The organism is Enterococcus sp. DIV1094, from assembly GCF_017316305.2.
In the GTDB taxonomy this organism is placed as follows: domain Bacteria; phylum Bacillota; class Bacilli; order Lactobacillales; family Enterococcaceae; genus Enterococcus_B; species Enterococcus_B mangumiae.
In genome coordinates this window covers 3,082,129-3,139,799 of the sequence record NZ_CP147250.1, presented here as the reverse complement: position 1 = coordinate 3,139,799, position 57,671 = coordinate 3,082,129, and the positions used below count along the sequence as shown (strand labels likewise).

The window sequence follows — 57,671 nt, the reverse complement described above, 5'->3', positions numbered from 1 at the left end:
TGTTCTTGATCGTAGCATTTAAAGCTTGCATATCATCTGTAATGATGCCATCTACGCCATAAAACATCATTCGGCTCATATCGTCTGAATCATTTAGGGTCCATACATAGACTTTTTTGCCATCTTGATGGGCAGAATCGATAAAGTTACGATTGATCGTACTGTATTCCATGGTTAGGAAATCACCTGGGGTAACTGGAGGACCAATGATATTAAAAGGTAAAATATACCCAACATAAAAATCTGGATTTTCAGCTTTTAACTCTGAAACTGTTTGATAAGTCAAACTTTGTAAAATATGTCCATGTGTTAAAATATTCTCTTCGTATTTCTTAACAAAATTTTTGACTAGATCTTTTGAGTCTTTTCTAGTCGTTTTGATTTCAATGAGTAATTTCTGATTTAATTCATTTGCTCGTTTTAGATATGTGTCAAATGAAACTAGTGGTTCTTTGGCACCATTTTCAGTGACGGTCAATTTTTCTAATTCTTCAAGTGTCAAATCTTGCGGTGCCTTATTGACTCCTGTCAGATCTCTAAGATTGAAGTCATGCATCACAACGAACTGGCCGTCTTTTGTTTCTTGAACATCCATCTCTACATAATCAGGATGGTAATTTTTACTCGTCTTTTCTAAAGCGGCAATCGTATTTTGCGCGCTATTCCCAGAGCTAACTCCCCGATGAGAAATGGTGAGGGGGGTTGTTTCAGAGGCAGAGTCCAAGTAGTTCATATTGTAAATACATACACCGACACCAAAAAATACGGCAAATAAGGTCAATGCAGTATTCTTTACAGCAGAATGCTTTTGAGGTTCTTCTTGTGGTGAAAACCAGCTAGGGATATCGGGTAAAAACCCTTCGTCATCCATAAAGTCCACAATGACATAAAAAATACCCACGGTCGACATCACAAAATTGAACAAGATGACGCCTTGTAAAAGAGTCATTGCAAATACAGCACTGATCAATGAATACTCAGAAAAATAGGACTCAACTAAAATCTGACCGGAGATAATCGCTAAGTAACCGATTGTTGAAATCAAGAGAAGCGTTCCACTGATAATCAAAAACTGTCCTGAAATCGCGAAAAATCGTGATTTGGTCAAACGCCAACTTTCTCGAACGGCTTCACGAAAAGGACGGTCTCTTAAAATCATTTCTGGTAAAGAGAAAATCAAACGAATCCCGATATAGCCGAGGAATACATAAACAAAAAGAAAAGAGCTGACGACGATCCAGCGGTTTGCAAAAATAAAGTCGATAATAAATGCAGGAATCTTGATTCTAGAAAGTAAATCAGAATTAAAGCTCATTCCACTGACTGGTAAAATCAGAAAGAAGTAAGCCAAGAAAAATAAAAAAATCATCGGACGAACTTTTTTTAGTTGCCGAATCGTCAATTGCAGTAATTGTTTCAACGATATCGGTTCTTGTTTTTTGATAAAATAAACACTCATCAGTAAAAAAGTGAACTCAAAATAAACTAGGAGTAAAATCATCAACAAGACAGCGATCAAGGAGAAAAAAACGACTGGATGCTGTGAAATCAATGTGGGGATATTATCAGTGGAGAGATAATCAATCGACCCACGTTGTAAAATCAAACGTGTTGTACTTCCAAGCAAAGGTAAACAAATAAATAAGATGAACCCATGCATCAAAACTACGTCACGAAAGTAAGCTTGCGTCCCTTTGAGGAAGTCCCAAGCATTTCCTAAACTACGTTTTATATAAACGATCATTACTATCACCTACTCCTAACATTATAACGCAAAAAATAAAAAAGGAGTACTGCAGTAAATATTCATTGCAGTACTCATAGTGTGTCTATTAAGGAATCATCCTAACAAGCCAGTCAGGAAGTTGCCACCATAAATCAATGCCATACTGTACAAAAAGATCGATAAAGGTTTAGCGATCAATATGATCAAAGTGTACTTTTTGACTGAGATGTTTGTCAAGCCAGCCATCAAACATAAGGCATCGTCTGGTGCTACTGGCAAGAAGATCGCTAGTGCAAAAAGTTTTTCAAAGCGACTTTGGTTATCCAACCAACCGATATATTTATCGTAGGTTTTGTCGCTGATCATCGATAGTATAAATGGTTTACCATATTTTCTACCTAATAAGAAAATGATGATCGAACCGATACAAATACCGACATAATTATAGATAAACCCGGCATAAGGACCAAAAATCAGGACGCCAGCAGCGGTGCTGATCCCACCAGGAATGATCGGTATGACGACTTGCAGTATTTGAATCAAGATAAAGATAATGGGACCTAAGATAATTGAATCACCCACAAGCCCTTTTAATGCGTTTATATCTTTAAATACGCCTAGATTAATAAAATAAATCGTGATTGCCACTGAGAATCCAATCCCGATGATCGATATGATATTCATTAATTTTCGTGATACTGCAACGTTCATCCCTAGTCAACTCCTTCGAGGTTTTCATCTGATACTTGTATTTTACATGAAGTGAGTAATCGCTCGCCACTATTTAAAGTGAAAAACAACAAACAATTTTGTAAGTTCTAACCAAGTATAGAGGATGAGTTAAAATAAAACATCCAACCAGAGACTTATTTACTTAAATTTATGATCTCATTCGGTGACCTATTTAAGTTAAAGTTCAATTCTACGAAAAATCTTGATGTTCAGAATTGGCGAATCATACATGATCTCTACATCATCGATCAAATTTCCAAGTAGCCGATAAGATTCTTGACCGTGAGAAGGGGTGCCTAGCAGTTCGTGGTAATAGATTTCCATACTGGGGTCTCTAGGTGTATTCAATAGTGTTGCTAAATTATTTAAATCTTTTGGCGGATTCATCGTGGTTCCTTGAAATTCGATATACAGTCCTTCGTCGGTATATTCTAATCCGATACGAATCTCATTGATTTCGTGTTCGTAAAAATACGTGAGGAATTCATCAATGATCCTCTTTGATAGCTCTTTTTCCATGTGCGTTCTTTCCCTTCCCGGTAAACGTAAAATTTTCTAGGATAGGCACTAGTATACCAGCAATGAATCCCGTTGAAAATCCACTATTATATAAATTTAATCCCCCGTGTAATGTACTGAGATTATGGACAAGAGTAATATGTAAAAAGCCAGCAATCACTCCGTACACTCCTCCATAAAATCCACTGATTGGGGCTAAGCCTGTGCCAAAAATCGCTGCGACAAGCATGGTCGTTTGTGTCATATCGTGCATCGTTCCTAAGATAGAAGCGATATAAATACCGATAAGGATCGGGAAACAGTTTTTTACGTGGCTTCCAAACGAACTGAAACCAGCCACAGAGATGATCCCGCCAGTCACGGGCCCATTCAATACCCCGCCGATCAACAAGACGTAAGACAAAAGTAACAAGCCAACTAAGCCCATGTTGATCAAAGTAGCACCGATACCAGCAGTACCAATAAAATCCGTTGTTAGTTTCCCTGATGATTCAAAAATTTCACGCAAGCCTTTCAACTTAAATGAGTTGAAGAAGAAACCGCAAAGAGCAGTTGATAAAAAGAATAGAAAAATGATCCAGGTCAATTCACGGTGATGATCCGTTGAAAGAATCGATTGAACTTCGATCGAGTAGCTAAATTGCCGGAGAATGCCTGTTACTAACATCGCGATCAAGCCGGATGTAAAGCCAATATTGTAAAGTGTAAAACCGCGATGAAAAGTAAGTGTTTGAACTGCTAAGATCGGCAATAAAAAGCCGACGATCAAACCAGCTAAGTTCCCGAGAAAGGCACCTTGAAGTAAAGGTAAGCCAATCCCGAACGTAATATAGCTGACAACAGGGGAGAGTGCGCTACCGAACAAGCCAATCATCACATATTGAGAAAATGGCTTGTGCATAAAATGAGCATAGAGATAAACACCGAGAATGATCGAGATGGAATTATATAGATTTTTTCCAAAGAAAGAAAAGCCTGCGACAGTCAAGATTGAAGCAAACATCGCACCATTCAACATGACTTTATGGCGATAGGCGAGTAACACAGAAGAGAGTGTAAGTAAGCCTACATTCATAAATGCGCTTCCAAATCCACCTAAAGCAATATAGTCTGTTAAAAGATTACTGGGGGAGGTCATGATGACCATTAATCCTACGAGGTTATTCGATAAAGAATCGCTAAGCAATCCAATAATCAAAAAAAACACGCCTGTAAAAATAAGGTAAAAATAGTTTTTCCTTTGAGAAATGATTCTTTTTTTAGGATGAATATAAATAACGTCACTTTTATTCTTCATTACACACCTTCTTTTCCTTTTTATTTAACTATAACTTGAAAGAAAACTTTTGGTCAACTTAAATTCAACATAAAATCAAAAATTGTAAGGGGAAACAAATTTGGCGGGAAAATTGTTAGAAAATTGAGAAAATCCAATAAAAAACACATAAATGCTTTAAAATATAACAATTTAGGTATATTATTTGCAAAAATGAATCATTATCGGTTAAAATAAAAGAACACAGACTGTAGCATGAAGTGGGGGAGTTTTATTATGAGAAGAAAAGTCTATACGAAGGATCAAATTCTGAAAGCTGCATACGAAGTTGTTGCTAAAGAAGGATTCAAAGGTTTCACTGCAAGAAACATTGCTAAGAAGATGGGAATATCGACTCAACCGATCTACTTAGAGTTCAAGAATATGGAAGATTTGAAGAATACGCTATTAGATGTTATCTTCCAACAGTTAGAAGAAGAAGTGTTTCCTGTTGAGCGTACAGGAGATAAGATTATCGACTTAGGGCTTAATTACATTTATTTTGCTAAGAAAAACCATAGCCTTTATATGGCATTATATATCGATGAGCATGGAAATGGTCAAAAGATGCATGATTTTTCTTATAATTATTTCCGTAAGCTTTTGAAAGAAGACGCACGATACAAAGATCTATCAGAAGAGTATATTGATGCACTTCATACTGGTACTTGGGTAACGATTACTGGGATCGCTTCACTGATGTCTTCTAGTATTATGCATCCGACAGAAGAGCAAATCATTTCGATCATCAAAACAACGGTCGATTCTGTATTGGCAATTGAAAATCCAGAAAAAATCCGTTAGAATGATGCAGTAAACTTCTTTCTCTGAGAGTATAAACTCAGAGAGGAAGTTTTTTTCTTTTTCTTATTAATTGGCTTTAAATTTTTTTATTGGAACATAACAGTTATGATGTATAAACGTGGTTTTAGAAAACAAATATATTTGAAATCAGTATGAGAATACTTCTTGACATTTTAGAAAAAAAGATTAAAAATAGTAGGCATGGAAGGTTGGCAGAGTGGTAATGCACCGGACTCGAAATCCGGCGAACCGGCTAACACCGGCGCGCAGGTTCAAATCCTGTACCTTCCTTTATATCAACGTTTGTGAGCTATCTGGCAGTTGCTGGATAGCTTTCTTTTTTCTTTTTGGTTACCCTTTTGGTATCCCTTTGCATAGAATTTAAGCTTTCATGTAACTAGAAAAATTTGAAATAATGGATTTTATCTACTTAAATAGCCCAGCATGTCATCATCCCCAAACAAAAAGAGATAGCCAAGCTATCCCTTAATCGTTTATCCGTTATAACATTCTTTGCAGCAATGAAGACACCCATTGAAATTTTTTGATGCGTGAGTTTGGTTTGCTTTATGTAAGGCTTCTTCGCAAGTAGTAAATACGCCAATAAAAAGGGCATCTTCTGGACAATGCGTACATGAGATCACGTGGACTTTGTGATTCCCTTGATTATCTGCTTTTTTGTTAAAATAATAAATTGCCATCTCTATCTACCATCCTGATTTATTTCAACGTTTTGCTCGTTGATAAGTAAATTATACTGGAAGAATGGGCAATCAAGAGTATTATTTTTTCATGATCATGGAAGAGGTTGTTTAAAAAAAACTCTTGCAATTAAAAAAGAATGATTGAATTTTTTTACAAGCTTTAATTACTAGTTGATTTACTCTCATGGTTATACAAGTAATTGGTTTGACTATGCGAACATTCTAGAAGTAGTCGTTTATCTGAATAAGTAAAAGTATTCATTCGAACAATTCAAAGCGCAAAAGTCAGAACGATGAAAGCAGTTGGTTGGCTTTTGCGCTTACTATCAATGGGTGATCTGTGCAACTGTTTATACATGAAAGTTTGATTTTACAAGAATCAACTGATATAGCCATTATTTTTGAGTGCTTTTTGGTGTTCACATGGCGTACCGATGATTGTGAAAGGCGTGATCTTAGTAGTAGTTGTTTGTCCGTTCCATTCATAAGAGTAATTTTTACCTACCCAGCTGGTGTCGCAAGCGAAACAATGGTATTCGACCTCGATACGTCCAGTTGCATCTTCTGCTTGGATCCAACCGATTGACTGAGCCGTGCCGTTTGTGATGCTTGCTTGGTTTAGATCCCAACCGTAAGGATCTGAAGTAAAAGCTGTTAAAGAGGTGGCGGGTGTGCTCAACGCTTTTTCTAATACTGGATCATGTGATTGATTTTGTTCTCTAGGTGTTTGATTTGAGAAAACTTGTTCTTCTTTGCCTGTTGTTTCTGTAGTGGTCAATGAATCTTCAGTACTTTTCGTCTGAGGGCTGTTGGTTGCTTGCCTTGTTGTTTCTTGCGGTGGAACGGCTTTATTTTCTGGTGCAAATAATGGAAATAGGATGAGTCCTAACATGAATGCCCCGATAATAGTTGTTACCCCTAACAATATCCCTAATATTACTTTTCCGATTTTCATAGTCTCCCGTCCTAACTTCAAAAATAAGTTCTTAAATTGAGCATCTATGAAAACGGTCATTTCGTCAAGTGATTTGATATAAGATTATAGTTATTATTTGGACTTTTAAGCTTCTAGAAAGTTGCTTCTTGGTATAGATAAAGTCAAAAAAATATGGTATTTATTAGTTATTTTTAAATAAACTGCATGGTAGATAAGCCCTTTTTTGATGGGATGTTAGGGAAACATAAACCTTTTTAGCTAAAACACTTTTATCAATTATAAGTTTTTTCTTACACTTCCATGTAAAAGATTGAGGTAAGTAAAAACGTAGATAATTTATTATTTAGTAATCGAATCATGGACTAGAAATGCAAATGTAACCGCTTGTTATTTTGTGAGTGTCAATGTGCAAAAATCTCCCTATTTATGAATAACATGAAATATTTGTTAACAGTAGGAGAATCCAGTAGCTTCCTAGGTTAAAACGTGTTAAATTAATTGTTGAGTCTACTTTTTTTAAAGTTAGAGATTTTCCATTTGATTTGTTCACATGTGACGAAATTGTAAGAGTGGAAATCATTCATTCTGAATGCCTTCCTGTGATAAGATTCATGTAGACATAATAATGGAATAGTAATTTTAGTAGGATGTGAAATAAATGTGCGGAATCGTAGGATTTGTTAATGACAAAGATAATAAAAAAGCAATCATCAATGATATGATGGATCGCATCATTCATCGTGGGCCAAATAGTTCTGGTGAGTATATTGATTCTGATGTGGCTTTGGGTTTTAGACGTTTAAGTATTATTGATTTAGAAGGCGGCACACAGCCGATTTACAATGAAGATCGTACAAAGATCATTATTTTTAATGGAGAGATCTATAACTATCAACCGCTAAGAAAAGAATTGATCAATGCAGGTCATGTGTTCCAAACTCATGCAGATACAGAAGTGTTATTGCATGGCTATGAAGAGTGGGGAACTGAGTTATTGCAAAAAGTGCGTGGGATGTTTGCTTTTGCGATTTGGGACAATGAAAAAAAAGAATTATTCGGTGCAAGAGACCATTTTGGGATCAAACCGTATTATTATGCTGAAATGAATGGAACATTTATGTTTGGTTCTGAAATCAAGAGCTTTTTACCACATCCAGATTTCAATAAAGAACTAAACCAGGCAGCCTTGAAACCTTATATGACGTTCCAATATTCTCCTTTGAATGGGGAAACCTTCTTTAAAGGCGTATATCGTTTGCCAGAAGGTCACTATTTCACTTACAAAGATGGCCAAATGGACATCCAACAGTATTGGGATGCGAATTTTGAAGAAAAAGGAACGAAGAGTCGTCAAGAATGGATTGATCAAATTGATGAAACAGTCAAAGCATCGATTGAAGCACACACGATCAGTGATGTCGAAGTTGGTTCGTTTTTATCAAGTGGAGTCGATTCAAGTTATGTGACTTCTGTTTTGAAACCTGACCATTCATTTTCAATCGGGTTTGATGATAAAACTTATAATGAAGCGATTGAAGCGCGTAAATTAACAGAGATGCTTGACTTAGATAATACGGCGGCGGTCATCGACGGCGATATGTCCTTTAAAGCTTTTCCTTTGATCCAATATCATTTGGATGAACCTGATTCCAATCCGTCTTGTGTACCGCTGTACTTTTTAGCAAATCTTGCGGCGCAAAGTGTTCGTGTGGTTCAATCCGGTGAAGGAGCAGATGAATTATTTGCTGGCTATCAATCATATGGATTTCATACAAACTCTAAATTTATCCGAGTGATTGCCCAAGGGTTGAAAAAATTACCTAAAGGAACTCGCTATAATCTAGGAAGAAAAATCGGGAAAATGCGTAACTTCCATGGTAGGATCCATTTATATGAATCTTTAGCACCAGCAAAAGAATATTTCATCGGACATGCACGAATCTTTGAAGAAAACGAAGCGGCTAGCTTGTTGACTCCAGCGTTCCAAAAAGCGCCGACAGTCAAAGAAATCATGGCAGAGCATTATGCGAAAACTGAAGGAATCGAAGATGAGATCAACAAGATGCAATATGTCGACTTGCATCAGTGGATGCCAAAAGATATCTTGTTGAAAGCCGATAAACTTTCAATGGCAAGCTCACTAGAAGTGCGGGTACCATTGTTAGATATCGAAGTGATGAAATTGGCTCAACAGATCCCAAGCAAGTATCTATTGAATCAAAACAATACGAAAGATGTCTTTAGACAAGCTGCGAATAAGCATTTGCCTGAGGAATGGTCTAATCGTGTGAAACTTGGTTTCCCTGTACCGATCAAAGCTTGGTTGAAAGAAGAGCATGGGTATCGTCAAGTCAAAGAATTATTTGAAGCTGATTTTGCGAAAGAGTTCTTTGATCAAGATAAAATCATCAAATTACTAAATGACCATCATGAAGGTCGAAGTGAAGAACAACGTAAGATTTGGACGATCTTTAGTTTCTTGACTTGGTATAAAGTTTATTTTGTAGATGAAACGATTCCTCAAGCTGAATCGATCCAATACGTCACAGTTTAAACGATTAAGAATTTATCTCTAAAAATGCAAAAAACGAAGAGTGCCGATCCGATTTGGATAGGTTCTTCGTTTTTTTTGCGCAATAACTGACTTATTTCGGTTAAAAATGAATGAGCCATGTTCAAACAAATTTACTTGAAAATTGACGATCAATAATGGACTTCTCGTTCAAATGAACCGTCTTTTTTATAGATTAGCAAAGAAGTTTCTTTATTCCGAGCGACTTCTTTTCCTTTTTCGATGGCTTCTTCTTTCTTGTCGAAATGGTTGCTAGCTTTTTCAGCGCCTTTTGAGCGAACGATCCAGTGATCTTCTTCAAATTTGACTTCGACGTTGGCATTTAATAATTTTGATGCTCGTGGATTGCTGTCATGCTTATCCTCTTTTTGGGGGTTTTTCTCTTTTGAAAAAGCTTTTTTTTCTTGCTCATCTGCGCTTTCGTACCATTCTTTCGCTTGACTGATAGCGATTGGGATTGCTCGATCATCCGGGTAACCCTCATCTAGCAAAGCATTGCCGATATCAATGGCTTTCTTTTTAGTCAACTCTTCTAAGTTCTTCATCGCTGGTGGAAAGTCTTTCATATTCCAAGGCATAATTGATTCCTCCTAAAAGAATGAATTTCACTACTATAACAAGTGTAATCTCAACTTGTAAAAAAGAAAAATCATCTGTTTCGTTTTTAGAGGAAACTCGTTTTATGCTCGTCAAGTAGAACTACTTAACAAAATCGTGAAAAAGGCTAGCAATCTGATAAAAATCATGGTAAGATAATCAAGTCTGAGAGTCATCTTAGAGGATTCTAGTATAAATGGGAGGGAAAATCATGCGCGTAAACATTACTTTAGAGTGTACTTCTTGTAAAGAACGTAACTACCTAACTAACAAAAACAAACGTAACAATCCTGATCGTTTGGAAAAGCAAAAATATTGCCCACGCGAACGTAAAGTTACTTTGCACCGCGAAACAAAATAATTCGTCTAAAAAAGTTTGGGTCTGTACCCAAGCTTTTTTATTTTTAGTATAATAGGTAGTAGAGGAAAGGAGCGATTCAGAATGTTTATTTCTATGTGGGCACAAGATAAGAATGGCTTGATCGGTAAAGATGGCTTATTGCCTTGGCGATTACCTAATGACATGCGTTTTTTTAGAGAACATACAATGGATCGTCTATTAGTAATGGGGCGTAAAACATATGAAGGAATGGGTGATCTATCACTTCCTTATCGACATATCATCGTGTTGACGACCCAAGAAGATTTTGAGGTCAAAGAAAATGCAGAAGTGATGCATTCGATCGATGAATTGTTGGCTTTTGCAGAGACTGTTACAGAAGATATTTATGTTTCTGGAGGGAGTCGGATCTTTCAAGCGCTTTTACCTCAAACAGCGATTATTTGGCGAACGTTGATTGATGGCGAATTTGAAGGAGATACGTATATCGGTGAGATCGACTTTAGCGATTTTGTGCTAGCAGAAGAACATGAGGGAATCATGGATCAAGACAATCATTATGCGCATCGCTTCCAAAAATGGGTCAGAAAGTAACATTTGCTTATTGTGATAGAAATGAAATGAGAAGAAGAAACAGATAAAGATGTTCATGAGATGATCGGAACGTCTTTTTTTGTACAGATTTTTACAGAAACAGCGAAATCAGGAAAGGGTTTGTCCTTGAGATTTCGCTGTTTTTGTATCGTATAAAGAAAATATAAAGAAAATTCTAGAACATTAACACTATCTTTATAGCCCTTTGTCTATGATAAAAACAAAGGAGAGGAAGAACATGATCTTATTTTTAGGTTTTATCAGTTTTATTTTGTTAGGTTATCTATTCTGGTTTTTATTTAAGGGGGAAGAGCAATGATGAGTGCAGTATTCCAAGGATTGTTTTTCTTTTTTATATTACTTGTTTTAGCCGCACCGCTTGGGTGGTACATCAAGTTGATCATGACAGGCGAAACACCGAAATATGTTCGTTTCATTCAACCGCTCGAACGGTTTTTCTATAAAATCATTGGTTCTGAAAGTCAAAAGAAAATGACTGCCAAACGCTATTTAGCTCATGTGTTGGGTGTAGGGATTTGTTCGTTGCTATTTTTGACAGGGCTCTTGATGATTCAAGGGTGGCTTCCTGGCAACAATGGAGTGGAGAATTTGCCGTTTGATTTAGCGGTGAATACAGCGGTAAGTTTCGTGACAAATACAAACTGGCAAGCTTACGCTGGAGAAGTAACACTTTCGAATACGACGCAAATGTTTGGTTTAACTGTTCAAAATTTCTTATCAGCAGCTGTAGGTTTAGCGGTACTTTGCGCATTGATCCGTGGCATCATCCAAAGGAAATCAAGCCAACTTGGTAATTTTTGGCAAGATCTAGTCCGTGGCTTGCTTTACATTTTTCTACCATTATCATTGATTACTGCCGTACTTTTGATTTCTCAAGGCGTGGTCCAAACGTTTAGTCATGGGATGTCTTATACCGGCTTATCTGGCGAATCCTTGTGGTTATATTTAGGTCCTGTAGCCAGTCAAGTAGCCATCAAGCAACTAGGTACGAATGGCGGTGGCTTTTTCGGCGCTAATTCCGCTCATCCGTTTGAGAATCCGACGATTTTTTCAAATTTCATTGAGAATATCGCCATTTTGTTGATACCAACTGCTTTGATCTTTGCTTTTGGCTATTGGGTCAAAGAGTGGAAGCAAGGCCGGACGATTTTGATTGTTTCGCTCGCTTTTCTTTTTGCAGCATTCGTCGGTGTAGCATTTAGTGAGTTCCATGGGCCTAACTTTGCAAATATCCTTGGTTCCTTGAACATGGAAGGAAAAGAAGTACGTTTTGGCGTGGGTTGGTCAAGTTTGTGGGCAGTCAGCACCACAGCGGCATCTAATGGTTCAGTAAATGCGATGTTGGATAGTTTTACGCCCTTGGGTGGTGGTATTCCGCTTTTCTTGATGCAATTAGGTGAGATCATCTTTGGTGGAGTTGGTAGTGGTTTATATGGCATGTTGGCATTCTTGTTGTTGACTGTTTTTATTGCCGGTTTACTTGTTGGACGTACACCAGAATATTTAGGGAAAAAAATCGAGGCATTTGATATTAAAATGGCAAGTTTAGTGATTTTGACGCCCGTTTTATTGACGTTGTTTGGCACAATGGCAGTTTCTCTTCATCCCGAGATCTTAACTTGGTTGACGAATAAGGGGCCACATGGATTTAGTGAGTTGCTTTATAACGTGACTTCTTTAGCAAACAATAATGGGAGTGCATTTGCTGGGCTGACAGCTGATACACCGTTCCTCAATCTTTTGGGAAGTGTTTTAATGTTGTGCTCTCGTTATATTCCAATAGTCGCTATTTTGTTCTTAGCGGAAAACATGGGCAAGAAAAAAACGATTGCGGTCAATGATGGCACGCTATCAACCACGAATGGCACATTTATTTCCATGTTGATGATCGTTATTCTCGTTGTCGGCGCATTGAGCTTTTTACCAGCATTGGCATTAGGTCCGATCGCTGATCATTTTACCTTAAGTTAGAAGGAGTAAAATCAAATGAAAACTATTTATGTATGGGCAATGAAAGAAGCATTCATCAAATTAGATCCACGACAACAAATCAAGAATCCAGTGATGTTCATGGTCTATATCGGAGCAATCATGGCTACGATCCTTTGTTTTGAACAATCGGCTGTCCCTTTATGGTTTACAGTCACGATCACATGCTTACTATGGATCACCTTACTTTTTGCCAATTTTGCTGAAGCAGTAGCGGAAGGACGAGGAAAAGCACAGGCAAACAGCTTGAAGCAAGCCAAAAAAGAAGTGATCACGTATAAGATCCACCGCTTAGAAGATATTGAAAATCAAGAATTTATTGAGATCAAATCTTCAGATTTAAAAAAAGGCGATTTGATCTATGTAGTCTCAGGACAACAGATTCCTGCTGATGGAGATGTGATCGAAGGCGCTGCTTCAGTGGATGAGAGTGCCATCACTGGGGAATCCGCGCCAGTGATTCGTGAATCAGGCGGCGATCGCAGTGCGGTCACTGGTGGGACAACGGTTGTTTCTGACTACTTGGTGATCCGTGTGACGTCAGAGAATGGGCATTCCTTTTTAGATCAAATGATTTCGATGGTGGAAGGTACCCAACGAAAAAAAACACCGAACGAGATTGGTTTACAAATCTTTTTGATCACTTTAACGATCATCTTTTTAGTTGTTTCGGTTAGTTTAGTGCCATTTACTGAATTAAGTACGATGCTCTCAGGAAAAGGAGAATCGATTGCGACAATTGTTGTCATTGCTTTGTTTGTCTGCCTCGCTCCTACCACGATCGGTGCATTGATTTCGTCGATCGGGATTGCAGGAATGAGTCGTTTAACGAAAGAAAATGTCATTGCCATGAGTGGTCGAGCAATCGAAGCTGCTGGAGATGTGGATGTGTTGCTTTTAGATAAAACAGGAACGATTACTTTAGGAAATCGTCGTGCCAGTGAGTTTTTACCGGTAAAAGGTATCACAGAGCAACAATTAGCTGATGCGGCGCAACTTTCTTCTTTGGCAGATGAGACAGCGGAAGGGCGAAGTATCGTCATTTTAGCAAAAGAAAAATTTGCGTTGCGAGAACGTGTTTTTGAAAAATCAGAAGTGAAATTCATTGATTTTAGCGCACAAACTCGCATGAGTGGGATGGATTATCGTGGCGACCAAATTCGTAAAGGTGCCGCAGATACAATGAAGAAATACGTAGAAGCGCGCGGCGGACAGTATCCAGAAGAATGTGATCAAATCGTTGCGAAAGTTGCGCAAGCTGGAGGAACACCGTTAGTTGTTGTGAAAAATGACCAAGTGATGGGTGTCATTTATCTAAAAGATATTGTTAAAAATGGTGTGCAAGAAAACTTTGCTGACATGCGCAAAATGGGCATCAAAACAATCATGATCACAGGGGATAATCCGTTGACAGCAGCGGCGATTGCAGCTGAGGCAGGCGTCGATGACTTTCTTGCTGAAGCTACACCTGAAAATAAAATGGATCTGATCCGTGATTATCAAGAAAAAGGTCACCTTGTCGCAATGACTGGTGACGGAACCAACGATGCACCGGCATTAGCACAAGCAGATGTTGCTGTGGCGATGAATACCGGAACGCAAGCAGCAAAAGAAGCAGGGAATATGATCGATTTAGATTCCAGTCCAACAAAGCTATTGAAGGTCGTTCGTATCGGGAAACAACTATTGATGACCAGAGGGGCATTGACGACGTTCAGTATTGCAAATGATGTAGCAAAATATTTTGCGGTGATCCCAGTCTTGTTTTATGGCATATATCCAGAATTGGCGCAGTTGAATATCATGGCATTAGGCAGCCCCCTTACAGCGATTTTGTCGGCTGTTATCTATAATGCAGTCATTATTGTTGCTTTGATTCCTTTAGCTTTAAAAGGAGTCAAGTATACCGAAAAACCTGCAAGTCAGATTTTGCGACATAATCTTTTAGTGTACGGATTAGGTGGATTGATTGCCCCCTTCGTATTCATCAAACTGATCGATCTCGCTTTAAGCTTTTTCTTGATCTAACACTGAATCATTTTATAGAAAGAAGGAAATACCCTATGAAAAAGGTACTTAGAGCACAGCTCAGTTTTTTATTTATCAGCATTCTACTTTTTGGTGGGCTTTATACCGTGACTGTTACTGGGATCGGTCAACTTTTCTTTCCCCATCAAGCCAACGGCAGTCAGGAAGTCGTTGCAGGAAAGGTGGTCGGTTCAACATTGATTGGCCAACCGTTTCAACAAGCTGCTTATTTTAATGGAAGAGACCAAGAAGTAACACAACTTTCACCAACGTCAGTCGAGCAAAAGAAATTAGTAGAAGACAAAACAAGATTAGCTCAACAAAACAATCAAACAATTGAGATCCCGATCGATCTGGTCACGAACTCAGCAAGTGGTCTCGATCCACATATCAGCGTAGCTGCCGCAGAAAGTCAAGCCTCACGGATCGCCAAGGAGCGTGGACAAGACGTGACTAAGATTCGTGCTATAATACAGGAAAAAGCACAGAAAGATTGGTTTTCGGATCGGAAATTTGTCAATGTGCTTGAACTGAATCTGTCATTAGATCGTTTATAGAGGACAGAGGGATTAGGAGAAACAAAGATGGAAAGACAGAATATTTCAGAGAGATTATACAAGCCTGAAAAAGGTCGAGGGCGTCTGCGGGTTTATTTTGGTTTCGCCGCGGGCGTCGGTAAGACGTATGCGATGCTTGCAGAAGCACAGGAACTGAGAGTTCTAGGAAAAGATATCGTAGTTGGTTATATCGAGCCTCATGATCGTCCAGATACAAATGAGTTGTTAAAGGGGCTACCACAGATCCCTTTAAAAGAGCTGACATATAAAGGGTTGACTTTGAGTGAACCAAATATCGATGCAATCATCAAGCGACAGCCAGAAATCGTGTTGATTGATGAGCTTGCCCATAGTAATGCTCCAGGGTCAAGAAATCGCAAACGATATCAAGACATTGAAGAATTATTGAATGCAGGCATCAATGTCCATACGACGATCAATGTCCAACATATTGAAAGCTTGAATGATATCGTTGAAGAAGTAACAGGAATCGAAGTAAAAGAAACGGTTCCCGATACGTTTTTCCAGCATGCAACGTTAAAAGTCATCGATGTTGAACCGGATGAATTGATCGATCGTTTGGCACAAGGAAAAATCTACGCTAATGAAAATGCGAAGCGGGCGTTGCAACATTTTTTTATTCCTAAAAAATTGGAACAATTAAGAGGGTTAGCGATCCAGCGTGCCTCGGATCATATCAATCGCGTGATCGGTAAGACAAATGGTGTCCAAAGTAAATTGATCACGATCGTTCAAGATGCTTTCCCTAAAATGGCTGAAAAAAGCATTCGCTGGACCGCACGATTAGCGCAAGGACTAGGTGCAGAATGGATCGTCCTTTACATTCGTTCTGATGATCGTTTACAAGGAACGAATGACTTAGCGGAGAAACTTGGGGCAGAAGTCGTGGTGATCGAGGAGGATCATTCTTTTGAAACGATCGTCGAATATGCTAAACTAGTCGGAGCAACCGATTTGATCATCGGTAAAAACTTGGTGAAGCCTTGGTATGAGCGTTTATTTTCAGAAGAGCTAGATGTACGCTTACTCAAGCGATTGCCAGAAACTGAACTTCATTTGATCCCATATAAAGAAAAACGTTCCACACTCCTTGCCCATTCCAAAGAACTAGTGGAAGGGGGAGGGAAAGATTTTGCCATTTCATTGATCTGTGTCTTCGTGGCAACGATTTTAACTGAAGGGATGCAATATCTTCACTTTGGGGAACAAAACTTGATGTTGGTCTATATTTTCTTTATTTTACTTGTTGCTCGTTTGACCTCTGGTTACTTTTGGAGTGCGTTATCTTCCATTTTAAGTGTCTTGGCTTTTAACTGGTTTTTTGTTGAACCTCTTTATTCCTTGACCGTGTATAAACAAGGCTATCCGATCACTTTGGTCATTATGCTGATCGTGGCATTGATGATCAGTAATCTAATGGTTCGTTTGAAAAAACAGGCGGTCCATGCAAGAGAAAAAGAACAGCAAATGGAAATTTTGTATGAATTGAACAAACAGTTTGTTTTAGCAGAAGACCAGCAACAAATCGTTGAACTATCGGCGACTTATTTAGGACGTCTGTTAGATCGCGAAGTGATTTTCTTTGATAAACATGCCATGAAGCAAAGTCAATATACACCGAAAGAAGCACCGCTCTTATTAGATCACCCAGAAGAAGCGGCTGTGGCTTATTGGACGGCTAAAAACCAAAAAGAATCAGGCTATGGCACTGATACGTTAAGTGGGGCAAAAGGTTTTTACTTACCGATCGTTGCAAATGGGAAGACGTTAGCTGTGTTAGGCATTCGTCGCAGTCGGGTGCTCCCAATCGAGGATAGCCAATTGAACTACCTGCGCTTAGTATTAACACAACTTGCGGTTATTTTGGAGCAAACCGAGCTTAAAAATGAAAAAGAGCAGATCGAGTTAGAAAATGAGCGGGAGAAAGTTCGTAGCAATTTATTGCGGGCGATCTCTCACGATTTGCGTACACCACTGACGGCGATTTCTGGAATTGCGGAAACACTCTTGCAAACAAATGAAGAGCTGAAACAAACGACGCGGCAAAAGCTTTTGACCGATATCCAGACCGAATCTCAGTGGTTGATCCGGATGGTGGAAAATCTGCTATCGATTACTCGCATCAATATGGACACGATGCAAGTGAAAAAATCGGCGGAACCGATCGAAGAAATCATTGAAGCTGTGTATGAACATGCTACGAAGGTGTATCCTGACAAAGCATTGCGCGTCCATTTACCTTCGACTGTTTTATTCGTAGAAGTTGATCCGATATTGATCGAACAAGCGATGTTCAATCTGGTGGAAAACGCGTTCCGCCATGGCTCAGTCAAAGGACAAGTAGAAGTCGGCGTGTACCAAGAAGGCGAAAACGTCATTTGTGAAGTAAAAAATGACGGTGAGATCTCGTTGAAGCAATATGAAAAAATCCAAATGAATCTATCGAACGAAGAAGAAGTACCGATCGATTCTAAAAATGGCCTTGGGATTGGCTTAAGTATTGTCAAAACGATCGTCCATGCTCATGGTGGTAAACTAGAAATGACCGTAGCAGAAGGAAAAACAGTGGTTCGTATTTATCTGAAAAAGAGTGAGGAGGTGGCGCTGCATGAGGAAAGTCCTATTGATTGAAGATGACCCAACGATCACCGATTTTATGGAAGTCGTGTTAGCAAAAGAACACTATCAAGTGACGATAGCGGCAACAGGCATGGAAGCTTTGAATGTGTTCCAAGAAACTTCCTTTGATTTGATTTTGCTTGATTTAGGGTTGCCTGATATCGATGGCATCGAGCTATTGAAAATCATCCGTAAACGACTTGCTACTCCGTTGATCGTGATCTCTGCGCGTAACAACGAACATGAAAAGGTCAAAGCTCTCGATCTTGGTGCGGATGATTATGTGACGAAACCTTTTGGGATGAATGAATTACTTGCTAGGATCAGAACAGCTTTTCGTCATCGTAAACAAGAAGAATTACCTGCGATCATTACGAACGGAGAATTATGTTTGGATACAGAAAGTCAACTGTTGACAAAAGCAGGAGAACCGATCCATCTGACGAAAAATGAATACCGTATTTTACTCGTTTTATTCCAACATCTCGGCAAAGTCGTCACGTATCGTGTATTAACGTCAGAAGTTTGGGGACCTTATGGAACCGATTCTCAGGTGTTGAGGGTCAACATGTCAAATATCCGTAAAAAAATCGAGAAAAATACCATCAGCCCAGAATATTTGATCACAGAGATCGGCGTTGGCTATCGGTTACGGGATTACCGAAATTCTTAGGAATTGCTAGAAAAAATGATCATCAAAAAACGACAATCACCAACAAATACATTTATTTGGTGATTGTCGTTTGTTTTTGTGATTTTACTTAAAGCTGATTTTATTTTAGCTCTGCTTTAATATCATCGATCATTTGACGACTAGCGATCGGACCATTGTACAACCAGCTAGAAGTTGGGCCAAACTCGAATACTTGATTGGCTTTCACTGCTTTCAGATTTTGCCAAGTAGGTTCGTTGAACATCGCCGCTTGTTCATCGCTGTTCACTAAAATGATGTAGTCTGCGTCTAATTCAGCTAATTTTTCTGATGAAACAGCTGACCAGTCAGAAGTTGCTTCTTTTGATACTTCTTCCACTAAAGAAGGAACGCCAAACTGTAGATCTTCATAAACGATGCGTCCGCTTGAACGGTTCTCGCTGACCATAAAAGCAGAGTTGTTTGTGACCCATAAGACAGCGGCTGTTTTGCCATTGATCTTGTCACTCAATGCTTCTCTTGTTTCTTTCGCATAATCTTGGTAGTCTTGAATGATTTCTTTGGCTTTATCCTCTTTATTCAACACTTTACCGATGTCTTGTAATTGTTCTTCCCATGTGACATCTGTCCCATTTTTAACGACGTAGGTTGGGGCAATTTTACTATATTGCTCGTATTTGCCACCTTCAACCGTTGCAGAAGAAGAGATCAATAATAGATCAGGTTCAAAACTCAACACATTTTCGTAAGGTAAATCATAGGAAATCGTTGGGATATCTTTCAGATCTTCTTGTAAATAATCTTGGATCGAACCGCTACCGACTGTCCATTGTGCGACAGGCGTTTCACCTAAAGCAATCAGATAATCCTCTAAGTAACTACCGATGATGCGTTTCGGTTGGTTTGGCACTTCAACGGAGTGGCCTAATGTATCGGTCACCGTATGTGTACCATTATCAGCGGTAGTCGTTGAAAAAGCTGTTTCTTCCGTTGTTGATGAGCTTGGCGAGCAAGCACTAAGCAATCCTACCATCAGTAATGCACTAGAGATTGTGAATAGTTTATTTTTAAGTCTCATGTCTTTCCTCCAAATGTAATTGAGAACGTTTCTCAATTGCTATTATTCCCCAAGATAAGGGCGCTGTCAACTCTTTTTACTAGCGTAAACGATGAAATTTATGCTTGACGAATTTGTGAAGTACCGTCATAATTGAGAATGATTTTCAATGAGAGGGGGAAGTATATGTCTAGATTAAATGCCACTGAAATCACTACCGGTTACCCCAATAAAACGATAATTGAAAATTTATCTGTCGCAATACCGGAAGGGAAGATCACCAGTTTGATCGGTCCAAATGGTAGTGGCAAGTCTACCTTATTAAAAAGCTTCACCCGCATACTTCCTGTAAAAAATGGCAAAATACTTGTCAATGATCGTGAATTGACGACCTACCATTCAAAAGAATTAGCACGAAAACTTGCTTTACTTGCTCAAACGAGTGAATATCCATTAGGGATGACAGTAGAAGAAGTGGTTTCTTATGGTAGATATCCTTATCAAAAATTATTTAGTGGCATGGACGATCAAGATCTGCAAGCTATCGAGTGGGCATTGACAGCAACAAATCTTATCGCATTGAAAGATCGAGATATAGCAAGCCTGTCAGGTGGCCAAGCGCAGCGAGTTTGGATCGCCATGGCGTTAGCTCAAGAAGCGGATATCTTGATACTTGATGAACCAACCACTTTTTTAGACCCTGCACATCAATTAGAGATATTAGATTTATTAACAGAAATCAATCGAATGAAAAAAACCACGATCTTGATGTCGATCCATGATATCAATCATGCCTCTCGTTTTTCTGATTATTTAGTCGCGATGAAAGAAGGACGATTAGTTGTCGATGGGACGCCAGAAGAAGTCATTACCAAAGAATGGATGAGAGAGATTTTTGAGATCGATGCACAAATCGTCCAGCTACCTGAGACAAATAAACCTGTTTTCTTAACGTATGATCTAATCAAGAAACAGGAGGAGAAATGATGAGAAAAGGGAAAAAAATAATGACGCTATGGCTACTTCTGCTATTGGCAATCATCATCTTCTTTTTTGCTTTGTATAATGGTGCCTCTACAGTTAAAGGCAATGAAGTTTGGCAAGCGCTCTTTCAATTTGATTCGACTGATCAAGCACAGCAGATCATTCGTAATATCCGTTTGCCACGTGTAGTTGGTGCATTCATCGTCGGCAGTTGTTTCGCACTCAGTGGGGCTTTGATGCAAGGTGTCACTAGAAATAATTTAGCGGATTCAGGATTGTTAGGGATAAATGCTGGCGCATCATTAGCTATGGCATTTAGCTTTGCCTTTTTACCAAAAGCTTCGCCATTTGCCATTTTTTTACTTTCATTACTTGGGTCGTTGATCGTGACGATGATCGTCTTAGGTTTTTTCAGTTTTTCAAAAATCGGGCTTAGTACCATGCAGATGATTTTAGCCGGTGTGGCGATCAGTTCTTTTTTTACTGCGATCAGCCAAGCGTTGACTCAGCTATTCAATTTACAACAAGATTTAACATTTTGGTTCGTTGGTGGAGCGGCTAATATTACTTGGCAACAGTTGATCGTTCTTTCGCCGATCTATTTAGTGGCAGTTATTGGCTCTTTTCTGTTAGGCAAATCGATTTCCTTGATCCATTTAAGCGAATCACATGCCATTGCACTAGGCGGACACCCACAGCGGACACGTGTCTTAGTGTTCATTTTTGTCTCGATCTTAGCTGCGCTTGCTGTTTCTTTAGTTGGACCCGTTTCCTTTATTGGCTTGATGGTACCACCAATTGTTCGTGGCTTTGTCGGTACGGATTATCGCTATGTCTTACCAGCTTCGTTTATCGCTGGCGGTGTCTTAGTCATGCTAGCAGACTTTGTCGCACGGATGATCAATCCACCATTTGAAACACCGTTCGGCTTAGTGATCTCCTTGATTGGTGTGCCATTCTTATTGGTACAAGTTAGGAGGGAACGCGTGTGAAAAAAATATATTGGGGCATTGGATTATTACTCTGTTTATGGGTTTTGACTGCAATCATCAGTTTAATGATCGGCACCCCTTTTCTATATATCGACCAATTACTAGATGTCATGTTTGGCAGGGGCACACAAGTCCAACAGTTGGTTTTGACAGAATTTCGTTTGCCAAGACTGATGATCAGCTTACTGGCAGGGGCATGTTTAGGAATAGCCGGTTTCCTCTTACAAGGAGTAACTAGAAATCCTTTAGCCGACTCCAGTATTTTAGGTATCAACTCTGGTGCGGGATTTTTCGTTATGTTGTACCTCGGCTTTTTTACAAGCCATGCTTCGCCTTTTTTGTTACTTTTCGTCGCCTTTCTAGGTGGAACGTTTGCTGCTTTTTTAGTTTATTTTGTTGCGTATCGTCGTTCAGGACAAGTAGCAATGAATCGCTTGCTTCTTTCAGGTATCGCAGTAAATGCGGGTTTCTCTGCGGCAATGCTTTTAAGTACAATAAAGATCTCAAAAGAAAATTATGGCTTTGTGAACGCTTGGTTAGCGGGTTCAATCTGGGGTGCAAGTTGGCCTTATGTTACTGCCTTTTTACCTTGGGCGATCATCTTGATCCCCTTGGCGTTTTTCTATAATCGCAGAATCGGTCTTTTATCATTTGGACAAGAGCGAGCGCAGAGTTTAGGGCTGAATGTGTCACGAAGTCAGTCATTATTGCTCTTACTTGCTGTCGGCTTGGCGTGTGGCAGTGTAGCTGTAGCGGGTAGCTTATCCTTTGTTGGGTTACTCGCACCTCATGCTGCAAAAATCATCGTACGTAAAGAAAATCATTGGGCGTTCCTATTGAGTGGGTTGTTCGGCGGGCTTTTTGTCAATATTGCCGATATTCTTGCCCGAGTCATTTTACCTGATGGGGAAGTACCGACGGGAATATTGATTGCTGTCTTAGGCGCACCGTACTTTCTTTACTTACTATTTCATATTCAAAAGAAACAACTATCCGTATAAGAGAAAGCCAGAATGTTGGTGTTGGTTGGAATAGGAAAACACTGGAGGAATTTCTACCTTCAGTGTTTTTTTACATTGAAGGATGTATTCAACAGATAAGAAATAAAGTAACAGGACCTATCTAATTGAATTTTTATCCATTGAAAGGTTATGTATTGTTATAATGTAATGTGTAAGCGTTCCCCCCAGTCTATAGAATAGAGGAGGAAATTGATGAGCACATTCAGCAGCAATGCTCAACAAGCCCAGCAGTCTACTTCTAAAATCAACAGTGCAACCACACCTTTACAACAATCAACATCGCTTAAAAATGACACACGAACCACGCTTATTGGCAATCAAGACATTCGGAGAATATATAAGATGAAAAAAAATATTTTAGATAGAGAACTAGTTAAGGAATTTCGTGACATTTCACGGTGTAAAAGTAATTTAGAAAGTTATGAAAAATACTATCAAGCGTATGTAAAGTTTATAATTAAAAATGAATTTTATTTCACCGATTTAATTTTAAAAAAATGGAGATTAGACATTTTAATAAAGATCGATAGTAAGGATTATATTGTTTCATCTCCTGATCTATCTTTAGATAAGGAAAATACAAGGTTGAGTAGAGGTAAGTATGAAGACATTGATACACTTGCAATGTCGATTCGAGATACTTTATGGGATATGGTAACAATATATTCCGGGAAAGATTGCCCTATAACACAAAATGATGAACTGAGATATATAAAAATAATCTATAAGGATAATTCTAGTAAAATTCTTTTAGAGTGTGCGAGGTGTGGTTGGATAGAAGATACTGATGGAAACGAGTATAAAGAGCCTGGTGGTAAAGTATTTCCTGTGAATAAAATGGAAATTGCAGAATATATATAATAACTTAGAGACCTTATACACAGAGATAGTAGCGAACGATGTAAACAAAATAACGAATTTCTTAACTAGATAATGGAAAATTAGGTCAAAGATTGAAAAACAAACACAATCATAAGAAATCATTCGTATCACTAGTTTTCATCTAGTCTGTGAATGATTTTTCTTCTGTTATATACATCAAGAAAGATTAGACTAGCATCGAATCCACACAAACTATAATGATTTTCAGTTTTATCTAACAAATGAGTGATTGGCGACTATTGGTGTCAAATGAGTAAGGATTGATTTTCTAACTAAAATAAGTTCGAACAAACACAAAAATCTAAAAAGTTAAATTGCTATTTTCACCGTTTTCCGCTACCATTTTAACAGAAGGTAGGCGGGTGATTATATGGGACACGAAAAGCAGAAAAAGGAAAAACTTCGTCAGTTTGGTATCGAAGTGCTGAAAAAAATTGCTGTAAGTGGCGATAAAAAAACAAAAGAACAAAAAATCGCTGCGCAGTTGTTTGCCACTGACTATTGGAAAAACGTGCAAGTCATTGGTTTGACACTTTCAAATGAATTTGAAATAGATACACGACCGTTGATTGAAGAAGCAAGAGCCACAGGGAAAATCGTTGTGATCCCTAAGACATTACCAAAACGTCAAATGGCTTTTTATGCGTTCACTGAGCACACGGGATTGAAACGGTCAAATTTTGGTGTTTTGGAACCTGTGTCAACTCATCTTTATGAGGCAGACATGATTGATTTGCTGATCGTACCAGGAATCGTCTTTCATCCAGAGGGATATAGAATCGGCTTTGGTGGAGGGTATTATGATCGCTATCTTCAAGAGTATCCGCATCAAACCTGTAGTTTAGCTTTCAAAGAAATGATTCATAGTGATTGGCAACCAGAAATATTTGATAAAAAAATTCAACATCTATTGATTGATTAAAAAACAAGGGGGTAACAACAGTCAATTAGTATCTATAAATATATAGTCTTTATTTTCGATATGCAGGATGTTCCTATTGAGGTGAAACGATGGCTATATATTTAATAGGAGAATTTGAAAAATAGAGAGGCGTAACACCACAAACCTTAAGAAACTGTGATAAAAAAGGTGAATTGACACCTACTCATGTTTCGCAAGGTGGTACTCGTTATTATTCTGAAGAACAACGAAATCAATTTTTAGGAATCGCTGAAAGAAACCTAAGAGAAGAACTATTAGCTATTTTAGAGAAAGTTCAAACAAAAAGATGACCTAGAACGTCAGATTGAGAATGTAAAAACTTACATGATTGCACGAAGATATCCATTTGATATGATTCAAGATATTTGAAGTGGGATGAACTACAATAAAAAAGAGCTAAATCAGTTGATAGATAGAATGACCAATGGAGAAATAGAAAAGATAGTCATTCTATACAAAGACCGGTTCATTCGTTTTGGGTATGAGCTTATTGATAACCTTTGCAATAAATATGGCACGGAAATCGAGCAAATAAAGCGAAGAAAATGATTAAGGAGTTGATGGAAGTTGATACGGGCCAAGAAAGTAAGGCTACGACCGACGAAAGAGCAAGAAAAACAATTGTGGAAATCAAGTGGAACCGCTCGCTGGATATTTAACTGGACGCTAAAGATGCAAGAAATGAATCATCGATTTGACGGGAAATTTATCGCCAACAATCATTTACGAAAGTATATTACTAAAATCAAAAAACGTCCTAAATATGCTTGGCTGAACGATGTTTCTAATAACATTGCGAAACAGGCAGTAAAAGATGCTTGCGATGCCTATAAAAAATGGTTTGATGGTAGGACAGGAAGAAGCTGTTTAAAGGCTGAAAAACCAAGGTTGAAGTCAAGGAAGAAGACGAAACCAGCTTTTTACAATGACAACATCAAGCTGAAAGTGAAAGCAAAATCAGTTTTACTTGAAAAAATCGGTTGGATAAAAACCAGCGAACAAATCCCAAAGAATACAAAGTATTTTAATCCACGAGTTCGTTTTGATGGAAAGTACTGGTATCTTTCAATGGGTATTGAAAAAGAGAAGTCAGAACAGCACTTAACAGGCGAAGTACTGGGAATTGACCTTGGTATCAAAGACTTAGCGGTTGTTTCCAATGGAAGAATCTACAAAAATATTAATAAAACAAAAAAAGTGAAAAAGATTGAGAAACGACTACGTCGGTTACAGCGTACAGTTTCTCGAAAATACGAGATGAATAAGGAGGGAAACCGATTTGTCAAAACGTGTAACATCTATAAATTAGAAAAAGAAATTCGGCATACACATCGAAGACTAGCAAATATTCGTCAGAATCACATTCATCAGACAACAACGGAGATAGTGAAAACCAAACCATCAAAAATCGTTATTGAGACATTGAATGTAAAGGGAATGATGAAAAATAAACATTTAGCTAAATCAGTCGCACAACAAAAATTCTATGAGTTCAAACGCCAACTACAGTATAAATGTGAAGATTACGGCATTGAATTAGTAGAAGCAGATACGTTCTATCCAAGCTCCAAACTATGCCATGAATGTGGGTATAAGAAAGTAGAATTGAAATTGTCTGACCGCACCTATCATTGTGAAGAATGCGGATATACAGCGGATAGAGATTACAATGCAAGTTTGAATTTAGCTAGTTATATTGCTTGATCTACGAGATTCTACTGAAAAGAAAAATGTAGATATGTAGGATTCGTTGTATCCGAATTTACGCCTGTGGAGTGTTAGAACAAACGAGAGTAGCGAGCAATGGGCAAAATCGGACACGTAGAAACAGGAAATAAACATAAATCTAACAACTATTATAGTTGGTTAGAAATATTTATAGATTTTTGGCAACGGTAGTTATGAAAGTCAACCGTCAGCAACAATTTCATTTAAAATCTTGGCTAAATGGGCCATATTTAACACAGATCTTTTTAGTGATCCAAACAATCGTCTTTATCGCAATGGAGATATTACCTGGGAATCGCATTGCGTTTGAACTGGGGATGTCTGGCCAGCATATTGTCTATTTACATGAATGGTGGCGTTTGATCACGCCGATATTTATTCATTTTGGGATGATGCATTTTGTATTGAACTCCGTTGTTTTGTATTTTATGGGTTCACAAATCGAAACAGTATACGGCCATTGGCGCTTTTTCTTGATTTATTTACTTAGCGGTATCATGGGAAATATAACAAGTTTTGCCTTCAATGAAATGAATGTATTATCTGTTGGGGCGAGTACATCGCTTTTTGGTTTATTTGGTGCTTTATTTGTTCTGGGTATCCATTATAAAAATGATTATGTGGTCAAACAGCTGGTGCGTCGTTACATGATCTTTATCCTTTTTTCTTTCCTATTTGGGTTATCAGATAGTGCAGTGGATATTTGGGGACATGTAGGTGGTTTGATTGGGGGATTCTTGATTGGGAATCTACTCGGTTTGCCGGATCGGTTCAATGATTACTCTATCCATCATCGTATCTTATCGGGGCTCGTTTTTCTCTTTCTTTTTATAATATGTGTTTTAGTGGGTTTAAAAAATTATGGAATACTTGTATAATGTGAAGGAAGTGCTTTAAATGGAAAGCTTATACGACGTACAACAGCTATTCAAGAGATTTGGTATCTTTATTTATGTTGGGTCACGGATTTATGATATTGAATTGATGACGATCGAATTACGTAAGCTTTATGAGAATCATTTGATCGATCATGAAACATATATGACTGCGTGGCACATCTTAAAAAGAGAACATCGAATCGAAGAGAGCAGAAAGAAAGGAAATTGATCATGGACAAAAAAATTATTGGGATTGATTTAGGTGGAACAACAGCAAAATTTGCGATCTTGACACCTGACGGAGAAATTCAACAGAAATGGAGTATCGATACCAATATTTTGGATGATGGCAAACACATTATTCCTGAAATCATTGAATCTATCAATCATCGTCTGAACTTATACGGTATGAAAGCTGAAGACTTTATCGGTATCGGCATGGGTACACCGGGTACTGTAGATAGCGAAGCTGGTACAGTGATTGGTGCTTATAATCTAAATTGGCGTGAGTTGCAATTTGTCAAAAAAATGATTGAAGCAGGAACAGGTATCAAATTTGCGATCGATAATGATGCAAATGTTGCAGCACTAGGCGAACGTTGGAAAGGTGCCGGCGAAAATGATCCTGATGTCGTGTTCATCACACTAGGTACAGGTGTTGGTGGTGGTATCGTTGCAGATGGTCATTTGCTTCATGGTGTGACTGGCGCGGCTGGAGAAGTTGGTCATATCACGATCGATCCAAATGGTTTTGAATGTACATGTGGCAAACGTGGCTGTTTAGAAACCGTATCAAGTGCCACAGGTGTGGTTCGAGTAGCTCGTCATCTAGCAGAAGAATATGCTGGCGATTCTAGATTGAAAGCAATGCTTGATAATGGGGAAGAAGTAACAAGTAAAGATGTTTTTGAATTAGCAGAAGCAGATGATCCATTTGGTTTGATGGTCGTCGATCGTGTCTGTCTTTACTTAGGTTTAGCTTGTGGGAATTTAGGAAACACATTGAATCCATCAAGTATTGTGATTGGTGGAGGCGTATCCGCTGCTGGGGAATTCTTGCGTAGCCGTGTAGAAAAATACTTCAAAGAATTTACCTTCCCTCAAGTAAGAGAATCAACAAAAATCAAATTAGCAGAATTAGGAAATGAAGCAGGCGTGATCGGCGCTGCATCATTAGCCTTGAAATATGCTGAATAACGTGGAGGCATGACATGGTTTTATGGATTATTAACATCATTTTATTACTGATCATCTTAGCAATCGTATTTTGGGAAGTTTACTTGCGAGTAATGGCTAAACGTTCAGCGACAATGCTTGAAGAAGCAGAATTTCGTGAAGGTATGCGTCGCGCGCAAGTCATCGATGTTCGTGAAAAAGACGTCTTTGATGCGGGACATATTTTAGGCGCAAGAAATATTCCTTATACAGTACTAAAAAACTCACTTGGTTCGATTCGTAAAGATCAACCTGTATATATTTATGATCAAAAGAAAAGTTTGAGTATTCGTACAGCCAACCAATTACGTAAAGCAGGCTACCAAGATATATACATCTTAAAAGGCGGCTATGACGGCTGGTCAGGTAAAATCAAAAGTAAGAAAATTTAATGAGATGGCACGCGCCTCTTGTATAACCTTAGTAGCAACAAGAATAAGAGCTGTTATTTGCTCTTTTTTCTTGTTGTTTTTTCTTATCGTAGAAAAATTATGCTATGATTGAATCAGAGGGTATAACCTCTGATTATAGCTGGTCGTAGTGTTCCAGTATTTAAAAATTTTTTTAAAGCGAAGTGAGCAATAGAGCGAATACATACAGGTAGGTGGATAGATGAGAATTGGGATTATCGGGGCAGGACCTCGTGGACTTAGCATGTTAGAACGTTTACTTTATAATAATCAACAAGAAAAAGAGATCGAGATCCTGCTATTTGATCCAAGTGGAATCGGCGGTAAAGTATGGCGGGTGGATCAACCGAAAGAAGTATTGATGAATTCCTTAGCATCGCAAGTAACGATGTTCACGGATGAAACATTAAGTAGCGGTGGTGTCATCGCTAACGGGATAAATCTCTATCAATGGGCAAAAGAACTTGGACCTTCATACCTCGAGAAAACTAATATCAAAGAAAAAGAAGTTTTTTTACGTGAAGCGGCTGACTTATCAGAAAACCAACCAACAAGTCGTCGGTTCTTTGGCGCTTATCTGCAATGGTTCTACGAGGAACTGCAAGAGCGGTTTCCTGATCGTTTTAACTATGTCCAACAATTGGTCACTGAAGTAACAAAGAAAGACACACGATATGTCGTACAAACAACAGAAGAAACATACGTGGTAGATCAGCTGATCCTGGCGACTGGTCACTGGGAACATGAACTTACGACAGAAGAAAACCAATTGAGTGGGTATGCTGCTGCGCACGATTTGTTTTATCAAGGACCAGCAAACCCTGCGGATGTTGATCTATCGATGATACCTGCGAAAGAGCCAGTGTTTATTCGCGGTTTAGGGCTGTGTTTCTTTGATTATATCGGTTTATTGACCCAGCAGCGTGGTGGGCGTTTTGTAGAACAGGGAGGGAAATCAGTTTATCTACCTTCTGGTGAAGAACCAATCGTATATTGTGGTTCTCGCCGTGGCTTCCCTTATTATCCTCATGGCCGAAATCAGAAAAAAGTGGGCGAAGTGGCAAAACCAGTTATTCTGACACAAGAACGGTTAGAAACGTACTATCGCACCAAAAAATTGAGTGGTCAAGATTTCTTTGCAGAATTAAAGAAAGAACTTGAGCTATTTTACTATAAAAAAGTGATTGAAGAACGCGGTTTAGCGATTTCTCTCAGTGAATTTCAAGAAGTCTTCCTTGTATCTTCAGAAAACGAATGGCTGCAACAATATCCTGAACTATCTCATGACTTATGGTCTTGGGATCTACTAGATCACTTGACCGATCATACGTTGCCTTATCCAGAAATGAGTCGGAAATATATCGAAGATCAGATCAGCGAAGCACAAAAAGGCAATGTTGACGGACCTTTGATTGCGACATTGGACGCTTTGAAAGACTGGCGTAATCTCGTGCATCAAGTGATGTTGTGGGAGGTCTTTTCGGCAAAAGAATACAAAGAAGTCTTGTGGCAATGGTTCAATACGTTTGATGCGTTCTTTACCATTGGTCCGCCTTTACGAAGAACACAGGAATTAGCAGCTTTGATCGATGCGGGGATTTTTCGTTTGGTGGAACCCCCGTTTACAATTGCCGGAAAGAATGGACACTTTTGTCTTGAAGACAGGGAGCTTACATTCGATTACCTCATTGAGGCACGATTACCAAAAAATGATTTACAAACAACAAGCAATCCGGTACTAAAGAATCTTCGTGAGAAGCAAATCCTTCAGCCGTTCCAGTTACATGATCCAAGTGGAGAGTATGTTTCAGGTGCGGTGGCAGTGGAACGTAGCAGTTCTCGTGTGATCGATGCAAATGGGGAAGTTCAAAACAATTTGTTTTGCATCGGTATTCCGACAGAAGGAGTCGAATGGTTGACGGCTTCTGTTCCTAGGCCGCATGTTGATTTTTGGAATTTAAAGCAAATCGATCATATTGCGCAATTGATTTTAGCGGAAGAGGCATAAAAAAGAACGTTCTTTCAAGTAAGTGATCACTTCTTGAAAGAACGTTCTTTTTTAGAGCATAAGACAGAAAAAGCGAATGAGTGGTGGTCAAAACGCTTTTTCATCATCTGTTATCTTGAAACACGTTTTCTCATTGCTTTTTTACGATTTTCTTCAATCATTGCTTCTTTTTCGTCGATTGGATCAATGACTGTTTTCTTTACAGATGTGACTAATCCAGCAACAGCTGCTACAGTAGCTAAGCTACCTACTAAAATACCTGATACAAATTTTTTCATAATGATTCACCTCATTTATCTATTTGACCTCTTCATTATGAAGCAAAACAAAGAAAAACGCTAGTCTTTCGTATTTTATTTGAAACCCTTTACAAGTTAATGTTGAAAAAGTTTACTAAATGTTTTATTATAAATTTACTAAATAAATCGAAAGAAGGTCCTGCCAAAAAAAGTCCCTGTTTTCTGATCCTCACTTTTGTTAAAATAAATAACGAATATAATTATATGGATAAAGGAGTCTTAACATGACAATTTTAGTATTAGGCGGAGCAGGTTATATTGGTTCCCATGCCGTCGATCAATTAATTGAAAAGGGCTATGATGTAGCAGTCGTGGACAATCTATTAACCGGTCATCGCCAAGCGATCCACACGGATGCACGATTTTATGAAGGGGATATTCGTGACAAAGATTTCTTGCGTTCTGTTTTTCAAAAAGAAACGATTGAAGGTGTCTTACACTTTGCGGCAAGTTCTTTAGTTGGCGAATCGGTCGAAAAACCATTAGTTTACTTTAATAATAATGTTTATGGTATGCAAGTGTTATTAGAAGTGATGCATGAATTTGATGTGAAACGCATCGTCTTTTCTTCGACAGCTGCGACTTATGGCGAGCCAAAAGAATCACCGATCACAGAGGAGTCACCAACGAATCCGAAAAATCCTTATGGGGAAAGCAAATTGATGATGGAAAAAATGATGAAGTGGTGTGACGAAGCCTATGGCATGCGCTACGTTGCATTGCGCTATTTCAATGTAGCAGGTGCTAAAGAGGATGCATCGATCGGCGAAGATCATACGCCAGAAACGCATTTAGTTCCAATCATCTTACAAGTCGCTCTTGGACAACGAGAAGCATTGGCTGTTTATGGTGACGATTATGATACGCCAGACGGAACGTGTATCAGAGATTACGTACAAGTAGAAGATTTGATCGCTGCTCACATTTTAGCGTTGGAGTATCTAAAGGCTGGCAATGAAAGCAACTTCTTCAATTTAGGAAGCAACAAAGGCTATTCAGTGAAAGAGATGCTAGAAGCAGCACGAGAAGTCACAGGTCGTGACATCCCTGCGAAAATCGCGCCACGAAGAGCAGGAGATCCAAGTCGCTTGATTGCATCAAGTGAAAAAGCAAGAGAGATCTTGGGCTGGGCGCCTAAATATACAGACGTGAAAGAAATCATCAAAACTGCATGGGCATGGCATGAAAGCCATCCTAATGGGTATGAAAAGTAGGTGGAGAGAAAATGACGATCAGTCAAACAATAGCAGATTTTGTCACTTTAGCCATCGCTTCTGGCGGTTGGATGGAAATGGACCGTATTTACTTACAAAATCGTATTTTAGGACTTATTGGCGAAGAAGCTGGCGAGACCTTTGACGTACGTCCAGTTCAAGAGGAATCAGTGGACTTGTTGAACCGTTTAGTTGAACAAGCACAATTGAATGGACAAGTGACCGATTTAGTCGCGGAGCGAGAAGTGTTCGAAGCCCAACTGATGGACTTCTTGACACCGCCGCCGTCTGTTGTTAATGCGTTTTTTGCCCAACATTATTCAAAAAGTCCAGAAGAAGCGACCGATTATTTTTATCAGTTGAGCCGTAACAATGACTATATCAAAACACGAGCAATCGCTAAAAATATCGTATACACGTACCCTTCTGAATATGGGGATTTGGAAATCACGATCAATTTAGCTAAACCAGAAAAAGATCCAAAACAGATCGCCGCAGAAAGAAAAGCGGTGAAAGTGGATTATCCATCTTGTATGTTATGTATGGAAAATGAAGGCTACAAAGGAAGATTGAATTATCCCGCACGAACAAATCATCGAATCATCCGAATGAACTTAGACGGAGAAAGTTGGGGCTTCCAATATTCGCCATATGCCTACTATAATGAACATTCGATTATTTTATCGGAAGAACATCGACCAATGCGTATCACAAAAGAAACATTCGCTCGTTTGTTGAAAATCACCGAAGTATTGCCACACTATTTCGTGGGTTCGAATGCTGATTTACCGATCGTAGGTGGTTCGATCTTGTCGCATGACCATTACCAAGCCGGAAGACATGAGTTTCCAATGGCAAAAGCGCCGATGGAGAAATTGATCAAGTTAAATGACTATCCACAAGTGATTGCAGGAATCGTCAAATGGCCAATGTCAGTGATTCGCTTACAGTCACCAGATAAAGAACTATTGATCGAAGCAGCGGATACTGTACTCAATAAGTGGCAGAACTATTCCGATGAAACTGTATCGGTCGTTGCTTTTTCAGCAGATGGTACGCCGCATCATACGATCACACCAATCGCTCGTAGAAGAGACGATTATTTTGAAATCGACTTAGTGTTGCGCGACAACAATGTGTCAGAAGAACATCCTGAAGGTATTTTCCATCCACATCGTGACATCCAACATATCAAAAAAGAAAACATCGGATTGATCGAAGTCATGGGCTTGGCAGTGTTGCCGCCTCGTTTAAAAACAGAATTAGAAGAAGTGAAGCATTACTTGCTAGGAGAAGAGAACCAAGTAGCAGACTATCACCGTGAATGGGCAGATCAATTAAAACAAGCCCATCCTGATGTGACTGAAGAGACAGCTACAGGCGTCATCCAAGAAGCTGTCGGAAAAGTTTTTGCTCGCGTCTTGGAAGATGCTGGGGTCTTCAAACGAGATGAGCAAGGAAAAGCTGCGTTCTTACGCTTTACTGAAACATTATAAGGATCAGTCACCTACAGGAGGAGAACGTATGGCCACAATCAAAGACATTGCACAGTTGGCGGGAGTTTCTCCTGCTACTGTATCCAGAGTGCTGAATTATGATGAAAAATTGTCAGTAGGATTGGAAACAAAGCAAAAAATTTTTGAAGCAGCGGAACACTTGAATTATACAAAGCACCATAAAAATCAAGCCTCTGAGAAGCAAACAATCAAGTTGATCCAATGGTATGATACGCAAGAAGAATTAGAAGACCTCTATTATCTTTCGATACGTCTAGGCATCGAAAAAAAAGCCGAGGAAGCAAACATTCGTTTGATCAAGGAAACATGGGACGCAATCAGCGACCAACCAGCAGATGGAACCATCGCACTCGGAAAGTTTGACGATGAACAATTGAACGAATTAAAACGTACACAAGAAAACCTTCTGCTTGTCGATTCAGATGGCACAACTTTTGGCGTCGATTCTTTGGTGGTCGATTTTGAATCAAGTCTGCGTTTAGTGATGGCTCATTTCGTGCAAGAAGAAGTCAAACAAGTAGTCATGCTAGCAGGGAAAGAGTATACGAAACAACAACGAACAAGAGTAACTGATCCTCGCACAGCTATTTTCCAAAAATTGATCAGTGAAGAGAAGCATCTATCTGGAAGAATCATCGAAGCTGACTTTTCAGTGGAGGCAGGGTATCAAGCCGTTCGTCACTTTTTATCACAAGAAAAGAATTTACCAGACGCGCTATTTGCGGCAAATGACGCATTAGCAATCGGTGCATTGAAGGCAATCAAAGAAGCAGGTCTAATGATCCCTCAAGATATTTCGGTGATTGGCTTTAATGATATCAGCGTGGCAAAATACGTTTCGCCACCACTGTCATCCGTCAAAGTATATACCGAATGGATGGGCGAGTTGGCTGTGGAGACCTTACTCCAGCTTATTCATACGACTGCACCAGTTGCAAGGAAAATAACAATCGCCACTGAACTTGTTTTACGAGAATCAACAAAAACAGGGCACGAATAAAGAATAGTTATCAATCATCGAAAGGGATGAAATTTCAACTGCGGCATAAGCCAAACTTGATTTTTCCTTCCCTTTTTTCTCTGGAAGTATGCTACAATGAAAAGCGATATTAGAGTAGCAGAAGGGAACGGTCAAATGATTACATTAGGGATCGATACAGCAAATCAAACCTTAACGATTGGCGTGATTGAAGACCAAACGGTGTTAGGTCAAATCCAAGTAAATAAAAAGAAAAACCATAGTCTAACCTTGATGCCAGCGCTGGATCAATTGATCTCAGATTGCCAACTGACACCAGAACAAATCGACCGAGTTGCTGTGTCAAGCGGTCCAGGATCTTATACAGGATTGAGAATCGGGGTAACAACTGCTAAGACATTAGCTTACACATTAAATAAAGAATTGGTTGGGGTTTCCAGCCTTGCCGTACTTGCAGCAAATTGTGTGGGGATCGACGGAATCATCGTACCGATGTTTGATGCAAGAAGAAAGAATGTTTACGCAGGTGCCTATCGTTGGCATCATGGGAAACTGGAAACACTTCTAGAAGACACCCATATCTCTTTTGCGGAATTAGCGGAGAAATTAAAACAAATGGATGGAGCGATCACTTTTGTCGGTAGTGATTGCCACAAATTTGAGTCGGAAATCGCAGAATCAATCCCGTCTGCCAAACGTAATACTTTGCCACTTTGGGATATTCCTAGTGGTGTCGTCGTTGCGCAATTAGGTGCTTCAAGCCATCCGGTCAGCGATATCCAAGCCTTTTTACCACGTTACTTAAAACGAGTGGAAGCAGAAGAAAAGTGGCTAGAGACACATACGCCAGGAGAAGAAAGCTATGTTGAAAAAATTTAAAGCCTATATACGGACGATGCTTAAAGAAAAAGAGGATTATCCACCGAAAACGATCACTGTTGGTGAGAAAGAGTACCAATTAAGAGAACTGACAGTCGATGACGTCAAAGAGCTGTTAAGCATCGAACGCGAAGTCTATTTCGGTGAACTACCTTGGACAAAAACGGCGTTTATCTCCGAATTGACTTCTCCATTCTTGACTTTGTATTTAGGGATATTCGACAAAGAAAAATTATTCGGTTTTGTTGGTTCTAGAATATTAGGACTAGATTGTCATCTCACGAATATTGCGGTCAGTCCTAGCTATCAACGGCAACGAATCGGAACCTATTTGATCAATGAGATCGAGAGATTTGCACGCAATAATCAATGTGAAACAATGTCCTTAGAAGTACGGATCAGCAACCAGAATGCCCAACGTTTATATCGAAAAATAGGCTTTCAATCGAGGAAAGTAAAAAAAGGGTATTATACCGAAAATAATGAAGACGCCTTGGACATGGTAAAAATATTAAAAGAAGAGTGAAAAAAAGTGATTGAAGAAAAAACAGCTTTCAAGGATGAACAATTAGCATACGAGCTTTGGCAACTCAGCGAAGATGCTTTCTCAACTGGTTCGCCTTGGACAAAAGAACAATTTTTGACCGATATCCAACAACCACAAACCAATTACTTAGTGGTTCGCGAAGAGAACAAAATCATTGGCTTTCTTGGATATACCAGAGTGCTTGATGAAGTAGAAGTGACGAATCTCGCAGTTTTGACGACTGAACAACAAAAAGGTATCGCAAGGAGATTATTACAAGAAATGCTTCAGCGAGAAAAAGCAAACCAAGCCTATAGCGTCTTTTTAGAAGTACGTCAGTCAAATGTCGCCGCACAACATCTTTATGAGTCAGAAAAATTTCGCCAAGTAGGCAAACGCAAGGCCTATTATCATGAGCCAGATGAAGATGCAGTCATCATGTGTACAAAGCTAAAAACGGAGGCGATGAAACATTGAATGAAAAACAAACAGAACTGATTCTAGCAATCGAATCAAGTTGCGATGAAACCAGCGTAGCTGTTGTCAAAGATGGACAAGAGATCTTATCAAATATCGTTGCCTCACAAATCAATAGTCATAAACGTTTTGGGGGGATCGTCCCTGAAGTTGCTAGTCGGCATCACGTAGAGCAGATCACTTTATGTCTTGAAGAAGCATTAGTTGAGGCGGGAGTGACAGCGGAACAACTCACAGCAGTCGCTGTCACACAAGGACCAGGACTTGTCGGCTCCTTACTTATTGGAATCTCGGCAGCAAAAGCCTTTGCCTGGGCAAATCACTTACCCTTGATTCCAGTCAATCATATGGCAGGACATATTTACTCTGCTCGTTTTGAAAAAGAATATGAATTTCCATTGATGGCATTGTTGGTCAGTGGCGGCCATACGGAGTTAGTTTATATGGAAGAAGACGGCGCTTATGAGATCATCGGTGAGACAAGAGATGATGCCGCTGGGGAAGCCTATGACAAAGTAGGACGTGTATTAGGATTGACCTATCCGAGTGGAAAAGAAATCGATGAATTGGCTTATCAAGGCAAAGATACCTACAACTTCCCTCGGGCAATGATCCGTGAAGATAATTTTGATTTTAGCTTTAGTGGCTTAAAAAGTGCATTCATTAATTTAGTGCATAATGCAGAACAACGAGGGGAAGAATTAGACCGAGCGGATCTAGCCGCAAGCTTTCAAGCAAGCGTCGTTGACGTGTTGGTAACTAAAACCGTCCGAGCGTGCAAAACCTATCCGGTGAAGCAATTGATCCTCGCAGGCGGAGTGGCTGCCAATCAAGGATTAAGAAAAAGTTTGAAAGAAAACTTGGCAACTGAGCTACCCGATTTGGAATTGATCGTACCACCATTACGTCTTTGCGGCGACAATGCTGCCATGATCGGTGCAGCGGCTTCCATCGAATGGCGAAAAGGGCATCTCGCAAATTATCAACTAAATGCAGAACCAAGCTTAGTGTTAGATAACTCACTTGCAAGTGTTAGGTAATAAACCTAACACTGCGAGTTAAATGAGTGTCCTATAAAAGGTTATATCGATATAGTTTATTCTCATGATGTATCAGTTATTGATTCAACTAGTTTCATTCTTGCCAAGAGCCCCGTATTCAGCGGTAGATTGCCTCAGAAAAACATCAGTTAAAGCAAGGGATATAAATTGTGTCATATAATTCTATGTGATAGTATAAGTGCTGTAGGAAATATAAAGAATAATGTTATTTCCTATGTTTTTTTACAAGATTCAATGTTTTCACAATTCAATGCAAAGGAGGTCGAATGGATGAAAAAGTTTGTCGGATATTTAGTTGTATTTTTCACTGCATTATTGTTCACTGTACCTGTAGATGCCGCTGGCGCGATTTCTGCGAATGAGCAACAGATCCTAGACTTGTTGAAAGCACCTGTAACTATTCAAGGAAAAGATTTTACTGTCCCTGATACGTACATTACACAAGCCGAAAATCACTTGAAACAAAATGATTTAACGGATGCACAAGTAGAAACAGCCGTTACTGGAATTCAGAACGTGCGTAATCTATTAAGTTCAGTGACGATAGATATGACAGGAATCAATACGCTTGATGATTTGATCCGTGCTTTACCGCGGGACATCATCATGCAGATCCAACGAGAGGTGACGAGAGTTGCTGACGCGTTAGGGTTAGTTATACTAAGTTGGAATGGTGGCAATATTCAAATCGGTGCAAAAAATGCTGATGGTACTACATCACCAGCGTTTAGCACTAGCTCTCCAATCAAACAAACAGGCGGTAACTATATCGCTAGTGCATTAGCAATTACGTCATTACTATTAGTCGCAGCAGGTGCGGTTGTAGTAGGAAGAAAAACGAAAATTGCGTAAAAAGCGTAAACTGCTGAAGAGATTAGGGGCAATGCTCTTTGCCCCTGTCTTTTTTTTGGCAGTAGGCTATTCTCTTATGTACGTCATAGGGCGACCTGTCATTCATTTTGCCACTTCTTCTATCAATTTATTTTTACTTTCAGATGTACCAACATTTGAAACAAATGAACAGACCTTTGAAGCTGTCAAAGAAGAAGATATCGCAAAAGATGAGAACAATGAATTACCATCTAGTAGTATCACTTACCCTCGAGGTGGCGAACGCTACGGTGAGATCATTGTGGATTCTTTAAATTTGAATGTGCCTTTGTATTTTGGAGATACCGATGAGATATTACGAAAAGGTGCCGGACAATATATGGGTTCTGTCTACATAGGTGAGACTGGAACTTCATTAATCGGTGGGCACAATGTTGATGGGTTCGGTAAACTGAGCGGTATTCAGACGAATGATATCGTAACAGCGAATACGACCTACGCGAATTACCGTTATCGAGTCAAAGAAATGGTGATTCGTCATAAAGATGATCCGGAAATCAATGAATTGATCAGTCAAAAAGATAAACCAATACTGCTTCTATATACATGCTATCCTGTTGATAGTTTAGGCATGACGGATGAACGGCTTTTTGTTATCTGTGAGTTAGTTGACGGTCCGTTGATCAATCCTAATAAATAGGAGGAAATCATGAGTACGCAAAAATTCATGCAAAAAGGGTCCCGTTGGGTACTTACTTTCATCTGTTCCTTGAGTTTGTTTGCCGGCATGACTTTAGTTGTATTGAGACTAACATTGTTCAATCAACAATTCATGGAAAAAGCCATGGAAGAAGCCAACTATTCAGAAACGATCACCACAGAAATCAATCAAAGAATCAGCGATTTAGGTCGAGGGAGCAATATTCCCGCAGATGTATTGGCAGACGCTGTTCCTCAATCCTACGTTCAATCAAATATTGAACACTACATCCGCTCGATCTACACCGACATTCCTTTTATGATTGAACGGACAGAAGATGTTGATCAAACGATCCAGAAAAAAATCGAAGACTATGCGAAAGAAAATGATTATGAAATCAATGCAGAAACCCAACAATCCATCGATAATTTGAAGAAATCTGCAATAGAAACTTACAGTGAATATATTGAGATTCCCTATCTTTTAACGTATGGAAAGCAAGTGATGGGCTACAAGAGAACGCTGACCTTATTGACTTTCTTTACACTGACAGTTTCCGCACTGCTAGTGATCGCAATCATTGCTATCGACACACGTTTTTTCCATCGTGCGTTGCGCTATTTAAGTTATGCAGTTGGTGGCGCTGGTCTGATGCTTTTAGCGTTACCGCTTTTTGTGTACCTTTCCAGAATGGTCGAGCGTATCGGAATCAATTCTAAGTCGCTCTATCATTTTTTAACTACGTATCTCACCAATTTCATTTTAACATTTATTCAATGGGGGATCGTGCTCATAATTTGTAGTTTTATCATCTGGTTATTGAGCGAATTATTAAGAAGACGCAAAGTTAAGAAAAGATATTAACGATAGAAAGTGGAGAAAACATGGAAGAAACGATTAGTCTAGGAGAATTATTTGATATTTTAAGGAAGCGTTGGTTGCTTATTCTTGCAACTACACTTGCTGGATTTGCTTTGGCTGCAGGCGTGACATTCTTTTTGATCACACCTAAGTACAGTTCATCTGCTGAGATGATTGTTCAGTCAAAAGCAGAAAATGCGAATACCAATCTACAAGATGTCAACGCAAATGTTATGTTGATAAACACGTATAAAGATATGATTTTAGGGGATGTCGTCATCAACGATGTCCAACGAGAACTTGAACAAAATTATGGACAAAGTCTGACTAAAGGTGAGCTGAAATCAGTAATCAGTGTCAATCAATCACAAAATTCACAAATGTTCCAAATCGTCGCAACTGTCGATAATCCCGATCATGCAACGGACATTGCCAATGTCACAGCACAAGTCTTCCAATCAAAAGCAGCAGACGTATTGAATGTTAATAAAGTAACGATCACTTCTGCAGCACAAAGCAATCCAACACCAGTTTCGCCAAACAATATGTTGAATGTCGCAATCGGTGGATTATTAGGATTGATGATTGGGATCGGGCTAGCTTTCCTTCTTGAATTGTTGGACAAAACAGTCAAAGATGAACGTTTCGTTACTGAAGAACTAGGATTGCCGATCCTTGGAGATGTCAATGAAATGACGAAAAAAGAGCTTGAAAACGGACGGATGTTTCAGACGACACAAGTAGAAACAATTGAAACAAACGACCAAAGAGAAAGCCGTCGTTCACGAAAACGTGTATAAGGAGAACTATTTATGAAGAAGAACACTATATTACCTGTTTCATTACTCAGTATTACAGATAAAAATGCGATGATCTCCGAACAATATCGGACGATTCGTTCCAATATCCAATTTGCTTCTGTCGATCGAGAGTTGAAGACAATGGTCGTGACTTCCTCAGGACCGGGTGAAGGAAAATCGACGACGGCAGCCAACTTAGCAGTTGTTTTTGCAAACAGTGGAAAACGCGTATTGCTCGTTGATGCTGATTTGAGAAAGCCCAGTGTTGCACTGACTTTTCAATTGCCAAATGTCAATGGACTAAGTAATTTCTTAGGCGATCGTGAAGGAAGAGCGGAGAATTACTACCACCAAAGCTCTGTGGAAAATATGTGGGTCATGACAAGTGGTCCAAAACCGCCCAATCCTTCAGAATTACTTGATTCTAAACGGATGGAAGAAGTGATCGAACAATTGAAGTCATTGTTTGATTTGATCATCTTTGATTTACCACCCATTGCAACAGTCACAGATGCCCAAATTTTAGCTGCTAAGACCGACGGCACTCTTTTAGTCGTACGCGAACGGAAAACAGTGAAACAAGAATTGATCAAAGCAAAAGAACTTTTAACGATTGCACAAGCAACGATTTTAGGTGTCGTCTACAATGGTGCAAAGAAAAATGCCGAGTTCAATTATTACTATTATTAATGAGGAAGTGAGCAGAAATGATTGATTTACATTGTCATATTTTACCTGGTATCGATGATGGCCCAAAAACGGTCAAGGAATCAATTGCCATGGCAGAAGAAGCTGTTCGACAAGGAATCACCCACATTTTATGCACCCCTCATCACAACCAACGTTTCTCCAACGAAAAATCCGATGTTTTAGTAGCTGTCGAAGACTTGCAAAAAGAACTCGATCGACAGTCCATCCTATTAACTTTATTTGAAGGACAAGAAGTCCGAATAAGCAGAAATTTGATCGACGAAATCAACAGCGACAAGATTCTTTTTGCAGATGTCACCGATCGTTATTTGTTGGCTGAACTGCCAACAAATAATATTCCCGAGTACACAGAAAGTTTATTTTATGAATTAAGACAAATGGGGATTGTGCCAATCATTGTCCATCCCGAGAGAAACCGCGGTTTCCAAGAAAACCCCAATTTGTTATTACCTTATTTGAATATGGGCTGTTTGGCTCAATTGACTGCACCAAGTATTGCAGGTGTTTATGGCAAACAGATCAAGAAATTAAGTGAAGAACTGGTCCAAAACCGTCTCGTTCAGATGATCGCCTCAGATGCCCATAGTCGAAAAGATCGGGATTTTTATATGGAGAAAGCTTATAGCATCGTAGAGAAAAAATTTGGACCAACAGTTATCGAAGAAATGGATCAAGTTACAAGAGATATCATCAATGGGGAGCAAGTATATGCAAAAGATTTTCGACCTATTGTATAAAAGTGTTTTAGGGGGCGCAAGGGTTGTTTGAACTTACTAGAAAAAGAAAAGTCATCATCTTGGTGTTGGTTGACAGTTTATTATTAGGAATTTCTATATTATCAAGCTATTATTTTATGACACCATTTGTTGGGATCGATCAAGATTATTTAGCCGTGAATTTAGGCGTATCCCTCCTCTTTTACATCGGATATGGCATGCTGTTCAAAACATTCACGCGAATCAATCGATATACGAATTTAAATGAGATGGCCGCCATTTTTTCAGCCATTACTTGTACCGTTATTTCATCATTTATAGTGCAATATTTGTTTATGCAAAAAATTAGCTTAAGATTGCAATCACTAACTTATGTCTTATCGATGTTTCTCATCATCAGTAGTCGTCTATTCTGGCGTATATATATCGAACACAAAGCACAGCGTCAAGGATCACCACTCAATAAATATAGAACACTGATCATCGGAGCAGGCGAAGGCGGACGTATTTTAAGTAACAGTATCAATAGTTCAAAAGCCATCAACGATATGGAAATAGTTGGTTTTATCGATGATGATCCGAATAAATACAAAACGTATTTATCAGGGATAAAAGTAGTTGGAAATACAAAGGATCTACCGAGATTGATCGATGAAATGTCAATCGATATGGTAACGATCGCAATCCCTTCTTTACCACGAAAAAGAATTCGCGAAATTTTCCACCTGATTGAAACAAAAGAAGTCAAGATGAATACGATGCCTTCGATTGAAGAAATCGCATCAGGAAAAATCAATGTTTCTCGTTTAAAAGAAATCGACGTGGTTGATTTGTTAGGACGAGAAGAAGTCCAATTAGATTTGGATAAATTAAAATCACACATCTCAGAAAAAGTAATACTTGTTACCGGAGCGGGAGGCTCTATTGGTTCGGAGATTTGTCGTCAAGTGCTTGCTTTTTCACCCAAAAAATTACTCTTATTAGGTCATGGTGAAAACTCAATTTATTTGATTCATCGCGAACTATCAGGAGATCCTTCCCATAATGAAACAGAAATCATTCCAATTATTGCTGATATCCAAGACCGAGAAAAGATCTTCCATATCATGAAAGAACATCGACCAGATATTGTCTACCATGCAGCAGCACACAAACATGTGCCATTGATGGAATACAATCCAAGAGAAGCAGTAAAAAACAATATCAAAGGAACCAAAAATGTTGCCGAAGCAGCTAAAGAAGCTTATGTCAAAAATTTTGTGATGGTTTCCACAGATAAAGCCAATAATCCACCAAACGTTATGGGAGCCACAAAACGAATTGCAGAAATGATCGTTACAGGTTTAAACGGAGAAAATTGTACAAAATTTTCAGCGGTTAGATTTGGGAATGTCTTAGGCTCTCGTGGGAGCGTGATCCCTGTGTTTCGAGAACAAATCGCAAAAGGCGGACCGATCACGATCACCGATTTTCGCATGACCCGTTACTTTATGACGATCCCAGAAGCAAGCCGATTAGTGATCCAATCCGGAGCATTAGCTAAGGGCGGCGAAATCTTCGTCCTAGATATGAGTGAACCAGTCAAAATCTTAGATCTTGCTCGAAACATGATTCGGTTAAGTGGCTATACAGAAGAAGAAATTGAAATCGTTGAAACAGGGATCCGACCAGGCGAAAAATTATATGAAGAGTTGTTGTTAGATAAGGAACGAAACGAGGAACAAGTGTATGAGAAGATTTTTGTTGGGAATATTAAAGGATATCCGATACAGGAAGTCATGCAGTTTGTAAATAGTTTATCAGATGAGGATAAGCAGTTAGCTAAAGAAGTTGTAGCGTTTGCACGAGCTTCGAATAAATAGGGGGAGTATCATGAAAGCAGTGATTGTTGGAGCTGGAGGATTTGGTAAAGAAATTGCCTTCTTATTAAACAGAAGTTCAGAATATGACGATGTTTCATTTGTCGATGATGCAAAAACTTTAGATGAACAGATTGTTGGCATACCGGTGATTGGAACAATAGATAGATTAAGTAGAGTAGAACAAAAAACTGCTGTATTTATAGGGGTTGCTTCCCCACTTATTAAGGAAAAAATTTTTTTGAAATTAAAAGATAATAATAATCTGACTTTTCCTAATCTGATTGACCCTACGGCTATTGTAGGATTGAATGTGAAACTAGGTATTGGAAATATCTTGATGCCTTATACGACGTATACCGCAGATATATCAATTGGTGATTTCAATATGTTCAATATCCATTCAACGATAGGCCATGATTCACAGATAGGAAACTATAATTCGATTTATCCAAATGTAAATTTATCTGGTTACACGATAGTTGGTAATAAAAATGAAATTGGTGTTGGTACAAAAGTGATTCCACAGGTCTCGATAGGCCAAGGAAATATTATAGGCGCAGGAAGTGTGATTGTTAAGGATATTCTAAACAATACAAAAAGTGTGGGGGTACCTGCAAAAATAATTGAAAGTTGGGACGAAGATGGAAAATGAACGAATACTATTAGCATCACCACATATGAGTGATGAAGGTTATGAACAAGAATACGTCAAAGAAGCATTTGATACCAACTGGGTTGCCCCGCTTGGCGCAAATGTGAATAACTTTGAAAAAGAATTAGCTGAGTATGTAGGGATTGATCATGCTGCTGCCTTGACTTCAGGTACGGCAGCTATCCATTTGGCATTAAAAGCTGCTGGTGTAGGTAAAGGCGATATTGTCATTTGTCAATCGTTAACATTTTCTGCCACTGTAAACCCGATCATCTACCAAGGTGCAAAACCAGTTTTTGTTGATAGTGACTATGAAACATGGAATATGGACCCTGAACAACTTAAAATCGCGTTGGAAAAATATCCGGAAACAAAAGCGGTTATTGTGGTTCATTTATATGGGCTGTCTGCAAATTTAGACGAAATTGTGAAAATTTGTAAAGAGTATCAAGTAACATTGATCGAAGATGCCGCAGAATCATTAGGTACAACATATAAAGGTCAATACACCGGTACCTTTGGCGAATATGGTATCTATTCCTTTAACGGAAATAAAATCATTACTACTTCTGGTGGAGGAATGGCTGTTTCAAATAATCCAGAACGAGTTGAAAAAATCCGATTTTGGTCTACGCAATCGCGAGAACAAGCAAGACATTATCAACATAATGAAATAGGGTATAACTATCGTATGAGTAACATCGTGGCAGGGATAGGAAGAGGACAGCTAAAAGTGTTGTCAGACCGAATCAAAAAGAAACAGTATATCCATGATTTTTATAAAAATGAACTTTCTGAAATTTCTTCTATTACTTTCATGCCTGAAAATAAATGGAATAAACCAAATTTTTGGCTGAGTGTGATTTTACTTTCCGATGTCGACACAAATATGTTAATGGATGAACTGGACAAAGCAAACATCGAGGCTCGCCCTGTATGGAAACCAATGCATCTACAACCGATTTTCGAAGGATATGACTATGTTGGTAGTAATGTTGCTGAAACATTGTTTAATACTGGTATATGTTTACCCTCCGATACAAAGATGACTGATGAAGATTTATATCGAGTAGTGAAAACAATAAAGCGAGTGTTACATCATGAATAATAAAGGTTTATATCAGAAATGGGGAAAAAGAACATTAGATATATGTTTATCAGCTATTGCGCTGATTCTCTTATCACCTGTACTTTTATTCGTAGCTCTGCTAGTAAAGTTTAAATTAGGCTCTCCTGTAATTTTTAAGCAAGAAAGACCTGGAAAAGATGAAGTCATTTTTTCTATGTATAAATTTCGTACAATGACAGATGAAAAAGATGAAAGCGGCAATTATCTACCTGATGATGTACGTTTAACAAAGTTTGGGCAACTATTAAGAGCAACCAGTTTAGATGAACTTCCTGAGCTTTGGAATATCTTAAAAGGAGATATGTCGTTTGTGGGTCCAAGACCATTATTAGTTGAGTATTTACCATTATATAATGAGGAACAAAGGAAGAGACATAGTGTCCGCCCTGGACTGACTGGATTAGCGCAAGTCAAGGGTAGAAATGCAATTAGCTGGGATGAAAAGTTTGAGTATGACTGTTACTACGTGCAAAACTGTACATTTAAAAAAGATATTCTAATCTTTTTTTCAACAATTAAGAAAGTTATTCGACATGAAGGAATCAGCTCAAATTCTAGTGTAACTATTGAGAAGTTTGAAGGGAATGATATAAACTGAAAATTCTATATGTGACGACAATATCCAATACTTTAAATGCATTTCTTATACCGCATATTGATATGTTGATTAAGGAAGGGCATGAGGTGAGTGTTGCTTGTTCAATCGAGCAATCTTTGAAGCCATTTTTTCAAGATCATGATGTTGAAGTTTATAAAGTCCCATTTAATAGAAGTCCCTTCTCTAAACATAATTTGTCTGCATACAAACAACTTAAGAAAGTCATTAATGAAAATAATTTTGATATCGTTCATACCCATACGCCTGTGGCATCAATGATTACTCGATTAGCATGTAAAAAAATGAAGTCTAGAGTTTTTTATACTGCCCATGGCTTTCATTTTTATAAAGGCGCAAGTATAATAAACTGGCTTGTATACTATCCAATTGAAAAATATCTATCTAGATATACAGATACGCTAATTACTATAAATCAAGAAGATTACCAACGTGCGCTAAAGGATTTTTTTGCAAAAAATGTTTATTTAGTAAATGGCGTAGGATTACCTCTTGAAGAATATGATAGACCAATTGATAGAATGAAAAAACGAGAAGAGTTGGGAATTGCTCAAGAGACAAAAGTGATTCTATCTGTAGGAGAACTTAATGACAATAAAAATCATAAGATTGTAATTGAAGCATTGAAAGCATTTAAGAATGAAAATTTTAAATATTTGATTTGTGGAATCGGTCCGCTAGAAGATGATTTGATTCGTCAAATAAACGAGGCTGGTCTATCAAATAAAATTGAACTGCTAGGTTATAGAAATGATATTATTGAGATAATGAAAATCAGCGATCTATTTGTTTTTCCTTCAAAAAGAGAAGGGCTCCCTGTCTCAGTTATGGAGGCAATGGCTAATGGGGTTCCGGTTATGGCTTCTGATATAAGGGGAAATATAGATTTAATTACTCATGGAGAAAACGGAATATTATTCACTAGTACTATTGACTTAATAGATTTATTTAAAGATGTTTTCTCAGATAATCTTCCTATGAATAAATACATTCAAAGAGCAAATGAAACAGTAAAAGGATATAGCGAGGGCATAGTTTCAAAACAAATTAACGAAATATACAGAAATTAATCGACATCCTTTTAGGAGGAAGAGAATGGAACTTACAGAAATTTCAACATCAATGGAAGAGAATAGATATCGAGATTTATTAATCAATAGATTTATTTTCTTAATTGGATTTACAGTAAACATTACACAGATATTTCTAGGTATTAATGTTTCTGTTAGTGATGTTTTCATGATTTTTTTAATCATATTTTTATTTTTCACAAACTCAATTTATTTAACAAAAAAAACTACAATGTACTTTATTTTACTTTTGATTTTGCGATTCTTTTCAACTATGCAAATAACTAGTTGGTTGAATATTTCGATATCGTTTATGCCTATATTTATTACGCTTCAAAAGTTTCTAATCAGCTTACTATATTTTATTCTTTTTATTTCTGTTTTGACTGTAAATCCCAAAATAAAGGATATCTTTTTTAAAGGATTAAAATATGGAACCTTGATTTTAGGTACTGTATCGGTATTGATTTATTTTATCGGCCCGGCGTTTCTGCGTGCTATCGTTTTGTTTGGTGAGATACGTATGAGAGGGTTTATGAATGATCCGAACTATTTTGCCTATATGCAAATATGTGGATTTTGTATTTGGTATCTTAAAGGATTTAAACGTAAAACAACAAATTTTTTGGCAATAGTTATTTATCCAATAACTATTTTACTATCAGCTTCAAAGACTGGTCTAATTGTTTTTATTGTTATGCTTAGCATTTTAAGTATTGAAAAAATTTTTAAAAAACGCCTTTCACCAGCTAAGTTAGCTACTTTGTTCTTACTGATTAGCGGAAGTCTGGCTTTATTTTATATATTTTATGATCGAATACTAACGAGTTTACTAACCTTTACACAAACAGTTCCACAATTAGAACGAATCCACATTGTGTTTGAAAATTTTAGTGGTGCAATTACTGAAGGTGGTTCGGGAAGGATAGATGCATGGGACACAGCCTATAAACTTATTAGAGATACTCATTTTATGGGGATTGGATTTATGGACTACTCAAGCGTAGCTCGAGTAATCAGTGGAAGCCCGACTATAGCACATAATACCTATTTACAGCTTGCTGTAGAATGGGGAATACCATTTCTTATAATAGGTTTTATATTTTTTATGAAGAATTTCTTTGCGAAATTATTACACAAACAATACATGGAAGTATCATTATCTATTGTAACTTTCATATTTTCGTTCGGAGTTTCATTGCAAAATTCAAGAATATTATGGATAGTTTTAGCAATATTGTTTTATAAATTTGATAAAAAAGTCTCAAATAATTATGACATACATTAATTAAAGGTGGTGTGGTAGTGATTTCTGTAATAATGAGTGTGAAAAATAGTTTTAAAGAAGAATTAGATTCTGCAATTATATCGATATTGAATCAATCTTTAGAGGAATTTGAATTTATAATATGTGACGATGGTTCAATAGACGATACATTAGTTCGTCTACAAGAATGGCAGAGAAAAGATAGTAGAATTATAGTTATTAAAAATATTACAAACAAAGGCCTTGCATATTCATTAAACAAATGCATAGATATGGCAAATGGTGAGTACATTGCAAGAATGGATGCTGATGATTTTAGCTACGAACAGCGCTTAGCTAGACAAAAGGATTATCTTGATAAGCATCCAGAATATAGCTTTTGTTCATCAAACATAGATATATTTGATGGTAAAAAAATTACTGTGAAAAATAGGTCTAGTAAATCTGTTCCAGATAAAAAAGATTTAATGAAGCAATCAAGTTTTGTTCATCCAGCAACTATGTTTCGAAAATCTTTTTTGAAAGATATGGGCGGATATAGGGTTTCTAAAGAAACCACTCGAGCTGAAGATTATGATTTGTTTATGCGAGGATATTCGAAAGGCTATTTGGGAGCCAATATCAATGAACCTTTATTAAGATATAAGATGAATATAGATGATATAAAAAATAAACGTCGATTTAAACATAGATTAGAAGAGATAGTAGTACGTTATAAAGGCTATAAATTAATGAATATACCCAAGTATAAATATTATTACTTACTAAGACCTATAATTGCAGGTTTGGTTCCAGCTAAAATAATGTATAAAAGACAAATAAAATCAACTAATTCGGATTAAATCGAATGAATATAACAAATAGAGGACGAATCAATAATGGTGAAAGAAGAACTTGTAACAGCAATTATAACTACAGTAAATAGGGATACTGAATTAATAAGAGCTATTAAGAGTATTGAGAGACAGACCTATAGAGATATTGAAATTGTAGTTGTAATCGATGGTGTAAACAATAGAATCAAAAAAATGTTACAGAATTATAAAACTAACTGTATTTTACCTTTAGAATGCTTTGAAACTATAGAAAAAAAAGGTGGAAATTATGCTAGAAATTTTGGGATTGATCAGGCAAAAGGTAAGTACATTGCATTATTAGATGATGATGATGAGTGGTTACCTGAAAAAATCGAACAGCAAATAAATCTTTGTCGATCATTTCAGAATAAAAGTATTATATTCTGCTCTGTTATAAATAAAATGAAGTCTAATGAGGTTGTTTTACCAAGAAAAAACTTCGATAATAGCAATGGAAACATAGTGGATTATTTGTTTTCTTATAGATATGGTTTGAAAAGCGGATTTATTCAAACATCTACATTATTTGGATCAAAAAATATTTTTGAAGAAGTACCCTTCGATAATGAACTGATTAAACATCAAGATTGGGACTGGGTCATTCAGGCTAGTGATAAAGGAATCTCTTTCAAACATATCAAGGAACCATTAGTCATCTATCATAATGAGGAGCAAACAAATCGAGTAGGAAGAAGTGGCACGTATAAATTTTCAATGGAATGGATCGAAAAAAATTGCAATAAAATTAAAAAAAAATATTATTACTTATTTCTTTATACCGTAATACAGCTAGCTATTTCTTCAGATAACGCCTTGTGTTATGAAGAGAAAAAAACAGAGTTAACCAATATAAGAAATAAAGTGCCATTTACAGAAAAGTGGAACGTTACTTATTTATATTACTTTATAAAAGCAAATAGAAACTTAGAAAAGACGAGGACAAGGATATGAATATCTCAGTATTCGGCTTAGGCTATGTAGGTTTAGCAAATGCACTACTTCTAAGCCAAAGCGAGGAAGTCAAAGCATTTGATATTGTAACAGAAAAAATAGATCAGCTGATTCAAGGAATCTCTCCTATAGAAGATAAAGAAATCAGTGAATTTTTAAAAAAGGATAATCTCAAGATTAATTTTATTAAAGACTTCGAAGAAGCTGTTATTTTTGGTGATTACCTAATTATCGCAACCCCAACAGATTATGATGAAAAGAAAAATTACTTTAACACTTCTTCAGTTGAAAAAGTAATCGAAGAAGCTTTAGCAATTCGACCGGATGCTACTTTTATAATCAAATCCACTGTTCCTGTAGGGTACACAGAAGAGTTAAAGAAAAAGTATGGAACGGAGCGGATAATCTTTTCTCCAGAATTTTTGCGTGAAGGCAAAGCATTATACGACAACCTTCATCCATCAAGAATTGTTATTGGTGAAAATTCAGATAGAGGGCAAAAAATTGCAAATCTTTTTAAGAAGAATGCACACGATAAAGATGTCCCTATATTATTAACAAATTCAACAGAAGCTGAAGCAATCAAATTATTTTCAAATACGTATTTGGCTCTAAGAGTTGCATATTTTAATGAACTAGACACGTATGCTGAGTCAAATGGTTTAGATAGTAGGCAAATCATTGAAGGGGTCGGACTAGATCCTAGGATTGGTTCACATTATAATAACCCTTCGTTTGGTTATGGTGGTTACTGTTTACCAAAAGATACTAAGCAGTTGCGTGCGAATTATAGTGGTGTTCCAAGTAATTTAATTGGTGCAATCGTTGATGCAAACACGACTAGAAAAGATTTTATTGCAGAGCAAATTTTAACTAGAAATCCTAAAGTAGTAGGAATTTATCGTTTAACAATGAAAGCTGCCTCAGATAATTTTCGTTATTCTTCGATTCAGGGTGTAATGAAAAGACTGAAGGCGAGAGGTATTTCTATTGTGGTTTATGAACCTACTTTAGATGATACAGAGTTTTCTGGTTTTCCTGTGATTCATGAACTTGAAGAATTTAAAAATATTAGTGATGTAATCATATCTAATCGATTTGATGAAGAATTAGTTGACGTTGAAGAAAAAGTTTATACCAGAGACATTTTTAGAAGGGATTGATTGAGTGAAAAACATAGCTCGAAATTTCATTTATCAATCTATATTCCAGATAATGAAAATAGTTATTCCAATCGTAACTATACCGATAGTCTCTATGGCGTTAGGTCCTGCAGGAATAGGTATTTTCAATTATACAAATTCAATCGCACAATATTTTGTATTAGTTGCTAGTTTAGGCGTAGCTATGTATGGAAACAGAGAAATTGCACTTGCGTATAATCGGCAAGAGGATATATCTAAACTATTTTGGGAAATTGTTGTGTTTAAAGCAATATTGACGTTAACAGTATTTTTTATTTATATTGGTGTAGTCAGCTTTCTACCTAACAGTAATTATTTTTATTTTCAAAGTTTAACAATTTTAGCAGTGTTATTCGATATATCCTGGTTCTTTATGGGAATTGAAGATTTTAAGTTGACAAGTGTATCAAGTTTATTCGTTCAAATAATTACCTTTGTACTAATACTGCTTTTTATTAAGGATTCAAATGATGTAGGTATCTATATTTTGATCCAAACAACGGGTACCTTCATTTCACAATTATTAGTTTGGTTCTTTATCAAACCTTATATTAAGTTTCAAAAAATTAACCTAAAAAAAAGTTTTAGTCACATCAAAGGTTCTTTTGAATTCTTTATACCACAAGTGGCGATTACTTTATACACGAATTTGAATAAGACTTTGTTGGGCGTATTTATAGGAGCTTCAGCAGTTGGGTTTTATACAAACTCATTAACACTGAATACTGTGTTTATTACCATCATCACTACACTGGATATTGTTTTACTACCACACATGAGTGGTTTGTTTGCAAAAAAAAGTATTCATCGTATTGTTGAATTAATGGATAAGACAATTGATTTACAGTTGTTTTTTAGTTTGCCCATTATGTTTGGGATGTTAACTGTATATGATAAACTTGTTCCGTGGTTTTTTGGTGAAAAGTTTTTATTTATAAATAATGTAATTCCGTTTTTCACCCCATTAATTGTAATCATTCCTTTAGGCATGGCTGTTTCTAGGCAATACCTTATTCCTATTGGCAAGGTAAAAGAATACAATAAATCTGTGATTATTGGTGCAGGCATAAATATTATAAGTAATTTAATTTTATTACCAACTATTGGATTTTTTGGAGTCGTCATTTCTAATTTACTGGCAGAGTTTTTTGTTACTGCAGTGAGAGTAAGGTCGTTTCTCAAGTCGACTAACTTTTCTTTTAATTTTCGTCGTATAATTATTTATCTTATTTCAGCACTTGTAATGATGATCATTACAAGAATGTTGACACAAGCTATGCCACCAAGTTTAATGACAAATATAATACAAGGTTTAATCGCTATGTTCGTCTATTTTGTACTCACTACAGTGATGAAAACAAACCCAATTATTGCTTTTATCAAAGAAAAAAGAAGTAAATAAAAAATTACTTCCTTCTTTTATTGAATATTTTAAAGATAAAAATGAAGATGAGCCAAAGGCAGTTTTATATTTAAACTATCTTTGGCTCATCTATTGTTATTTGATTAGTGTAGAATGCTTTGGCGGATCACTCCCGCCACCCCGGCGTCACTGCCTCCTTACAAAACGTAAATCGTTTCTTATCGTAATCCAGCAACCCTGAATCTTTCAGCTGCTTGATGACTTGTCCGGCAGTCTCACGTGTGGTGCCGCTGTTCACAGCAAGTTCTTTCAGCGTGATAGGGTAAGGGATCGATACGTGGCCATCTTCTGTAGGGATTCCTAATTCTTCTTTTAAAACAAATAGGTTTTGTTTTACTCGGTCAAAGGCACTGGAAGTCAAGCCGATTTGGATGCGTAGTTCATGCATCTGGACGACTTTAGCTAATTTTTGGATCATATAGATCAATTGGCTAGGATTGTTTCTGACGATTTTTTCATAACAAGCGACAGGGAAGTAAAATGTTTCGATATCGGTCATGGCTTGTGCTGTATACGTATAGGTTCCTTCTTCAAAAATACCGGACATTGGAAAAAGATTATTTGCGGTGACATAATCATAGTAGTAATAAGTGGCGCTTTCGTCATAACGCTCTAAGCGGATCAGGCCTTCTGATAGTACATAGAATCGCTGACGTTCATCTCCTTCATCAAAGAGTACTTGTCCTTTCTTATATGAACGTAGGACAGTCTGCTCTTTGAGTTCTTCAAATTCCTCATCAGTAAAGTGTTCAAAATCAGGTTGATATCTGAGTTTAGAAAAATGATAGTCGATTTTATTTATACGCATGGATATTCCTACTTCCTAATTAATACTTTAGTTCTATTGTGACTTCTTTTAATTCTTTTGTAAAGCTTTAGCACAGTCCTTTAGAAACAAAAATTTACTAGATAAACTTATTTTTCCTTTTCCTAAAGTCTAGCCAAAGAATTGTTTCAACTACTTAGAATGGGATAATGATTAATCTAATAATCAACCAGCATTCAGATCCAAAGAAATAATGACGAACAGTCTTAAACACATTCATGTTTTTGACTATTTTTCAAAAGAGAGGACATAACGATTTATAAAGATCAGCCATAAATACCATTTGGTGCTGTGTGTAGAATCACGTTTCATAGAAAAGAGAAAATACACGCAGATAAAAGCAATTTATTATAAAAAATCAATAGACTTTGTTATTATGTAAGAATTATACAAAACGAATGAATAAAATTTGTTGACCTATCATAAAACTGTATAAAAAACAAATAATATACATAAAGTAAACGCTAACAAGCTTAATTTAATTGGAATTTCAAAATATACATAAAAAAATTTTTGATGAATAAAAATTTTTTTGAGAGAGTTTTCAGTATAAAAAAAAGAGAAATTATTAATAAAAGTTGCAAAAATGTTTAATTATTTAATTAATGTTTAATAATGTGAGATTCTTCTCATTTTAAATGCGAGAAAAGCATGAAAGTGATTACAAAACCGGTTTATTCTAAGAATGTAAACAAAACGAAGGAGGCAACACAACATGGATAAACCGATTCACGTTTTCTCTGAGATAGGGAAGTTAAAGACAGTATTATTAAAACGACCTGGACAAGAAGTGGAAAATCTAACGCCAGATATTATGGACCGTTTGTTGTTCGATGATATTCCATATTTACCGATCGCACAAGCTGAGCATGATGAATTTGCACAAGTACTTCAAAGTGAAGGGGCAGAAACATTATATCTAGAAAAATTGGCAGCTGAAGCAATCGATGCGGGTAATGTCAAAGAGCAATTTTTAAATAAAATGTTAGACGAATCTTTCATTGCATCAAATGCTGTTAGAGATGGTCTTCATGAGTTCCTTCTATCAATGGATACACAAGATATGGTTGATAAGATCATGGCTGGTGTTCGTACAAAAGATATCGATGTTAAATCACGCAGCTTATATGATCTATCAGCTGATGATGATTATCCATTCTACATGGACCCAATGCCTAACTTATACTTCACGAGAGACCCTTCCGCATCAATGGGGAACGGAATGACAGTGAATAAGATGGCGTTTGAAGCACGTCGTCGTGAGTCAATGTTCACAGAATACATTTTGAAACACCATCCACGTTTTGCAAATAAAGGCGTTGAGGTATGGTTGGATCGTGAAAATCCAGACCATATCGAAGGTGGAGATGAATTGATCCTTAGTGACACAGTTGTCGCTGTTGGTATCTCACAACGAACAAATGCAAAAGCAATCGAGCGTTTAGCACGTCACTTATTTGCGAAAAATTCAGGATTTGAAAAAGTCTTGGCAATCAAGATCCCAAATAACCGTGCGATGATGCATTTAGATACAGTATTTACAATGGTTGACCATGATAAGTTCACGATCCACCCAGCGATCCAAAGTAAAGAAGGAAAAATGGATGTCTTTACAATTGAACAAGCTGGCGATGATATCACGATCTCTCATTCAGATGATTTACAAGAGTCATTGAAATCAGCTTTAGGGTTAGATGATCTAGTGTTGATCCCTACTGGTAATGGTGATGCGATCGTTGCTCCTCGTGAACAATGGAATGATGGCTCAAACACATTAGCAATCGCTCCTGGTGTAGTAGTTACTTACAACCGTAACTATGTATCAAATGAGTTATTGAGAAGCTACGGTATCAAAGTATTGGAAATCACTTCAAGTGAATTGTCACGTGGTCGTGGCGGCCCTCGTTGCATGAGCCAACCATTAGTTCGTGAAGATTTAAAATAGTTTATTCCTGATGGCAGTTACTGTCAGCTGCCATCAGATTTCCTCTTAACCTAAATATCAAATAGAATACAATTTTAAAGGAGAATGTTCATATGAAAGAATCAGTATTTCAAGGAAGAAGTTTATTAGCAGAAAAAGATTTTACAAAGGAAGAGTTACAGTATTTGATCGACTTTTCTCAACACTTGAAAGATTTGAAAAAACGTGGCATCCCACATCATTACTTAGAAGGAAAAAATATTGCGTTACTATTTGAAAAAACATCAACACGTACTCGTGCCGCATTTACAACTGCAGCAATCGATCTTGGTGCGCATCCTGAATACTTAGGTGCGAATGATATCCAATTGGGTAAAAAAGAATCAACTGAAGATACAGCGAAAGTATTAGGAAGCATGTTCGACGGAATCGAGTTCCGTGGCTTTAGCCAACAAATGGTTGAAGAATTGGCAGAATACTCAGGCGTGCCTGTATGGAATGGTTTAACGGACGAATGGCATCCAACTCAAATGATCGCTGACTTCTTAACGATCCAAGAAAACTTCGGTAAAGTAGAAGGCATCACAGTTGCTTATTGTGGAGATGGCCGTAACAACATGGCGAACTCATTATTAGTAACAGGTGCGATCTTAGGAACAAACATGCGTATCGTTGCACCAAAAGAATTACAACCTGAAGAAGAAATCGTGAAAATGGCTGAAGAGTTTGCGGCTAAATCAGGCGCACAACTAATGATCACTGACGATGTAGCGAAAGGTGTAGACGGAGCTGACGTTCTTTACTCAGACGTATGGGTATCAATGGGTGAAGAAGATAAGTTTGAAGAGCGTATCAAATTATTGAAACCTTACCAAATCAACATGGATATGGTAGAAAAAACAAACAATACAGATCGTTTGATCTTCTTACACTGCTTACCAGCGTTCCATGATACTAAGACTGTATACGGTGAGCAAATGAAAGAACGCTTTGGCATCACTGAAATGGAAGTGACTGATGAAGTGTTCCGCAGCAAATATGCACGCCAATTTGAGCAAGCAGAAAACCGCATGCACTCAATCAAAGCAATCATGGCAGCAACATTAGGAAACTTATTCATTCCTCGTGTATAAACACTAACAAGTAAATAATCAAAACGAGTCAGCGTGAGGATCGTTCGAGAGGAACGCTGGCTTGTTTTGTCATCGGCAAAATTCAGAATGTTCTGAAAGAAAGGGAGATAAACATGGCAAATAGAAAAGTGGTCGTTGCATTAGGCGGAAACGCGATTTTATCAACAGATGCAAGTGCAAAAGCGCAACAAGATGCGTTGATGGAAACAGCAAAATACTTAGTGAAATTTATTGAACAAGGAGATGAGTTGATCATCTCACACGGAAATGGGCCACAAGTTGGGAACTTGTTGATTCAACAACAAGCAGCTGACTCAGAAAAAACACCGGCAATGCCATTGGATACATGTGTGGCAATGA

At 37.7% G+C, this 57,671-nt stretch carries 56 protein-coding genes, 1 tRNA gene and 1 pseudogene (2 of these 58 only partly in view); 48 read left to right on the top strand and 10 right to left on the bottom strand.

Features of this window, described 5'->3' with window-relative positions; all coding sequences use genetic code 11:
• From DOK79_RS14860 to DOK79_RS14845, 4 genes are all read right to left on the bottom strand, one after another.
• Positions 1-1,741, bottom strand: the 5' portion of a protein-coding gene (locus tag DOK79_RS14860; protein WP_206859200.1) for a glycerophosphoryl diester phosphodiesterase membrane domain-containing protein. It extends 59 nt beyond the left edge of the window; 1,741 of the gene's 1,800 nt are visible here — the first part of the coding sequence; the start codon lies at positions 1,739-1,741; its stop codon lies beyond the left edge, outside the window.
• Between the two features lie 99 nt (positions 1,742-1,840).
• Complete coding sequence (locus DOK79_RS14855; RefSeq protein WP_206859058.1) at positions 1,841-2,437, bottom strand: TVP38/TMEM64 family protein; 597 nt, start codon at positions 2,435-2,437, stop codon at positions 1,841-1,843.
• 198 nt (positions 2,438-2,635) lie between these two features.
• Positions 2,636-2,977, bottom strand: a complete 342-nt coding sequence (locus DOK79_RS14850) for a hypothetical protein (protein ID WP_206859057.1) — start codon at positions 2,975-2,977, stop codon at positions 2,636-2,638.
• Positions 2,946-4,274 carry a DUF1576 domain-containing protein gene (locus DOK79_RS14845; RefSeq protein WP_206859054.1) on the bottom strand — a complete coding sequence of 443 codons (1,329 nt, stop codon included), beginning with the start codon at positions 4,272-4,274 and terminating at the stop codon, positions 2,946-2,948. The genes DOK79_RS14850 and DOK79_RS14845 overlap by 32 nt, the downstream gene beginning before the upstream one ends.
• A 255-nt stretch (positions 4,275-4,529) precedes the next feature.
• Between DOK79_RS14845 and DOK79_RS14840 the strand changes: the two genes are divergently transcribed.
• Together DOK79_RS14840 and DOK79_RS14835 are read left to right on the top strand one after the other, a co-directional pair.
• Entirely contained in the window at positions 4,530-5,096 is a 567-nt protein-coding gene (locus DOK79_RS14840; protein WP_023519894.1) for a TetR/AcrR family transcriptional regulator, read from the top strand.
• Between the two features lie 203 nt (positions 5,097-5,299).
• Positions 5,300-5,387, top strand: a tRNA-Ser gene (locus DOK79_RS14835).
• 203 nt (positions 5,388-5,590) lie between these two features.
• On the opposite strand, the gene DOK79_RS14830 is transcribed toward DOK79_RS14835, so the two are convergent.
• Both DOK79_RS14830 and DOK79_RS14825 read right to left on the bottom strand, forming a co-directional pair.
• Complete coding sequence (locus DOK79_RS14830; protein WP_206859053.1) at positions 5,591-5,797, bottom strand: hypothetical protein; 207 nt, start codon at positions 5,795-5,797, stop codon at positions 5,591-5,593.
• A 382-nt stretch (positions 5,798-6,179) separates the two neighbouring features.
• Complete coding sequence (locus DOK79_RS14825; RefSeq protein ID WP_206859052.1) at positions 6,180-6,755, bottom strand: hypothetical protein; 576 nt, start codon at positions 6,753-6,755, stop codon at positions 6,180-6,182.
• A gap of 640 nt (positions 6,756-7,395) precedes the next feature.
• Here DOK79_RS14825 and asnB point away from each other — a divergent pair.
• The gene (asnB, locus tag DOK79_RS14820) at positions 7,396-9,291 is read left to right on the top strand and encodes an asparagine synthase (glutamine-hydrolyzing) (protein ID WP_206859051.1); all 1,896 of its coding nucleotides are present in this window, start codon (positions 7,396-7,398) and stop codon (positions 9,289-9,291) included.
• 149 nt (positions 9,292-9,440) lie between these two features.
• On the opposite strand, the gene DOK79_RS14815 is transcribed toward asnB, so the two are convergent.
• Entirely contained in the window at positions 9,441-9,887 is a 447-nt protein-coding gene (locus tag DOK79_RS14815; RefSeq protein ID WP_206859050.1) for a DUF2188 domain-containing protein, read from the bottom strand.
• Positions 9,888-10,117: 230 nt separating this feature from the next.
• Here DOK79_RS14815 and rpmG point away from each other — a divergent pair, with 230 nt between their 5' ends.
• From rpmG to DOK79_RS14780, 7 genes are all read left to right on the top strand, one after another.
• The gene (gene rpmG, locus DOK79_RS14810; protein WP_002356321.1) at positions 10,118-10,267 is read left to right on the top strand and encodes a 50S ribosomal protein L33; all 150 of its coding nucleotides are present in this window, start codon (positions 10,118-10,120) and stop codon (positions 10,265-10,267) included.
• Positions 10,268-10,348: 81 nt separating this feature from the next.
• The gene (locus DOK79_RS14805; RefSeq protein WP_206859049.1) at positions 10,349-10,840 is read left to right on the top strand and encodes a dihydrofolate reductase; all 492 of its coding nucleotides are present in this window, start codon (positions 10,349-10,351) and stop codon (positions 10,838-10,840) included.
• Positions 10,841-11,155: 315 nt separating this feature from the next.
• Positions 11,156-12,832: a potassium-transporting ATPase subunit KdpA gene (kdpA, locus tag DOK79_RS14800; RefSeq protein ID WP_206859048.1), complete on the top strand. Its 1,677-nt coding sequence runs from the start codon at positions 11,156-11,158 to the stop codon at positions 12,830-12,832.
• Positions 12,833-12,847: 15 nt separating this feature from the next.
• A complete protein-coding gene (gene kdpB, locus DOK79_RS14795) occupies positions 12,848-14,878 on the top strand; it encodes a potassium-transporting ATPase subunit KdpB (protein WP_206859046.1) in 2,031 nt (676 codons plus the stop codon).
• A gap of 35 nt (positions 14,879-14,913) precedes the next feature.
• A complete protein-coding gene (locus DOK79_RS14790) occupies positions 14,914-15,435 on the top strand; it encodes a potassium-transporting ATPase subunit C (protein WP_206859044.1) in 522 nt (173 codons plus the stop codon).
• 27 nt (positions 15,436-15,462) lie between these two features.
• Complete coding sequence (locus tag DOK79_RS14785; protein WP_206859043.1) at positions 15,463-18,087, top strand: sensor histidine kinase; 2,625 nt, start codon at positions 15,463-15,465, stop codon at positions 18,085-18,087.
• Positions 18,065-18,748, top strand: a complete 684-nt coding sequence (locus DOK79_RS14780) for a response regulator transcription factor (RefSeq protein WP_206859040.1) — start codon at positions 18,065-18,067, stop codon at positions 18,746-18,748. The genes DOK79_RS14785 and DOK79_RS14780 overlap by 23 nt, the downstream gene beginning before the upstream one ends.
• Positions 18,749-18,848: 100 nt before the next feature.
• On the opposite strand, the gene DOK79_RS14775 is transcribed toward DOK79_RS14780, so the two are convergent.
• Entirely contained in the window at positions 18,849-19,805 is a 957-nt protein-coding gene (locus DOK79_RS14775; protein WP_206859038.1) for an iron-hydroxamate ABC transporter substrate-binding protein, read from the bottom strand.
• Between the two features lie 165 nt (positions 19,806-19,970).
• On the opposite strand from DOK79_RS14775, the gene DOK79_RS14770 reads away from it, so the two are divergent.
• The 12 genes and pseudogenes from DOK79_RS14770 to DOK79_RS14715 all read left to right on the top strand — a co-directional run bounded on the left by DOK79_RS14770 (position 19,971) and on the right by DOK79_RS14715 (position 30,846).
• Entirely contained in the window at positions 19,971-20,771 is an 801-nt protein-coding gene (locus tag DOK79_RS14770) for an ABC transporter ATP-binding protein (protein ID WP_206859036.1), read from the top strand.
• Entirely contained in the window at positions 20,771-21,760 is a 990-nt protein-coding gene (locus tag DOK79_RS14765) for a FecCD family ABC transporter permease (RefSeq protein WP_206859034.1), read from the top strand. The genes DOK79_RS14770 and DOK79_RS14765 overlap by 1 nt, the downstream gene beginning before the upstream one ends.
• Positions 21,757-22,761: an iron chelate uptake ABC transporter family permease subunit gene (locus tag DOK79_RS14760; protein ID WP_206859032.1), complete on the top strand. Its 1,005-nt coding sequence runs from the start codon at positions 21,757-21,759 to the stop codon at positions 22,759-22,761. The genes DOK79_RS14765 and DOK79_RS14760 overlap by 4 nt, the downstream gene beginning before the upstream one ends.
• 213 nt (positions 22,762-22,974) lie before the next feature.
• On the top strand, positions 22,975-23,643 hold the full coding sequence (locus DOK79_RS14755; protein WP_242543344.1) for a hypothetical protein: 669 nt from the start codon (positions 22,975-22,977) through the stop codon (positions 23,641-23,643).
• 391 nt (positions 23,644-24,034) lie between these two features.
• Positions 24,035-24,586, top strand: a complete 552-nt coding sequence (locus DOK79_RS14750; protein ID WP_206859030.1) for a 5-formyltetrahydrofolate cyclo-ligase — start codon at positions 24,035-24,037, stop codon at positions 24,584-24,586.
• Positions 24,587-24,675: 89 nt separating this feature from the next.
• Positions 24,676-25,123: pseudogene (locus DOK79_RS14745) on the top strand (IS607 family transposase); the annotation flags it as partial.
• Positions 25,124-25,174: 51 nt separating this feature from the next.
• Positions 25,175-26,311 (top strand): RNA-guided endonuclease InsQ/TnpB family protein, encoded by a 1,137-nt coding sequence (locus DOK79_RS14740; protein ID WP_206859027.1) that lies wholly within the window; start codon positions 25,175-25,177, stop codon positions 26,309-26,311.
• Between the two features lie 197 nt (positions 26,312-26,508).
• Positions 26,509-27,213 carry a rhomboid family intramembrane serine protease gene (locus DOK79_RS14735; protein WP_206859026.1) on the top strand — a complete coding sequence of 235 codons (705 nt, stop codon included), beginning with the start codon at positions 26,509-26,511 and terminating at the stop codon, positions 27,211-27,213.
• A 19-nt stretch (positions 27,214-27,232) separates the two neighbouring features.
• Entirely contained in the window at positions 27,233-27,442 is a 210-nt protein-coding gene (locus DOK79_RS14730; protein WP_206859024.1) for a YqgQ family protein, read from the top strand.
• 2 nt (positions 27,443-27,444) lie between these two features.
• Positions 27,445-28,410, top strand: coding sequence for an ROK family glucokinase (locus DOK79_RS14725; protein ID WP_206859023.1), 966 nt, complete (start codon positions 27,445-27,447; stop codon positions 28,408-28,410).
• 14 nt (positions 28,411-28,424) lie between these two features.
• Positions 28,425-28,820 carry a rhodanese-like domain-containing protein gene (locus DOK79_RS14720; protein WP_206859021.1) on the top strand — a complete coding sequence of 132 codons (396 nt, stop codon included), beginning with the start codon at positions 28,425-28,427 and terminating at the stop codon, positions 28,818-28,820.
• Positions 28,821-29,040: 220 nt separating this feature from the next.
• The gene (locus tag DOK79_RS14715; protein ID WP_206859020.1) at positions 29,041-30,846 is read left to right on the top strand and encodes an FAD/NAD(P)-binding protein; all 1,806 of its coding nucleotides are present in this window, start codon (positions 29,041-29,043) and stop codon (positions 30,844-30,846) included.
• A gap of 110 nt (positions 30,847-30,956) precedes the next feature.
• Here the strand turns inward: DOK79_RS14715 and DOK79_RS14710 are convergent, their stop codons facing one another.
• Positions 30,957-31,124, bottom strand: coding sequence for a DUF3042 family protein (locus DOK79_RS14710; protein ID WP_010735150.1), 168 nt, complete (start codon positions 31,122-31,124; stop codon positions 30,957-30,959).
• 245 nt (positions 31,125-31,369) lie between these two features.
• Here DOK79_RS14710 and galE point away from each other — a divergent pair, with 245 nt between their 5' ends.
• From galE to DOK79_RS14595, 23 genes are all read left to right on the top strand, one after another.
• Positions 31,370-32,359, top strand: a complete 990-nt coding sequence (gene galE / locus DOK79_RS14705; RefSeq protein ID WP_206857054.1) for a UDP-glucose 4-epimerase GalE — start codon at positions 31,370-31,372, stop codon at positions 32,357-32,359.
• Between the two features lie 11 nt (positions 32,360-32,370).
• Positions 32,371-33,855 carry a UDP-glucose--hexose-1-phosphate uridylyltransferase gene (gene galT / locus DOK79_RS14700; protein ID WP_206857056.1) on the top strand — a complete coding sequence of 495 codons (1,485 nt, stop codon included), beginning with the start codon at positions 32,371-32,373 and terminating at the stop codon, positions 33,853-33,855.
• 28 nt (positions 33,856-33,883) lie between these two features.
• A complete protein-coding gene (locus DOK79_RS14695; protein WP_206857058.1) occupies positions 33,884-34,876 on the top strand; it encodes a LacI family DNA-binding transcriptional regulator in 993 nt (330 codons plus the stop codon).
• Between the two features lie 135 nt (positions 34,877-35,011).
• Complete coding sequence (gene tsaB, locus DOK79_RS14690; protein ID WP_206857191.1) at positions 35,012-35,734, top strand: tRNA (adenosine(37)-N6)-threonylcarbamoyltransferase complex dimerization subunit type 1 TsaB; 723 nt, start codon at positions 35,012-35,014, stop codon at positions 35,732-35,734.
• Positions 35,718-36,260 carry a ribosomal protein S18-alanine N-acetyltransferase gene (gene rimI / locus DOK79_RS14685; RefSeq protein WP_206857063.1) on the top strand — a complete coding sequence of 181 codons (543 nt, stop codon included), beginning with the start codon at positions 35,718-35,720 and terminating at the stop codon, positions 36,258-36,260. The genes tsaB and rimI (DOK79_RS14685) overlap by 17 nt, the downstream gene beginning before the upstream one ends.
• Positions 36,261-36,266: 6 nt before the next feature.
• Positions 36,267-36,737 (top strand): ribosomal protein S18-alanine N-acetyltransferase, encoded by a 471-nt coding sequence (rimI, locus tag DOK79_RS14680; protein WP_206857071.1) that lies wholly within the window; start codon positions 36,267-36,269, stop codon positions 36,735-36,737.
• Positions 36,734-37,777 (top strand): tRNA (adenosine(37)-N6)-threonylcarbamoyltransferase complex transferase subunit TsaD, encoded by a 1,044-nt coding sequence (gene tsaD, locus DOK79_RS14675; RefSeq protein WP_206857074.1) that lies wholly within the window; start codon positions 36,734-36,736, stop codon positions 37,775-37,777. The genes rimI (DOK79_RS14680) and tsaD overlap by 4 nt, the downstream gene beginning before the upstream one ends.
• A 291-nt stretch (positions 37,778-38,068) precedes the next feature.
• Positions 38,069-38,650, top strand: a complete 582-nt coding sequence (locus tag DOK79_RS14670; RefSeq protein ID WP_206857076.1) for a hypothetical protein — start codon at positions 38,069-38,071, stop codon at positions 38,648-38,650.
• A gap of 31 nt (positions 38,651-38,681) precedes the next feature.
• Positions 38,682-39,329, top strand: a complete 648-nt coding sequence (locus DOK79_RS14665) for a class D sortase (RefSeq protein WP_206857192.1) — start codon at positions 38,682-38,684, stop codon at positions 39,327-39,329.
• A 9-nt stretch (positions 39,330-39,338) separates the two neighbouring features.
• On the top strand, positions 39,339-40,193 hold the full coding sequence (locus DOK79_RS14660) for a hypothetical protein (protein WP_206857077.1): 855 nt from the start codon (positions 39,339-39,341) through the stop codon (positions 40,191-40,193).
• 20 nt (positions 40,194-40,213) lie between these two features.
• Entirely contained in the window at positions 40,214-40,990 is a 777-nt protein-coding gene (locus DOK79_RS14655; protein ID WP_206857079.1) for a YveK family protein, read from the top strand.
• A gap of 12 nt (positions 40,991-41,002) precedes the next feature.
• Complete coding sequence (locus tag DOK79_RS14650) at positions 41,003-41,680, top strand: CpsD/CapB family tyrosine-protein kinase (protein WP_206857081.1); 678 nt, start codon at positions 41,003-41,005, stop codon at positions 41,678-41,680.
• A 17-nt stretch (positions 41,681-41,697) separates the two neighbouring features.
• Positions 41,698-42,438, top strand: coding sequence for a tyrosine-protein phosphatase (locus tag DOK79_RS14645; RefSeq protein WP_206857083.1), 741 nt, complete (start codon positions 41,698-41,700; stop codon positions 42,436-42,438).
• Between the two features lie 23 nt (positions 42,439-42,461).
• Positions 42,462-44,279 carry a polysaccharide biosynthesis protein gene (locus tag DOK79_RS14640; protein ID WP_206857085.1) on the top strand — a complete coding sequence of 606 codons (1,818 nt, stop codon included), beginning with the start codon at positions 42,462-42,464 and terminating at the stop codon, positions 44,277-44,279.
• A gap of 10 nt (positions 44,280-44,289) precedes the next feature.
• The gene (locus tag DOK79_RS14635) at positions 44,290-44,931 is read left to right on the top strand and encodes an acetyltransferase (protein WP_206857087.1); all 642 of its coding nucleotides are present in this window, start codon (positions 44,290-44,292) and stop codon (positions 44,929-44,931) included.
• Positions 44,921-46,039 (top strand): DegT/DnrJ/EryC1/StrS family aminotransferase, encoded by a 1,119-nt coding sequence (locus DOK79_RS14630; RefSeq protein WP_206857089.1) that lies wholly within the window; start codon positions 44,921-44,923, stop codon positions 46,037-46,039. Before DOK79_RS14635 ends, DOK79_RS14630 begins: the two co-directional genes overlap by 11 nt.
• A complete protein-coding gene (locus DOK79_RS14625) occupies positions 46,032-46,658 on the top strand; it encodes a sugar transferase (RefSeq protein ID WP_206857091.1) in 627 nt (208 codons plus the stop codon). The genes DOK79_RS14630 and DOK79_RS14625 overlap by 8 nt, the downstream gene beginning before the upstream one ends.
• An 11-nt stretch (positions 46,659-46,669) precedes the next feature.
• Positions 46,670-47,746 (top strand): glycosyltransferase family 4 protein, encoded by a 1,077-nt coding sequence (locus DOK79_RS14620; protein WP_206857092.1) that lies wholly within the window; start codon positions 46,670-46,672, stop codon positions 47,744-47,746.
• 25 nt (positions 47,747-47,771) lie between these two features.
• Positions 47,772-49,034, top strand: a complete 1,263-nt coding sequence (locus DOK79_RS14615) for an O-antigen ligase family protein (RefSeq protein WP_206857095.1) — start codon at positions 47,772-47,774, stop codon at positions 49,032-49,034.
• A gap of 17 nt (positions 49,035-49,051) precedes the next feature.
• Positions 49,052-49,855: a glycosyltransferase gene (locus tag DOK79_RS14610; RefSeq protein WP_206857096.1), complete on the top strand. Its 804-nt coding sequence runs from the start codon at positions 49,052-49,054 to the stop codon at positions 49,853-49,855.
• A 36-nt stretch (positions 49,856-49,891) separates the two neighbouring features.
• Positions 49,892-50,821: a glycosyltransferase family 2 protein gene (locus DOK79_RS14605; RefSeq protein ID WP_206857097.1), complete on the top strand. Its 930-nt coding sequence runs from the start codon at positions 49,892-49,894 to the stop codon at positions 50,819-50,821.
• Complete coding sequence (locus DOK79_RS14600; protein WP_206857100.1) at positions 50,818-51,984, top strand: nucleotide sugar dehydrogenase; 1,167 nt, start codon at positions 50,818-50,820, stop codon at positions 51,982-51,984. The genes DOK79_RS14605 and DOK79_RS14600 overlap by 4 nt, the downstream gene beginning before the upstream one ends.
• Before the next feature lie 4 nt (positions 51,985-51,988).
• Positions 51,989-53,407: an oligosaccharide flippase family protein gene (locus tag DOK79_RS14595; protein ID WP_206857109.1), complete on the top strand. Its 1,419-nt coding sequence runs from the start codon at positions 51,989-51,991 to the stop codon at positions 53,405-53,407.
• Between the two features lie 127 nt (positions 53,408-53,534).
• Here the strand turns inward: DOK79_RS14595 and DOK79_RS14590 are convergent, their stop codons facing one another.
• The gene (locus tag DOK79_RS14590) at positions 53,535-54,236 is read right to left on the bottom strand and encodes a Crp/Fnr family transcriptional regulator (protein ID WP_206857110.1); all 702 of its coding nucleotides are present in this window, start codon (positions 54,234-54,236) and stop codon (positions 53,535-53,537) included.
• A gap of 733 nt (positions 54,237-54,969) precedes the next feature.
• On the opposite strand from DOK79_RS14590, the gene arcA reads away from it, so the two are divergent.
• The 3 genes from arcA to arcC form a co-directional block, all read left to right on the top strand.
• Positions 54,970-56,199 carry an arginine deiminase gene (gene arcA / locus DOK79_RS14585; protein ID WP_206857118.1) on the top strand — a complete coding sequence of 410 codons (1,230 nt, stop codon included), beginning with the start codon at positions 54,970-54,972 and terminating at the stop codon, positions 56,197-56,199.
• 92 nt (positions 56,200-56,291) lie between these two features.
• A complete protein-coding gene (argF, locus tag DOK79_RS14580; protein ID WP_206857121.1) occupies positions 56,292-57,311 on the top strand; it encodes an ornithine carbamoyltransferase in 1,020 nt (339 codons plus the stop codon).
• Positions 57,312-57,424: 113 nt separating this feature from the next.
• Positions 57,425-57,671, top strand: partial view of a carbamate kinase gene (gene arcC, locus DOK79_RS14575; protein ID WP_206857130.1) — the 5' portion only. 707 nt of this gene lie beyond the right edge of the window; only the first 247 of its 954 coding nucleotides appear in the window; the start codon lies at positions 57,425-57,427; the stop codon falls past the right edge of the window.

What these genes read in the sequence shown, in the direction of transcription:
- DOK79_RS14855 (WP_206859058.1), bottom strand. Translation starts at nt 2,437, where the DNA reads ATGAACGTTGCAGTATCACGAAAATTAATGAATATCATATCGATCATC.
- DOK79_RS14850 (WP_206859057.1), bottom strand. Translation starts at nt 2,977, where the DNA reads ATGGAAAAAGAGCTATCAAAGAGGATCATTGATGAATTCCTCACGTAT.
- DOK79_RS14845 (WP_206859054.1), bottom strand. Translation starts at nt 4,274, where the DNA reads ATGAAGAATAAAAGTGACGTTATTTATATTCATCCTAAAAAAAGAATC.
- DOK79_RS14840 (WP_023519894.1), top strand. Translation starts at nt 4,530, where the DNA reads ATGAGAAGAAAAGTCTATACGAAGGATCAAATTCTGAAAGCTGCATAC.
- DOK79_RS14830 (WP_206859053.1), bottom strand. Translation starts at nt 5,797, where the DNA reads ATGGCAATTTATTATTTTAACAAAAAAGCAGATAATCAAGGGAATCAC.
- DOK79_RS14825 (WP_206859052.1), bottom strand. Translation starts at nt 6,755, where the DNA reads ATGAAAATCGGAAAAGTAATATTAGGGATATTGTTAGGGGTAACAACT.
- asnB (WP_206859051.1), top strand. Translation starts at nt 7,396, where the DNA reads ATGTGCGGAATCGTAGGATTTGTTAATGACAAAGATAATAAAAAAGCA.
- DOK79_RS14815 (WP_206859050.1), bottom strand. Translation starts at nt 9,887, where the DNA reads ATGCCTTGGAATATGAAAGACTTTCCACCAGCGATGAAGAACTTAGAA.
- rpmG (WP_002356321.1), top strand. Translation starts at nt 10,118, where the DNA reads ATGCGCGTAAACATTACTTTAGAGTGTACTTCTTGTAAAGAACGTAAC.
- DOK79_RS14805 (WP_206859049.1), top strand. Translation starts at nt 10,349, where the DNA reads ATGTTTATTTCTATGTGGGCACAAGATAAGAATGGCTTGATCGGTAAA.
- kdpA (WP_206859048.1), top strand. Translation starts at nt 11,156, where the DNA reads ATGATGAGTGCAGTATTCCAAGGATTGTTTTTCTTTTTTATATTACTT.
- kdpB (WP_206859046.1), top strand. Translation starts at nt 12,848, where the DNA reads ATGAAAACTATTTATGTATGGGCAATGAAAGAAGCATTCATCAAATTA.
- DOK79_RS14790 (WP_206859044.1), top strand. Translation starts at nt 14,914, where the DNA reads ATGAAAAAGGTACTTAGAGCACAGCTCAGTTTTTTATTTATCAGCATT.
- DOK79_RS14785 (WP_206859043.1), top strand. Translation starts at nt 15,463, where the DNA reads ATGGAAAGACAGAATATTTCAGAGAGATTATACAAGCCTGAAAAAGGT.
- DOK79_RS14780 (WP_206859040.1), top strand. Translation starts at nt 18,065, where the DNA reads ATGAGGAAAGTCCTATTGATTGAAGATGACCCAACGATCACCGATTTT.
- DOK79_RS14775 (WP_206859038.1), bottom strand. Translation starts at nt 19,805, where the DNA reads ATGAGACTTAAAAATAAACTATTCACAATCTCTAGTGCATTACTGATG.
- DOK79_RS14770 (WP_206859036.1), top strand. Translation starts at nt 19,971, where the DNA reads ATGTCTAGATTAAATGCCACTGAAATCACTACCGGTTACCCCAATAAA.
- DOK79_RS14765 (WP_206859034.1), top strand. Translation starts at nt 20,771, where the DNA reads ATGAGAAAAGGGAAAAAAATAATGACGCTATGGCTACTTCTGCTATTG.
- DOK79_RS14755 (WP_242543344.1), top strand. Translation starts at nt 22,975, where the DNA reads ATGAGCACATTCAGCAGCAATGCTCAACAAGCCCAGCAGTCTACTTCT.
- DOK79_RS14750 (WP_206859030.1), top strand. Translation starts at nt 24,035, where the DNA reads ATGGGACACGAAAAGCAGAAAAAGGAAAAACTTCGTCAGTTTGGTATC.
- DOK79_RS14735 (WP_206859026.1), top strand. Translation starts at nt 26,509, where the DNA reads ATGAAAGTCAACCGTCAGCAACAATTTCATTTAAAATCTTGGCTAAAT.
- DOK79_RS14730 (WP_206859024.1), top strand. Translation starts at nt 27,233, where the DNA reads ATGGAAAGCTTATACGACGTACAACAGCTATTCAAGAGATTTGGTATC.
- DOK79_RS14725 (WP_206859023.1), top strand. Translation starts at nt 27,445, where the DNA reads ATGGACAAAAAAATTATTGGGATTGATTTAGGTGGAACAACAGCAAAA.
- DOK79_RS14720 (WP_206859021.1), top strand. Translation starts at nt 28,425, where the DNA reads ATGGTTTTATGGATTATTAACATCATTTTATTACTGATCATCTTAGCA.
- DOK79_RS14715 (WP_206859020.1), top strand. Translation starts at nt 29,041, where the DNA reads ATGAGAATTGGGATTATCGGGGCAGGACCTCGTGGACTTAGCATGTTA.
- DOK79_RS14710 (WP_010735150.1), bottom strand. Translation starts at nt 31,124, where the DNA reads ATGAAAAAATTTGTATCAGGTATTTTAGTAGGTAGCTTAGCTACTGTA.
- galE (WP_206857054.1), top strand. Translation starts at nt 31,370, where the DNA reads ATGACAATTTTAGTATTAGGCGGAGCAGGTTATATTGGTTCCCATGCC.
- galT (WP_206857056.1), top strand. Translation starts at nt 32,371, where the DNA reads ATGACGATCAGTCAAACAATAGCAGATTTTGTCACTTTAGCCATCGCT.
- DOK79_RS14695 (WP_206857058.1), top strand. Translation starts at nt 33,884, where the DNA reads ATGGCCACAATCAAAGACATTGCACAGTTGGCGGGAGTTTCTCCTGCT.
- tsaB (WP_206857191.1), top strand. Translation starts at nt 35,012, where the DNA reads ATGATTACATTAGGGATCGATACAGCAAATCAAACCTTAACGATTGGC.
- rimI (WP_206857063.1), top strand. Translation starts at nt 35,718, where the DNA reads ATGTTGAAAAAATTTAAAGCCTATATACGGACGATGCTTAAAGAAAAA.
- DOK79_RS14670 (WP_206857076.1), top strand. Translation starts at nt 38,069, where the DNA reads ATGAAAAAGTTTGTCGGATATTTAGTTGTATTTTTCACTGCATTATTG.
- DOK79_RS14665 (WP_206857192.1), top strand. Translation starts at nt 38,682, where the DNA reads ATGCTCTTTGCCCCTGTCTTTTTTTTGGCAGTAGGCTATTCTCTTATG.
- DOK79_RS14660 (WP_206857077.1), top strand. Translation starts at nt 39,339, where the DNA reads ATGAGTACGCAAAAATTCATGCAAAAAGGGTCCCGTTGGGTACTTACT.
- DOK79_RS14655 (WP_206857079.1), top strand. Translation starts at nt 40,214, where the DNA reads ATGGAAGAAACGATTAGTCTAGGAGAATTATTTGATATTTTAAGGAAG.
- DOK79_RS14650 (WP_206857081.1), top strand. Translation starts at nt 41,003, where the DNA reads ATGAAGAAGAACACTATATTACCTGTTTCATTACTCAGTATTACAGAT.
- DOK79_RS14645 (WP_206857083.1), top strand. Translation starts at nt 41,698, where the DNA reads ATGATTGATTTACATTGTCATATTTTACCTGGTATCGATGATGGCCCA.
- DOK79_RS14635 (WP_206857087.1), top strand. Translation starts at nt 44,290, where the DNA reads ATGAAAGCAGTGATTGTTGGAGCTGGAGGATTTGGTAAAGAAATTGCC.
- DOK79_RS14630 (WP_206857089.1), top strand. Translation starts at nt 44,921, where the DNA reads ATGGAAAATGAACGAATACTATTAGCATCACCACATATGAGTGATGAA.
- DOK79_RS14625 (WP_206857091.1), top strand. Translation starts at nt 46,032, where the DNA reads ATGAATAATAAAGGTTTATATCAGAAATGGGGAAAAAGAACATTAGAT.
- DOK79_RS14615 (WP_206857095.1), top strand. Translation starts at nt 47,772, where the DNA reads ATGGAACTTACAGAAATTTCAACATCAATGGAAGAGAATAGATATCGA.
- DOK79_RS14605 (WP_206857097.1), top strand. Translation starts at nt 49,892, where the DNA reads ATGGTGAAAGAAGAACTTGTAACAGCAATTATAACTACAGTAAATAGG.
- DOK79_RS14600 (WP_206857100.1), top strand. Translation starts at nt 50,818, where the DNA reads ATGAATATCTCAGTATTCGGCTTAGGCTATGTAGGTTTAGCAAATGCA.
- DOK79_RS14590 (WP_206857110.1), bottom strand. Translation starts at nt 54,236, where the DNA reads ATGCGTATAAATAAAATCGACTATCATTTTTCTAAACTCAGATATCAA.
- arcA (WP_206857118.1), top strand. Translation starts at nt 54,970, where the DNA reads ATGGATAAACCGATTCACGTTTTCTCTGAGATAGGGAAGTTAAAGACA.
- argF (WP_206857121.1), top strand. Translation starts at nt 56,292, where the DNA reads ATGAAAGAATCAGTATTTCAAGGAAGAAGTTTATTAGCAGAAAAAGAT.